This is a genomic window from Pseudomonas sp. T1.Ur, from assembly GCF_023516725.1.
In the GTDB taxonomy this organism is placed as follows: Bacteria; Pseudomonadota; Gammaproteobacteria; order Pseudomonadales; family Pseudomonadaceae; genus Aquipseudomonas; species Aquipseudomonas alvandae.
The window spans coordinates 4,853,234-4,909,852 of record NZ_JAMGSN010000001.1 but is presented as its reverse complement, the minus strand read 5'-3'; the positions used below and the strand labels follow the sequence as shown (position 1 = coordinate 4,909,852).

At 62.2% G+C, this 56,619-nt stretch carries 50 protein-coding genes and 1 pseudogene (1 of these 51 running past the window's edge); 16 read left to right on the top strand and 35 right to left on the bottom strand.

All coding sequences use genetic code 11. The features are described from left to right. The first annotated feature begins 504 nt into the window (after positions 1-504). Positions 505-1,269: an SDR family oxidoreductase gene (locus M8Q45_RS21725; RefSeq protein ID WP_030140131.1), complete on the top strand. Its 765-nt coding sequence runs from the start codon at positions 505-507 to the stop codon at positions 1,267-1,269. A 310-nt stretch (positions 1,270-1,579) separates the two neighbouring features. Here the strand turns inward: M8Q45_RS21725 and M8Q45_RS21720 are convergent, their stop codons facing one another. The 7 genes from M8Q45_RS21720 to M8Q45_RS21690 form a co-directional block, all read right to left on the bottom strand. After that, complete coding sequence (locus tag M8Q45_RS21720; protein WP_249876343.1) at positions 1,580-2,713, bottom strand: AGE family epimerase/isomerase; 1,134 nt, start codon at positions 2,711-2,713, stop codon at positions 1,580-1,582. A 181-nt stretch (positions 2,714-2,894) separates the two neighbouring features. After that, a complete protein-coding gene (locus M8Q45_RS21715) occupies positions 2,895-3,467 on the bottom strand; it encodes a HupE/UreJ family protein (protein ID WP_249876342.1) in 573 nt (190 codons plus the stop codon). 31 nt (positions 3,468-3,498) lie between these two features. Next, the gene (gene ureG / locus M8Q45_RS21710) at positions 3,499-4,113 is read right to left on the bottom strand and encodes an urease accessory protein UreG (RefSeq protein WP_003197309.1); all 615 of its coding nucleotides are present in this window, start codon (positions 4,111-4,113) and stop codon (positions 3,499-3,501) included. Between the two features lie 9 nt (positions 4,114-4,122). Further along, positions 4,123-4,797, bottom strand: coding sequence for an urease accessory protein UreF (locus M8Q45_RS21705; RefSeq protein ID WP_249876341.1), 675 nt, complete (start codon positions 4,795-4,797; stop codon positions 4,123-4,125). Then, on the bottom strand, positions 4,794-5,294 hold the full coding sequence (gene ureE / locus M8Q45_RS21700; RefSeq protein ID WP_030140127.1) for an urease accessory protein UreE: 501 nt from the start codon (positions 5,292-5,294) through the stop codon (positions 4,794-4,796). Before ureE ends, M8Q45_RS21705 begins: the two co-directional genes overlap by 4 nt. 268 nt (positions 5,295-5,562) lie before the next feature. After that, positions 5,563-6,195 (bottom strand): TetR family transcriptional regulator, encoded by a 633-nt coding sequence (locus tag M8Q45_RS21695; RefSeq protein ID WP_249876340.1) that lies wholly within the window; start codon positions 6,193-6,195, stop codon positions 5,563-5,565. A 155-nt stretch (positions 6,196-6,350) separates the two neighbouring features. Further along, positions 6,351-6,860 carry a hypothetical protein gene (locus M8Q45_RS21690; RefSeq protein ID WP_249876339.1) on the bottom strand — a complete coding sequence of 170 codons (510 nt, stop codon included), beginning with the start codon at positions 6,858-6,860 and terminating at the stop codon, positions 6,351-6,353. 390 nt (positions 6,861-7,250) lie between these two features. Between M8Q45_RS21690 and M8Q45_RS21685 the strand changes: the two genes are divergently transcribed. Beyond that, positions 7,251-9,326 carry an AsmA family protein gene (locus tag M8Q45_RS21685; protein ID WP_249876338.1) on the top strand — a complete coding sequence of 692 codons (2,076 nt, stop codon included), beginning with the start codon at positions 7,251-7,253 and terminating at the stop codon, positions 9,324-9,326. Between the two features lie 103 nt (positions 9,327-9,429). Here M8Q45_RS21685 and M8Q45_RS21680 read toward each other — a convergent pair whose 3' ends face one another. Further along, complete coding sequence (locus M8Q45_RS21680) at positions 9,430-9,960, bottom strand: ferritin-like domain-containing protein (RefSeq protein ID WP_030140123.1); 531 nt, start codon at positions 9,958-9,960, stop codon at positions 9,430-9,432. A 54-nt stretch (positions 9,961-10,014) separates the two neighbouring features. Next, entirely contained in the window at positions 10,015-10,956 is a 942-nt protein-coding gene (locus M8Q45_RS21675) for a LysR substrate-binding domain-containing protein (RefSeq protein WP_249876337.1), read from the bottom strand. Positions 10,957-11,084: 128 nt separating this feature from the next. Here M8Q45_RS21675 and M8Q45_RS21670 point away from each other — a divergent pair, with 128 nt between their 5' ends. The 4 genes from M8Q45_RS21670 (at position 11,085) to M8Q45_RS21655 (ending at position 14,497) form a co-directional block, all read left to right on the top strand. Further along, positions 11,085-11,723: an FMN-dependent NADH-azoreductase gene (locus M8Q45_RS21670; RefSeq protein WP_249876336.1), complete on the top strand. Its 639-nt coding sequence runs from the start codon at positions 11,085-11,087 to the stop codon at positions 11,721-11,723. 102 nt (positions 11,724-11,825) lie between these two features. Next, positions 11,826-12,716 (top strand): esterase/lipase family protein, encoded by an 891-nt coding sequence (locus M8Q45_RS21665; RefSeq protein ID WP_249876335.1) that lies wholly within the window; start codon positions 11,826-11,828, stop codon positions 12,714-12,716. A gap of 238 nt (positions 12,717-12,954) precedes the next feature. Beyond that, complete coding sequence (locus M8Q45_RS21660; RefSeq protein WP_249876334.1) at positions 12,955-13,254, top strand: PsiF family protein; 300 nt, start codon at positions 12,955-12,957, stop codon at positions 13,252-13,254. A 229-nt stretch (positions 13,255-13,483) separates the two neighbouring features. After that, positions 13,484-14,497: an AI-2E family transporter gene (locus tag M8Q45_RS21655; protein WP_030140118.1), complete on the top strand. Its 1,014-nt coding sequence runs from the start codon at positions 13,484-13,486 to the stop codon at positions 14,495-14,497. A gap of 167 nt (positions 14,498-14,664) precedes the next feature. Here M8Q45_RS21655 and M8Q45_RS21650 read toward each other — a convergent pair whose 3' ends face one another. After that, complete coding sequence (locus tag M8Q45_RS21650; RefSeq protein ID WP_249876333.1) at positions 14,665-15,930, bottom strand: Hsp70 family protein; 1,266 nt, start codon at positions 15,928-15,930, stop codon at positions 14,665-14,667. A 294-nt stretch (positions 15,931-16,224) separates the two neighbouring features. Here M8Q45_RS21650 and M8Q45_RS21645 point away from each other — a divergent pair, with 294 nt between their 5' ends. Then, a complete protein-coding gene (locus M8Q45_RS21645; RefSeq protein WP_249876332.1) occupies positions 16,225-17,163 on the top strand; it encodes a DnaJ C-terminal domain-containing protein in 939 nt (312 codons plus the stop codon). A 239-nt stretch (positions 17,164-17,402) separates the two neighbouring features. Next, complete coding sequence (locus tag M8Q45_RS21640) at positions 17,403-17,702, top strand: chaperone modulator CbpM (protein ID WP_249876331.1); 300 nt, start codon at positions 17,403-17,405, stop codon at positions 17,700-17,702. A 148-nt stretch (positions 17,703-17,850) separates the two neighbouring features. On the opposite strand, the gene ureC is transcribed toward M8Q45_RS21640, so the two are convergent. From ureC to urtA, 11 genes are all read right to left on the bottom strand, one after another. Continuing rightward, positions 17,851-19,551 (bottom strand): urease subunit alpha, encoded by a 1,701-nt coding sequence (ureC, locus tag M8Q45_RS21635; RefSeq protein WP_249876330.1) that lies wholly within the window; start codon positions 19,549-19,551, stop codon positions 17,851-17,853. 124 nt (positions 19,552-19,675) lie between these two features. After that, complete coding sequence (locus tag M8Q45_RS21630; RefSeq protein ID WP_249876329.1) at positions 19,676-19,984, bottom strand: urease subunit beta; 309 nt, start codon at positions 19,982-19,984, stop codon at positions 19,676-19,678. Then, complete coding sequence (locus M8Q45_RS21625; protein ID WP_249876328.1) at positions 19,981-20,514, bottom strand: GNAT family N-acetyltransferase; 534 nt, start codon at positions 20,512-20,514, stop codon at positions 19,981-19,983. The genes M8Q45_RS21630 and M8Q45_RS21625 overlap by 4 nt, the downstream gene beginning before the upstream one ends. 5 nt (positions 20,515-20,519) lie before the next feature. After that, positions 20,520-21,053, bottom strand: a complete 534-nt coding sequence (locus tag M8Q45_RS21620; RefSeq protein WP_249876327.1) for a GNAT family N-acetyltransferase — start codon at positions 21,051-21,053, stop codon at positions 20,520-20,522. Positions 21,054-21,062: 9 nt separating this feature from the next. Then, a complete protein-coding gene (ureA, locus tag M8Q45_RS21615) occupies positions 21,063-21,365 on the bottom strand; it encodes an urease subunit gamma (protein ID WP_249876326.1) in 303 nt (100 codons plus the stop codon). Between the two features lie 168 nt (positions 21,366-21,533). Continuing rightward, positions 21,534-22,376, bottom strand: coding sequence for an urease accessory protein UreD (locus M8Q45_RS21610; protein WP_249876325.1), 843 nt, complete (start codon positions 22,374-22,376; stop codon positions 21,534-21,536). A gap of 30 nt (positions 22,377-22,406) precedes the next feature. After that, positions 22,407-23,105, bottom strand: coding sequence for an urea ABC transporter ATP-binding subunit UrtE (gene urtE, locus M8Q45_RS21605; protein ID WP_249876324.1), 699 nt, complete (start codon positions 23,103-23,105; stop codon positions 22,407-22,409). Positions 23,106-23,223: 118 nt separating this feature from the next. After that, positions 23,224-24,096 (bottom strand): urea ABC transporter ATP-binding protein UrtD, encoded by an 873-nt coding sequence (urtD, locus tag M8Q45_RS21600; RefSeq protein ID WP_249876323.1) that lies wholly within the window; start codon positions 24,094-24,096, stop codon positions 23,224-23,226. Continuing rightward, entirely contained in the window at positions 24,093-25,172 is a 1,080-nt protein-coding gene (urtC, locus tag M8Q45_RS21595) for an urea ABC transporter permease subunit UrtC (protein WP_249876322.1), read from the bottom strand. Before urtC ends, urtD begins: the two co-directional genes overlap by 4 nt. Continuing rightward, positions 25,172-26,674 carry an urea ABC transporter permease subunit UrtB gene (gene urtB / locus M8Q45_RS21590; protein ID WP_249876321.1) on the bottom strand — a complete coding sequence of 501 codons (1,503 nt, stop codon included), beginning with the start codon at positions 26,672-26,674 and terminating at the stop codon, positions 25,172-25,174. The genes urtC and urtB overlap by 1 nt, the downstream gene beginning before the upstream one ends. 163 nt (positions 26,675-26,837) lie before the next feature. Beyond that, on the bottom strand, positions 26,838-28,103 hold the full coding sequence (gene urtA, locus M8Q45_RS21585) for an urea ABC transporter substrate-binding protein (RefSeq protein ID WP_249876320.1): 1,266 nt from the start codon (positions 28,101-28,103) through the stop codon (positions 26,838-26,840). A gap of 40 nt (positions 28,104-28,143) precedes the next feature. On the opposite strand from urtA, the gene M8Q45_RS21580 reads away from it, so the two are divergent. After that, positions 28,144-28,380, top strand: a complete 237-nt coding sequence (locus M8Q45_RS21580; RefSeq protein ID WP_249876319.1) for a hypothetical protein — start codon at positions 28,144-28,146, stop codon at positions 28,378-28,380. Then, the gene (locus M8Q45_RS21575) at positions 28,377-29,912 is read left to right on the top strand and encodes a class I SAM-dependent methyltransferase (RefSeq protein ID WP_249876318.1); all 1,536 of its coding nucleotides are present in this window, start codon (positions 28,377-28,379) and stop codon (positions 29,910-29,912) included. The genes M8Q45_RS21580 and M8Q45_RS21575 overlap by 4 nt, the downstream gene beginning before the upstream one ends. On the opposite strand, the gene M8Q45_RS21570 is transcribed toward M8Q45_RS21575, so the two are convergent. From M8Q45_RS21570 to cbiE, 13 genes and pseudogenes are all read right to left on the bottom strand, one after another. Further along, a complete protein-coding gene (locus tag M8Q45_RS21570) occupies positions 29,887-30,897 on the bottom strand; it encodes a FecCD family ABC transporter permease (RefSeq protein ID WP_249876317.1) in 1,011 nt (336 codons plus the stop codon). The genes M8Q45_RS21575 and M8Q45_RS21570 overlap by 26 nt on opposite strands. Beyond that, entirely contained in the window at positions 30,894-31,841 is a 948-nt protein-coding gene (locus tag M8Q45_RS21565) for an ABC transporter substrate-binding protein (RefSeq protein ID WP_249876316.1), read from the bottom strand. Before M8Q45_RS21565 ends, M8Q45_RS21570 begins: the two co-directional genes overlap by 4 nt. Then, complete coding sequence (locus M8Q45_RS21560; RefSeq protein WP_249876315.1) at positions 31,838-32,626, bottom strand: ABC transporter ATP-binding protein; 789 nt, start codon at positions 32,624-32,626, stop codon at positions 31,838-31,840. The genes M8Q45_RS21565 and M8Q45_RS21560 overlap by 4 nt, the downstream gene beginning before the upstream one ends. A gap of 200 nt (positions 32,627-32,826) precedes the next feature. Then, the gene (locus tag M8Q45_RS21555) at positions 32,827-34,206 is read right to left on the bottom strand and encodes a PepSY-associated TM helix domain-containing protein (protein WP_249876314.1); all 1,380 of its coding nucleotides are present in this window, start codon (positions 34,204-34,206) and stop codon (positions 32,827-32,829) included. A gap of 125 nt (positions 34,207-34,331) precedes the next feature. Then, complete coding sequence (locus tag M8Q45_RS21550; protein ID WP_249876313.1) at positions 34,332-36,458, bottom strand: TonB-dependent copper receptor; 2,127 nt, start codon at positions 36,456-36,458, stop codon at positions 34,332-34,334. A gap of 83 nt (positions 36,459-36,541) precedes the next feature. Beyond that, positions 36,542-36,937 (bottom strand): DUF2946 domain-containing protein, encoded by a 396-nt coding sequence (locus M8Q45_RS21545; protein ID WP_249877374.1) that lies wholly within the window; start codon positions 36,935-36,937, stop codon positions 36,542-36,544. Between the two features lie 58 nt (positions 36,938-36,995). After that, a complete protein-coding gene (locus M8Q45_RS21540; protein WP_249876312.1) occupies positions 36,996-37,475 on the bottom strand; it encodes a copper chaperone PCu(A)C in 480 nt (159 codons plus the stop codon). Positions 37,476-37,521: 46 nt separating this feature from the next. Further along, positions 37,522-37,920 carry a DUF2946 domain-containing protein gene (locus M8Q45_RS21535; protein WP_249876311.1) on the bottom strand — a complete coding sequence of 133 codons (399 nt, stop codon included), beginning with the start codon at positions 37,918-37,920 and terminating at the stop codon, positions 37,522-37,524. Between the two features lie 321 nt (positions 37,921-38,241). Beyond that, positions 38,242-38,394 (bottom strand): annotated as a pseudogene (locus tag M8Q45_RS21530) (addiction module antidote protein); the annotation flags it as partial. A 221-nt stretch (positions 38,395-38,615) separates the two neighbouring features. Continuing rightward, positions 38,616-38,975 (bottom strand): DUF6124 family protein, encoded by a 360-nt coding sequence (locus tag M8Q45_RS21525; protein WP_249876310.1) that lies wholly within the window; start codon positions 38,973-38,975, stop codon positions 38,616-38,618. A gap of 359 nt (positions 38,976-39,334) precedes the next feature. After that, positions 39,335-40,057 (bottom strand): cobalt-precorrin-6A reductase, encoded by a 723-nt coding sequence (locus M8Q45_RS21520; protein ID WP_249876309.1) that lies wholly within the window; start codon positions 40,055-40,057, stop codon positions 39,335-39,337. Positions 40,058-40,068: 11 nt separating this feature from the next. Further along, on the bottom strand, positions 40,069-41,166 hold the full coding sequence (locus tag M8Q45_RS21515; RefSeq protein ID WP_249876308.1) for a cobalt-precorrin-5B (C(1))-methyltransferase: 1,098 nt from the start codon (positions 41,164-41,166) through the stop codon (positions 40,069-40,071). After that, complete coding sequence (cbiE, locus tag M8Q45_RS21510; protein ID WP_249876307.1) at positions 41,159-42,370, bottom strand: precorrin-6y C5,15-methyltransferase (decarboxylating) subunit CbiE; 1,212 nt, start codon at positions 42,368-42,370, stop codon at positions 41,159-41,161. Before cbiE ends, M8Q45_RS21515 begins: the two co-directional genes overlap by 8 nt. A gap of 1,178 nt (positions 42,371-43,548) precedes the next feature. On the opposite strand from cbiE, the gene cobG reads away from it, so the two are divergent. From cobG to M8Q45_RS21485, 5 genes are all read left to right on the top strand, one after another. Further along, the gene (gene cobG / locus M8Q45_RS21505; RefSeq protein WP_249876306.1) at positions 43,549-44,868 is read left to right on the top strand and encodes a precorrin-3B synthase; all 1,320 of its coding nucleotides are present in this window, start codon (positions 43,549-43,551) and stop codon (positions 44,866-44,868) included. Continuing rightward, complete coding sequence (locus M8Q45_RS21500; RefSeq protein ID WP_249876305.1) at positions 44,861-45,487, top strand: precorrin-8X methylmutase; 627 nt, start codon at positions 44,861-44,863, stop codon at positions 45,485-45,487. The genes cobG and M8Q45_RS21500 overlap by 8 nt, the downstream gene beginning before the upstream one ends. Then, a complete protein-coding gene (locus M8Q45_RS21495; RefSeq protein WP_249876304.1) occupies positions 45,484-46,218 on the top strand; it encodes a precorrin-2 C(20)-methyltransferase in 735 nt (244 codons plus the stop codon). The genes M8Q45_RS21500 and M8Q45_RS21495 overlap by 4 nt, the downstream gene beginning before the upstream one ends. Continuing rightward, a complete protein-coding gene (cobJ, locus tag M8Q45_RS21490; RefSeq protein WP_249876303.1) occupies positions 46,215-47,915 on the top strand; it encodes a precorrin-3B C(17)-methyltransferase in 1,701 nt (566 codons plus the stop codon). The genes M8Q45_RS21495 and cobJ overlap by 4 nt, the downstream gene beginning before the upstream one ends. Positions 47,916-48,428: 513 nt before the next feature. Beyond that, positions 48,429-55,523: a TcdA/TcdB pore-forming domain-containing protein gene (locus tag M8Q45_RS21485; RefSeq protein ID WP_349654632.1), complete on the top strand. Its 7,095-nt coding sequence runs from the start codon at positions 48,429-48,431 to the stop codon at positions 55,521-55,523. Between the two features lie 72 nt (positions 55,524-55,595). Here the strand turns inward: M8Q45_RS21485 and M8Q45_RS21480 are convergent, their stop codons facing one another. Beyond that, positions 55,596-56,246 carry a hypothetical protein gene (locus M8Q45_RS21480; protein ID WP_249876301.1) on the bottom strand — a complete coding sequence of 217 codons (651 nt, stop codon included), beginning with the start codon at positions 56,244-56,246 and terminating at the stop codon, positions 55,596-55,598. A 216-nt stretch (positions 56,247-56,462) separates the two neighbouring features. Here M8Q45_RS21480 and M8Q45_RS21475 point away from each other — a divergent pair, with 216 nt between their 5' ends. Next, on the top strand, positions 56,463-56,619 hold the 5' end (the start) of the coding sequence (locus tag M8Q45_RS21475; RefSeq protein WP_249876300.1) for a hypothetical protein. The gene runs 668 nt beyond the window's last position; only the first 157 of its 825 coding nucleotides appear in the window; its start codon is at positions 56,463-56,465; its stop codon lies off the right edge, out of view.

The following is a 56,619-nucleotide window of genomic DNA, read 5'->3' as shown; positions in this document are numbered from 1 at the left end:
CTGTGATCGTTTTTTGATCAGGCGTTTTTGGTCAAGCGAGAGTGGCTGTTGTCAACAGTTTTATGGGCAGGGAAATGGGGTTGAAACCTTGTGGGCAGACCTGTGGATAAGTCTGTGATTAAACTCTGGAAAGACCGCGCTGAAGGCCGTCGTTACTGGCTTGGAGCCATCTAGCATTGAGCGGAGGCTTATAGCAGATAACTCGTGCTGCACAACCTTACTTGCAAGGTCAAGCGAAAAAACTTCCAAAATCGCCGCAAAGCCTTATGCACAGCGGCTTCCAGCGTTTTCAGTTGCCCCCGATTACTGTGGACGTGCCTGTGGATAACGTGCGGGCAATCCGCTGCGGCCCTTGTCGGGCAAGGCCCGGGGCGGATTGATCGTTTTTTGAACAGGAAGGCGCTAAAGCGGTGGATCAAGCCTTGCCCCTGGCGGGCCAGGCCGGGCATGCTGTGGGCCGATTTCAATCCAATGGCTGTTTGAAGCCCAAGCAAGGAGAACACGATGTCTGACACCCTGTTTATCACTGGCGCGACGTCCGGTTTTGGTGAAGCCTGTGCCCGTCGTTTTGCCGAGGCAGGCTGGAAGCTGGTGCTGACCGGCCGTCGTGAAGAGCGCCTCGATGCCCTCTGTGCCGAGCTGTCGAAGCAGACCGAAGTCCATGGCCTGGTACTGGATGTGCGTGATCGCAAGGCCATGGAAGAGGCCATCGCCAACCTGCCGCCCTCCTTCGCCAAACTGCGCGGGCTGATCAACAATGCTGGCCTGGCCCTGGGCGTCGACCCGGCGCCCAAATGCGACCTCGACGATTGGGACACCATGGTCGATACCAACGTAAAAGGCCTGATCTACAGCACACGCCTGCTGCTGCCGCGCCTGATCGCCCATGGCCGTGGGGCCGGGATCGTCAACCTGGGCTCCATTGCCGGCAACTACCCGTATCCGGGCAGCCACGTCTACGGCGCGAGCAAGGCGTTCGTCAAACAGTTTTCCCTCAACCTGCGTTGCGATTTGCAGGGCACGGGCGTGCGGGTGAGCAACATCGAGCCGGGTCTGTGCGAGAGCGAGTTTTCGCTGGTGCGCTTTGGCGGCGACCAGGAGCGCTACAACGCGACGTACGCTGGCGCCGAGCCGATTCAGCCACAGGACATCGCCGATACGATTTTCTGGGTGCTCAACACGCCGGCACACATCAACATCAACAGCCTGGAGCTGATGCCGGTGAGCCAGACCTGGGCTGGTTTTGCCATTGAGCGCAACAAGGCCTGACCGCTGACGTACTTGAGCTGGAAATGATGAGCTGTTGTGGCGAGGGAGCTTGCTCCCGCTTGGCTGTGTAGGAGCTGGCGAAGGCTCGGGCCGCGTTCGGACGATCTTTTTGAGACTCAAGTCTCTGGGAAAGATCGCAGCCTCGCTTCGCTCGACAGCTCCTACAGGAGCTGTGTAGGAGCTGGCGAAGGCTCGGGCCGCGTTCGGACGATCTTTTTGAGACTCAAGTCTCTGGGAAAGATCGCAGCCTCGCTTCGCTCGACAGCTCCTACAGGCCCAGCGGGAGCAAGCTCCCTCGCCACGGAACGTGTTACGCCAGGTAGTCGGCCAGGCCGCGATAGCAGGTCAGCAGGTGATACGGCGTGGTGGACGGCATGTCCCGGCGACTGACATTGCCATCGGCGTCAAGGCATTCATTCCAGCCACGGGGATGCAGGAAATGCTGCTGCAACGCTTGCAGCTGTCGCAGCAAGGCACTGTCGCTGCCCGAACGCAGCGTCAACGCCCGCAGGTATTCCGCCTGGGCCCAGATGCGTTGAGTGGCGTCGCGTGGGGGTGTCTGCGGCGCCAGGCCCAGCATCGCGCAGACGGCGCCGCCATCCGGATCGACACCTTGTTCTTCAGTAAGGCTGAAGCTGAACTCCAGCGCCGCGTGCAGTTTGCCGCCGCGCAACAAGGGCGATGACGCCAGCAGGAAATACCATTCGAACTGATGGCCCGGCTCGAACCAGTTATCCACAGCCTTGAGCGGTTTTTCCATCATGACTTTCTGCCCAGGGTCCACGAATTGCCTGGACATGGCGTCACACAGGCTCAGCAAGGCTTGGCGGACATGGGTGTCGTCGCGCACCGAAAGGACCGCAAGGAAGGCCTCCGCCAAGTGCATCAGCGGATTTTGCAGCGGGCCGGATTGGCAGGTCGACCAGTCTCGTCCGAGGCTGGCTTCGTACAGGCCGTCGCCGGTCGCGAAGCGTCGGGTGATCACTTCCAGCGCGGCGTTCAACGTCGATTCCACCAACGGCTCGCGGACCTTGCCCCAGTAGTGGGCGCAGGCGAACAGGATGAACGCGTGGGTGTAGAGGTCTTTGCCGGTGTCCAGCGGCGCGCCCTGCGGATCGATGCTGTAGAACCAGCCGCCATGCTCGGCATCGTGGAAATGCCGCTGCAGCGAGCGGAACAGCGCGCTGGCCCGTTCCTCGGCCCGGGGCACTTCGCCAATCAGGCTGGCGAACACATACAACTGCCGCGCACAGGCCATCGCCCGGTAGCGCTGGGGCGGCAGCGGCGTGTGTTCGGCATCCAGGGATTCATAGGGCAACGCCAGTTCGGCATTCCAGCCCGGGCCTTGCCACATCGGCACGATCACGTCGTGAAAATGCTGGCGCACCGTGGTGAACAAGGTGGTCAGTTCAGGCAAAGAGGCGGAGCGGGAAGCATCGGGCATTGGCGGACGTCGTCACAGCGGGGGCGAATGCGCGACATGGTAGCAGAGTGACCGACTCCAGAGAGATGACGCCTGTAAGTCCGTCATCGCGAGCAAGCTCGCTCCCACAGGGTGGGGCGCACACCGATCAATGTGTGGGAGCGAGCTTGCTCGCGATGAGGGCCGGCTGGGCGCTAGAGAATCAACCCGCCAACAACCAGACCCCAGTCGCCGCCGAAGCCGCCCCGGCCAATCGCACCAAGGGCGCCGCCGCGCGTGGCAGCAGCCGCACCAGCGCAAAGCCTGCGCCATGCAGCGCCGCCGTCGCTGCGACGAACCCAGCCGCATAGGCCCAAGGACTCGACATGTCCGGCAATTCCAAGCCATGGGCAACGCCGTGGAGCAGCGCAAACAGCGCCGTCGCGCCGACTGCCAGACCCAGCGGCGGACGCACCGCCAGCGCCACCGCCAGGCCCAAGGCGAGAACGGAGCCGGCGATGCCGCTTTCCAGCGCCGGCAGGTCCAGGCCCTCGAAGCCCAGCAGGCCGCCAAGCAGCATTGTGCCGACGAAGGTGCACGGCAGCGCCCAGCGCGCGGCGCCTTGTTGTTGTGCAGCCCACAAGCCGACTGCCAGCATCGCCAGCAAATGGTCGAGTCCGCCGATGGGGTGGCCGAGGCCGGCGATCAGGCCATTGTCGCCATGACCGGGGTGGGCGAAGGCCAGGGCCGGGGTGAGCAGTAGCGCGAGGGCGCCGAAGAGGCGTTTGAGGGTCATGAATGAGCTTCCTTGTTATCCGTTGGAAAAATCAGGCTGCGGTCAGCAGGCCCTGGCGTTCGATGAAGGCAATGATGTCGTCCAGGCCCTGGCCGGTCTTCTGGTTGCTGAACACGAACGGCTTGCCGTTGCGCATCCGCCGGGTGTCGCTGTCCATCATCTCCAGGGACGCGCCCACCAGCGGTGCCAGGTCGATCTTGTTGATCACCAGCAGGTCGGACTTGCAGATGCCTGGCCCGCCCTTGCGTGGCAGCTTGTCGCCGGCCGAGACGTCGATCACGTAGATCGTCAGGTCGGACAGTTCGGGGCTGAAGGTTGCCGACAGGTTGTCGCCACCGGATTCCACCAGGATCAGGTCCAGGCCGGGGAAGCGCCGGTTCAACTGATCCACCGCTTCGAGGTTGATCGAGGCGTCTTCGCGAATCGCCGTGTGCGGGCAGCCGCCGGTTTCCACGCCGATGATCCGCTCCGGCGCCAAGGCTTCGTTGCGCACCAGGAAGTCGGCGTCTTCGCGGGTGTAGATGTCGTTGGTCACCACCGCCAGGTTGTAGCGTTCGCGCAGGGCCAGGCACAGGGCCAGGGTCAATGCGGTCTTGCCAGAACCCACCGGGCCACCGATACCTACGCGCAAGGGTTGTGTATTCATGTGTGTCTCCTAGGAACGGAACAGGCGGCTGTACTGGCGCTCGTGGGCCATGCACGCCAGGGACAGGCCAAACGCGGCGCTGCCGTAATGGTCGGGATCAATGTTCGAGGCGGTGTGCTGGGCTTGTTGCAGCAGCGGCAGCAATTCGCTGGTCAGGCGCTGGGCGGCTTGTTGGCCCAGGGGCAGGGTTTTCATCAGCACCGCCAGTTGGTTTTCCAGCCAGCTCCACAACCAGGCGGCGAGGGCATCTCCTGGCGTGATATTCCAGGCGCGGGCCGCCAGGGCCCAGCACAGGGCCAGGTGTGGTTCGCTGCGCTGCTCGAGAAAATGGCGTGCCGCACTGTCGAGTTCCGGCAGGCCCGCAAGCAATTGCTGCAACGAGTAGCCCATCTGCCGGCTTTCCTGGTACAGCTCGCGGGTTTCCCGGCTGGCACGGTGCTGTTCGCAAAGTCGTAGCAGCGCGTCCCAATCGTTGGCCGCGGCAGCGCTGCAATGGGCCAGGAGCAAGGGCGCTTCAAACCGTGCGAGGTTCAGCAGCATCTGGTCACTTATCCAGCGGCGTGCGTCGTCGGGCGTCTTGATCAGGCCGTTATCCACCGCCATTTCCAGCCCTTGGGAATAGCTGTAGCCGCCAATCGGCAGTTGTGGGCTGGCCAGGCGCAACAGCGCCCAGGCCGGGTTCATGTGCGCACGCCAAATTGATGCAGGCGCGGCGCGTAGTTGAAGTCCTCGTCGCCGTGCCGGGAATGATGATGGCCGCCGCCATAGGCGCCGTGTTCCGGCTGGAACGGAGCCTCGATGGATTCGACGGTGGCGCCCAGTTGTTCGAGCATCGCCTTGAGCACGTAATCATCCAACAGGCGTAGCCAACCATCGCCCACTTGCAGGGCGACATGGCGATTGCCCAAGTGGTAGGCCGCTCGGGTCAGTTCGAATGCGTTGGCGCAGGTCACATGCAGCAATTGCTCGGGGCGGGCGCAGACTCGCACGATGCGCCCATCCTCGGCCTGCAGGTATTCGCCGTCATGCAACGGCGGTTGGCCTCGCTCGAGAAACAGCCCGACGTCTTCTCCCTCGGCACTGAAACAGCGCAGGCGGCTTTTGCTGCGGGCATCGAAGGTCAGGTGCAATTCGGCGTCCCAGCCCGGTTGAATGTCGATTCTGCGGTGAATCACCAGCATTGGAGTGCTTCCAGCCTTGAACAATGCTGTGTTTAGAGCAAGGGCCTTGCCAATCGAAGGGGATGTAGGAAATGGCTAGCGTGGCGTTGCCGGATGGGGGCTTGGGCGTGCCATGTTGGTGCGTGTCGTGGTGGGGCGCACTGTTTTGCGGCGGATGCGGCATTGTGGGAGCGAGCCTGCTCGCGAAAGCGGTGGCTCAGTCGACACTCATGTATCTGACCCGCCGCCTTCGCGAGCAGGCTCGCTCCCACAGGAGGGCATTTCGCGGTTACTCGGTGCTGCCCAATCCGCGCCAATGCTTGAGGCCGATGAAGATGAACCGCAGTTGCTGGGTAATCTTTGCCTGGGGGGTGAGGTGTTCGGGAAGTGCTTCGGCGGGCGGGTCGATGATGTCCGGCAGGGTGGCGAAAACGCTTTTCACGATGAGATCTGCCATCACGTTCAGGCCTGCGAGGTCCAGGTGCTGCAGTTTCGGCATCAGCGCCAGGTCGGCGGCCAGGTCCGAGCTGATGTCCTCGCGCAGCCTCGCGATGGCTTGGCGCACTGGCAGCGAACCGCCATATTGCTCGCGGGCCAGGAACAGGAACTGCGAGCGGTTGGCGTGGACCACGTCGAGGAAAATCCGCACCGAGGCATCAATGATGCCGCCCATGACAAATTCGTTGTGGCGTACCAGTCGGATGGTTTCGCGGAAGGTCTGGCCGACTTCGCTGACGAGCGCCAGGCCCAGTTGGTCCATGTCGTCGAAATGCCGGTAGAAGCCGGTAGGTACGATGCCGGCGGTCTTGGCGACTTCGCGCAGGCTCAGGCTGCCGAATCCCCTGCCGCACTCCATCAAATGACGGGCTGCATCCATCAGGGCGTTTCGGGTTTGTTGTTTCTGTTCGGCGCGCGGCAGCATTGCAGGACTGACTTCCGAGTCATGGGAGCGATGCACTCTAGCAAATAGGCTTTGGCGTCGTCGAACGGTAGGGCAGGTAGAGGCGGGAAACGAGGTGCTTTGAAAATCAAAAGCCCGATTCGAGGAATCGGGCTTTTTTCTGGGCCACCATGGGCTCAGCTCACTGCGCTGTTACGTTCGATTACACGGTCACCACCGCCTTCGGCAAGGGTCTGGCCTTGTGGCGTGCGATCAGAGCCGTCAGCTGCCAGGGTTTCGCCCAGTGGAGTGCGGTCGGAGCCGTCAGCTGCCAGGGTCTCGCCCAGTGGAGTGCGGTCGGAGCCGTCAGCTGCCAGGGTCTCGCCCAGTGGGGTGCGGTCGGAGCCGTCAGCTGCCAGGGTCTCGCCCAGTGGGGTGCGGTCGGAGCCGTCAGCTGCCAGGGTCTGGCCTTGTGGAGTGCGGTCGGAACCGTCAGCTGCCAAGGTCTGGCCTTGTGGGGTGCGGTCGGAACCACCTTCGACCAAGCCTTTTTCTTCCAGGCGGTCACGGCCACCTTCAGCTACGGTCTGGCTATAGACAGACTGGCTGTCCTTGACCTGTGGCGTGGCTTGTTCGGAAGCTGGCAGGGCAAAAGCGGTCGAGGCCAGCAGTGAAAGGGACAGGCTCATCAGTAATTGGCGTTTCATGATCGTTGCTCCTTGGGAGGGCTAAAAAGTGGGTACGAGGGCAATGCTACTCTCGATAAGTCGATATAAAAGTTCATAAACACAATGGTAATAATCAACGGAATTGATTGTTCTGGGGAAAGGCTCTAGGACGGGCCTTTCAGAGGAGCGTTTTCGCCCTGGAGTGGGTAGTTTGTACTCACTCGTGCCCCGCAAATGTGCGGGGGCGGTAACAGGTAGCTGTCGAATCGGTCAGGTTCTTGCGCATTTTTTAGTGCCGTTCGTCGCCCTTGATGGTAAACCTGTCGGCCGTTTTGCCTGTCCAACAATCATCCGCAACGAACCGGCCACAGGTTCGTGCTATCCCCGGCGTCGCGGTTCGGACGCCCATTTGCCTCAGGAGCCTTGTGCATGACGCGCACCTCAAAAATCTTCGCCTGGGGCTTTGCCTGCCTCGTTGTCCTGTTGGTCGTGCTGGTGCTGGTCATCGCGTTCTTCGATTGGAATCGCCTCAAGCCCACGCTCAATGCCAAGGTTTCCGAGGAGCTGCATCGTCCGTTCGCGATCAATGGCAACCTGGCGGTGGTTTGGCAGCGCGAACCGCAGGAGGGTGGCTGGCGGGCCTTTGTGCCATGGCCCCATGTGGTGGCGGAGGATTTGAGCCTGGGCAATCCGGACTGGTCGAAGACCCCGCAGATGGTCACGCTCAAGCGCGTGGAGTTGCGTATTTCGCCCCTGGCGTTGCTGGCCCGGCGCGTGGCTATCCCGCGTATCGACCTGACTGGGCCCGATGCCAGCCTGCAGCGCCTGGCTGATGGGCGCGCCAATTGGACATTCCAGTTCGATCCAAAAGACCCGGACGCCGAACCGTCCAGCTGGGTAGTGGACATCGGCGCCATCGGCTTCGACAAGGGCCACGTCACCCTCGATGATCAAACACTCAAGACCCGCCTCGACCTGGTGATCGATCCGTTGGGCAAGCCTATCCCGTTCAGCGAAATCGTCGGCGAGAAAACCGCCAGCAAAGCTCGGGAACAAGGGGCGACGCCACAGGACTATGCCTTCGCCTTCAAGGTCAACGGGCAATACCATGGGCAGAGTCTCGGCGGGTCCGGCAAGGTCGGCGGTTTGCTGGCGCTGCAAGATGCGTCGCAGCCATTCCCATTGCAGGCCCAGGCGAAGGTCGGCGACACCCGCGTCGAACTGGCCGGTACCTTGACCGACCCGAAGAATCTCGGCGCCTTGGACCTGCGCCTGAAGCTGGCCGGCAACAGCCTGGCCAATCTTTATCCGCTGACGGGCGTGACCCTGCCGGATTCGCCGCCTTATTCCACGGACGGTCGATTGATCGCCAAGCTTCATGAGCCAGACGGCGCCCAGTTTCGCTATGAGGGGTTCAACGGCAAGATCGGCGACAGCGACATCCATGGCAACCTGGCCTACGTCGCCAGCCAGCCCCGGCCAAAGCTCAGCGGTGCGCTGGTGTCCGACCAATTGTTGTTCAGCGATTTGGCGCCGCTGATCGGCGCGGATTCCAACGCCGAACAAAAAGCCCGTGGCGGCGCCAGCAAACAGCCGTCCGACAAGGTGTTGCCGGTGGAGGCGTTTCGCACCGAGCGCTGGAGCGTGATGGACGCCGACGTTGAATTTACCGGTAAACGTATCGTCCACAGCGAGCAACTGCCCTTTACCGATCTCTACACGCACCTGGTGCTCAACGATGGCCAACTGAGCCTGGAACCCTTGCGCTTTGGTGTGGCCGGCGGCCGGCTCGATGCGCAGATCCGCCTCAATGGTCACACCCAGCCTCTCGAAGGCCAGGCGAAACTGACCGCCCGTGGCTTCAAGCTCAAGCAGTTGTTCCCGGGCTTCGAGCCGATGAAGACCAGCTTCGGTGAGCTCAACGGTGACGCGGATATTTCCGGGCGCGGCAATTCGGTGGCGGCGTTGTTGGGCACCTCCAACGGCAGCTTGAAAATGTTGATCAACGACGGCGCCATCAGCCGCGAGCTGATGGAGCTGGCGGGCCTCAACGTCGGCAACTACGTGGTGGGAAAAATCTTTGGCGACAAGGAAGTGAAGATCAACTGCGCGGCGGCAGACTTCGATATCAAGACCGGCCTGGCAACCACGCGCCTGTTCGTGTTCGACACCGAGAACGCAATCATCTATATCGACGGTACGGCGAACATGGCGACCGAGCAGTTGGACCTGACCGTTACCCCCGAGTCCAAGGGCTGGCGGCTGATTTCCCTGCGCTCGCCGCTGTACGTGCGGGGCACGTTTGCCAAGCCTGCCGCGGGGGTAAAGGCCGTACCGCTGATGCTGCGCGGTGCCGGGATGGTTGCGCTGGGTGTCATCGCCGCGCCGGCGGCCGGCCTGCTGGCCCTGGTGGCGCCCAGCGGTGGGGAGCCGAACCAGTGTGCGCCGTTGCTTGAGCAGATGAAGGCGGGCAAGGCGCCGGTGACCGTCAAGCCGACTCGGTAGTTATATTTTGTGAAGAGGCTGCTGGCCTCTTCGCGGGCAGGCTCGCTCCCACAGAATCCAGAAAGCGATCATTGTGGGAGCGAGCCTGCTCGCGAAAGGCGAATCAGAGATCGGCCAGGATATCGGCCATGTCATCGGCGTGCTCTTCTTCCTGGGCCAGGATGTCTTCGAAGATGCGCCGCGTGGTCGGGTCTTTTTCGCCGATGTACTGCACGATTTCCCGGTAGCTGTCGATGGCGATCCGTTCGGCCACCAAGTCTTCGAACACCATTTCCTTGAGCGTATTGCCGGCGACGTACTGGGCATGGGAATGCCGGGTCAGCAGGTCGGGATTGAATTCCGGTTCGCCGCCTAATTGCACGATGCGTTCGGCGAGCCGGTCGGCGTGCTCGGATTCCTGGTTGGCGTGTTCGAGGAATTCGCTTGCCGCGACGCTGGCCTTCAGGCCGGTGGCCATGAAGTAGTGACGCTTGTAGCGCAGCGTGCAAACCAATTCGGTGGCCAGTGCTTCGTTCAGCAGGCGGATGATTTCCTGTCGATCGGCGTTGTAGCCTTCGGTGACTGCGCCGTTCTGGACGTTCTGGCGCGCACGTTCGCGCAGGGTCGTGACGTCGGATAAGTGCATGTCGCTCATCTCGTTCTCCTGGAGGCTGATCCGGTAGGGCCACGCTCTGCTGGCGTGATCGCTCTAGTTCTGAGTGATGCGATCCTGGAAAAGTTTTACCGGATTTTTCAGGGCGTGCCCGGACAAGCGCGCTTCCTCCTCCACCCATTGGAAAAACGCCCGCACCGGCGGATGCCGTTCACGGCCAGGGACGCACAGCGCGCTGTAGCCTGCGCCGTCGATCTGGATCTGCGGGCGATAGCCCACCAACAGGCCACTGGCGACGCTCTCTGAAACCAGGATATCGCTCGCCAGCACCAGCCCTTGCCCGGCAATCGCTGCTTGCAGTGCGTAGTGCTCTTCATCGTACTCACGCATGCACGGCTCGCGGGTCAGCCAGGTTTCCCCGGCCCGGGCGCACCACGCTTCCCAGCCATGGGCGTACAACTTGGAATTGTGCCAACGCACGCTGATCAACGTCGGCGGCTGCCGGGTAGCCAGCGCCACTTGTTCCGGCGAGCCATACACGCCGAAGCTTTCATCGAACAGGCACAGCCCGTACAGGTTCGAGTAGGTGTCCAGGCTGTAACGCACCACCAGATCGACGCTGGCGTCCTGGTGCAGGTCGATGACGTCGCAATGGGTGTCCAGCCGCACGTTGATGTTTGGGTGGCGCCCATAGAACCGGCCCAGGCGCGGCACCAGCCACAGGGCGGCAAACGCAGCGGTGGTGGAGAGGGTCAGGTGAGTCGTGCTGCGTTGCGGGCGCAGGCTGTCGACGCTTTGTGCAACGTCCAGCAATGCCCCGTGCAAGCTCTGGAATAGACGCTGCCCGGCGTCGGTAAGACGCACCCGGCGCGGCAGGCGTTCGAACAATGGCATCCCCAGCCAGGTTTCCAGCGAGCGAATCTGGTGGGAAATCGCCGTTGGCGTGACCGACAGCTCTTCGGCCGCTGCCTTGAAGCTGAGCAGCCGTGCTGCGGACTCGAAAGCTCGCAAGGCGTTGAGGGGCAGGGTGGCAAACATCGGACATCTCCAATGGATGAATACAGCTCATCCTGATCAATTAACGCTCATTTGAACTCAAGCGCTACGAGGCCCAAGACTGCGAGCTACAAGCAGTTCCGATTGTAGTCGCAATGAAGGAGTTACAGATGAGCAGTATTCTTGTCGTACACGGCAGCCCGCGCGGCGAGCGTTCCCATTCCCGGCGGTTGACGGAAGCGTTCATAACGGCCTGGCAGGCTGCCAACCCTCAGTCCTTGCCGACCCGTCGCGAAGTGGGGCGCACCGTCATTCCGGCCGTCAACGAAGCCTTTATCGCCGCGGCGTTTTATCCAGAGCCCCAGGCGCGGCCGTTGAGCATGCAGGCGGACCTGGCGTTGAGCGACAGCCTGGTGGCGGAGCTGAAGGCCCACGACCGGTTGGTGATCTCCGCGCCCATGCACAACTTTGGCGTGCCCAGCGGTGTGAAGGCCTGGATCGACCAGATCGTGCGCATCGGCCTGACGTTCAATCACAGCCTGGACAACGGTGTTTCGCAGTACGAGCCGCTGGTGCTGGGCAAGAAGGCGCTGATCGTGACCAGCCGTGGCGATTTTGGCTTCGGTCCCGGCGGTCCACTGGAAGCCATGAACCATGCTGACACGTGGCTGCGAGCCGTCCTGGGCTTTATCGGCATCAATGACGTGACGGTGGTGGCGGCCGAAGGCGAAGAGTCGACCGAGCACAGCTTCGCGCGGTCCTGCGCCGAGGCCGAGCAGCGCTTGCTGGCGCTGGCCCGGACGTTCTGATGGCCTGGGTCCTGCCGTGATCGGGCTGAAGTGACATAGCTGTCATAGACTGGTCATCATCGGTGCTGATGCTGACCCCCTCTTGATCGCAAGGATGTCGCCATGTCGCAACGCTGTGCCACTCGCTACCCGCTGGTACTGGTACCGGGCATGCTCGGTTTCATTCGCCTGGTCTTGTATCCGTACTGGTATGGCATCGTGGAGGCGTTGCGCCGGGGCGGGGCGGTGGTGATCCCGGTGAAGGTCTCGCCCCTGCATTCATCCGAGGTGCGCGGTGAGCAGCTGCTGGCACGGATTGAAGAAGTGCTGAAGCAAACCGGCGCGCAGAAGGTCAACCTGATCGGCCACAGCCAAGGCAGTCTTACCGCTCGCTATGCCGCCGCCAAGCGTCCGGACCTGGTGGCGTCGGTCACGTCGGTGGCCGGCACCAACCACGGTTCCGAATTGGCCGATTACCTGCAGGCCCACTATCCGGCCGACAGCGCCAAGGGGCGGTTGCTCAGTGCCCTGCTGCGACTGATCAACGTGCTGATGTGCTGGCTGGACACCGGCTATCGAGGCCCACGGCTGCCGGCTGACCTCGATGCCTCCCACGCGTCGCTGACAACCGCCGGGGTGGCGCTGTTCAATGAACGTTATCCACAGGGCTTGCCTTCCACTTGGGGTGGGCACGGCCCGGAAGAGGTCAATGGCGTGCGTTACTACTCCTGGTCCGGAACGTTGCAACCGGGCAAGACCGACAGGGGCCGCAACCTGTTCGACGGCACGAATCGAAGCTGCCGGTTGTTTGCCCGGACTTTCGTGCGTGAGGCGGGGCAGTGTGACGGCATGGTCGGGCGCTACAGTTCGCACCTGGGCACGGTGATTCGTGATGACTATCCGCTGGACCATTTCGACATCGTCAATCAGTCGCTGGGGTTGGTAGGCCGGGGGGCGGAGCCGATCCGGTTGTTTGTCGAGCATGCCGAGCGGTTGAAGGCTGCTGGGGTGTAGATCGTCAGGACGGCCGCGTTATCGTTCTTCGTCGGATCGCCGCCCGGAGCAAGCTCGCTCCCACAGGGATCCCTGGTGTGCACACTATCTGCTGTACACGGAAGATCTACTGTGGGAGCGAGCTTGCTCGCGATGGCGATAGACCAGGCACAGGAGATCCAACAGATGAAGGTGTAACAGGCTTTGTCTACACTGCACCCCATCGCCGTACCCTTGTGCGGCAACCAGGAGAAACACCATGAAAATGCTCCGTGTGCCTTTGTTGATGATCGGTTTGCTGCTCTGTTCCCAAGGCTTCGCCGCCACGGCCCAGCAAACCAAGATGACCACCTGCAACGCGGACGCCACCGCCAAGGCGCTCAAGGGCGACGAACGCAAAGCATTCATGAGCAATTGCCTGAAGGCCGCTCCGGCCGCCGCCGCTACCCCCAGCACGCCCCAGGAACGCATGAAGTCCTGCAACGCCACCGCCACTGCCCAGGCGCTCAAGGGTGACGCTCGCAAGACGTTCATGAGCGAGTGCCTGAAGAAAAAATAATCGATTCGTGGGGCCCCTATCGCGAGCTCGCTCCCACCATGGACCGGGGAACGTCGATCCCTGTGGGAGCGAGCTTGCTCCGGGCGGCGATCCGACGATGGGGCCGGCACAGCCACTGCAAAAAAACACCTGAACTGCGACCAAGGTCGGCCGATACAATCTCTAGTGCTGCTGGTGGATCGCTGGCAGACTGCGAATCCTTTCACGCCGTTTTTTGTCCTGGGGCTGTATGCCAACGTTTTCTCAGCGTCATGTGTTGTTGGTGATCAGTTGGGTGATCATTTTTGGTGGGTTGTTGCTGGTGTTGCCGCTGCGCCTGTTGCCGAGCCTGTTGGCCGGGTTGCTGGTGTTCGAACTGGTCAACATGCTCACCCCGCAGTTGCAACGACTGATCGAAGGCCGGCGTGCCCGCTGGCTGGCGGTGGCCTTGCTGGGCACGCTGGTGGTGAGCGTGCTGTCGCTGATCTTCGCCGGAGCCATCAGCTTCCTGCTGCATGAAGCAGAGAACCCAGGCGCATCCCTCGATAAATTCATGGGCGTGGTCGACCGCGCCCGTGGGCAACTGCCGCCGTTCATCGATGCCTACCTGCCGGCCAGCGCGGCCGAGTTCCGGGTGGCGATCAGTGATTGGGTGAGCAAACACCTGAGCGACTTGCAGTTGGTGGGCAAGGACGCGGCCCACATGTTCGTGACGCTGCTGATCGGCATGGTGTTGGGGGCCATCATTGCCTTGCAGCGCATCCCCGACCTGACCAAGCGCAAACCCCTGGCCGCCGCGCTGTTCGATCGCCTGAACCTGCTGGTCAAGGCGTTTCGCAACATCGTATTTGCCCAGATCAAGATTTCCATGCTCAACACGTTCTTCACCGGGATCTTCCTGGCGGTGGTGCTGCCGCTGTTCGGCATTCACCTGCCGCTGACCAAGACATTGATCGTGATGACGTTCCTGCTGGGGCTGTTGCCGGTGATCGGCAACCTGATGTCCAACACGCTGATCACCATCGTCGCGCTGTCGCTGTCGATCTGGGTGGCGGTGGCGGCGCTGGGTTACCTGATCGTGATCCACAAGCTCGAATACTTCCTCAACGCCCGCATCGTCGGCGGGCAGATCAGCGCCAAGTCGTGGGAATTGCTCATGGCGATGCTGGTGTTCGAAGCCGCGTTCGGCCTGCCGGGGGTGGTGGCGGGGCCTATCTACTATGCGTATCTCAAGAGTGAGTTGAAGCAGGTGGGGATGGTGTAGGGGGGCAGCTGCAAGCTTTGAGCTGCAAGCTGCAAGCTGCAAGCTTTGAGCTTCAAGCTTCAAACAAAGGCAAAGGCAAAAGCCAAAGCCAAAGCCAAAGCCAAAGCCCGCCGCGCCGCCTGACTGCTCTTCCTTGAAGCTTGCAGCTCGAAGCTCACAGCTGCCTTTTACCCATACCGCTTCATCGCCTCGATCGCCAACCCGCTGCCGATACTGCCGAAGATATTGCCTTCCACATGTCGCGCCTGGGGCAGCATCGCCGAGACGCTGTTGCGCAGCGCCGGGATGCCGCTGGAGCCGCCGGTGAAGAACACCGTATCGACCTGATCAACCCGCACGTTGGCATCGTTGAGCAACTGCGTGACGCTGCCGCGTACCCGCTCAAGCAGGCCGTCGATGGCCGACTCGAACAAGGCCCGGCTCAGGTCCACGCTCAGGCCCGGCTCGATCCGGTCCAGGGCCACGTGGCGCTGGTCGGCGTGGGTCAGTTGGATCTTGGTTTCTTCCACTTCCATCGCCAGCCAGTGCCCGGCGCGCTGTTCGATCAACTTGAACAGCCGGTCGATGCCGCCGGTGTCTTCGATGTCGTAGCGCATGCTGCCCAGGGCCAGGGTGGATTTCTGCGAATACACCGCGTTGATGGTGTGCCAGGTCGCCAGGTTCATGTGGTGGCTGGTGGGCATGTAGGCGCCGCTTTTCATGCGGCTGCCGTAGCCGAACAGCGGCATCAGGCCTTGCAGGCTGAGTTGCTTGTCGAAGTCGGTCCCGCCGATGTGCACGCCGCCGGTGGCGAGGATGTCAGCGTGGCGGTTGTCGTGCATGCGCCGTTCGGGCGACAGGCGCACCAGGGAAAAGTCCGAAGTACCGCCGCCAATGTCGACGATCAGCACCAACTCTTCTTTCTCGATGGTCGATTCATAATCGAAGGCCGCCGCGATGGGCTCGTACTGGAAGGAGACTTCCTTGAAGCCGATGGCGCGTGCCACATCGACCAAGGTGTTTTCCGCTTCCTGGTCAGCCAGCTCATCGTCATCGACGAAAAACACCGGGCGGCCCAGCACCACTTCCTCGAATTCCCGACCGGCGGCGGTTTCGGCACGCTGCTTCAACTGGCCGATGAACAATCCCAGCAAGTCCTTGAAGGGCATGGCCGTGCCCAGGACGCTGGTGTCGTGCTTGATCAGCTTGGAGCCCAGCAGACTCTTGAGCGAGCGCATCAGCCGGCCTTCGTAGCCTTCCAGGTATTCGTGCAGGGCCAGGCGGCCGTACACCGGACGGCGCTCTTCCTGATTGAAAAAGACCACCGAGGGCAGGGTGATCTTGTCATCCTCCAGCGCGATCAACGTTTCCATGCCGGGGCGCAGCCAGCCGACGGTGGAGTTGGACGTGCCAAAGTCGATGCCGCAGGCACGGGCCGGGGATGCGTTTTTCATGTCTTTCAGGTTCCGGTTGAAAAAACGGCCGCGCAGTGTATGCCAGTGCGACGCGGATTCGAAGGCCGGTTATCCGCTAATTCGCAAACAGGGGCCTTGAAAGACGACCCGACACCCCCAAACTTGCTGGCATGAGCCGGTGGCACAGGGCGGGCACAAGAACCGCCACCCGCTGCCGATAAACTTCTGATGCACCGTCCGGTCACACTTTTGAGGCCGGTCAACCCGCTGTCCGGTCGTCCGGGCATGCCGTGCGTGGCGGTGCGACATCGATAACGGATGGTGATGCTTAAGATGGACTTCAAAGACTACTACAAGATCCTGGGTGTCGAGCCGACGGCAGATGACAGCACGATCAAGGCTGCCTACCGCAAGCTGGCGCGCAAGTACCACCCGGATGTGAGCAAGGAAAAGGACGCCGAGACCAAGTTCAAGGATGTCTCCGAAGCCTATGAGGCGTTGAAAAGCGCCGACAAGCGCGCCGAATACGACGACCTGCGCCGCTACGGCCAGCATGGCCAGCCGTTCCAAGGCCCGCCGGGCTGGCAGAGCCGTGGCGGTTTTGGTGGCCAGGACACTGGGGATTTTTCGGACTTCTTCAGTTCGATTTTCGGTAATCGCGGGCCGGGTTTCGGTGGTGGACAGTCAGGTCGCAGCGCCGGCCGTCGGGGGCAAGACGTGGAAATGGAATTACCGATCTTCCTGGAAGAAACCCTGTCGAACGAATCGAAGAAGGTCAGCTTCCAAGTGCCGCAATACAACGCGGCGGGCCAGCACGTGAGCAATACCAGCAAGAGCCTGAACGTGAAGATTCCGCTGGGGGTCACCGATGGCGAGCGCATTCGCCTCAAGGGCCAGGGCGCGCCGGGCATCGGCGGGGGTGCCAATGGCGACTTGTACCTGACCATTCGTTTCGCCCCGCACCCCAAGTTCGATGTCGAAGGCCAGGACCTGATCATCACCTTGCCCCTGGCCCCGTGGGAATTGGCCCTGGGCACCGAAGTGGCGGTGCCGACCCTCACCGGCAAGATCAACCTCAAGGTCCCGGCCGGCAGCCAGAACGGCCAGCGCATGCGCGCCAAGGGCCACGGCTTGCGCAACAAGGCCGGCGAGCGTGGTTATTTGTTCGTGCAGCTCAAGGCCGTGATGCCCAAGGCCAGCGACGAGGCGGTCAAGGCGTTGTGGGCGGAGCTGGCGAAGAAAGCCGCGTTCGACCCGCGGGAGAATTTCTGACCGCGGCCGGCCTCTGTTGGCAGGAATTGGTAGGGACTGGTGGGAGCTGGTAGGAGCTGACGAGTGAAACGAGGCTGCGATCTTTTGATCTTGATCTTTTGATCTTGATCTTGATCTTTCGCTCTAGACTCAATGGTCAATGGAAAGATCGCAGCCTCGTTTCACTCGTCAGCTCCTACGCCCCTACGTTCCTACGTTCCTACGCCCCTACACAGTTGAAGCATTGGGAGAAGCAGACCATGAACAACCCGATCATTGAACTGAACCTGATGGAATTCTGTGAAGCCACCGCATTGGCCGATGTCCATGTAATCGAAATCGTCGAACATGGCATCCTCGAACCTCACGGCACGGCCCCCACGAATTGGCGCTTCACTGATTACGAACTGGTCCTGGCCCGGCGTGCAGCGAAGCTGCGCCGCGAGTTGGAGCTGGAATGGGAAGGCGTCGCCCTGGCGCTGGACCTGCTCGAAGAGGTCCAGCAACTGCGCAACGAAAACCGCATGCTCAAGCAGCGGCTGGGGCGGTTGGTGGAATGAGACAAGCCCGGACATAAAGCTCTGTGGCGAGGGAGCTTGCTCCCGCTGGGCCGGGCTGGCGCTCCAGTGCGAAGCAGCGCTCGCTTTTTGGCGGTTGCTGCGCAACCGAGCGGGAGCAAGCTCCCTCGCCACGGGGCCAGTTACCCACTCAAAACAGAAAATACCGCTGCGCCATCGGCAGCACTTCCGCCGGTTCACACCACAACAACATTCCATCGGCCTTGACCTGGTAGGTCTGGGGGTCGACGTCGATGCTCGGCAGGTAGTCGTTGTGGATCAGGTCGGTTTTCTGCACATCGCGGCAGCCTTTGACCACGGCGATTCTTTTCTTCAACCCAAGCTGTTCCGGCAGTCCCGCCTCGGCAGCAGCCTGGCTGATGAAGGTCAGGCTGGTGGCATGCCGCGAGCCGCCGAAGCTGGCGAACATCGGCCGGTAATGCACCGGTTGTGGCGTCGGGATCGAGGCGTTGGCGTCGCCCATCAGGCTCGCGGCAATCGCCCCGCCCTTGAGGATCAGCGTGGGCTTGACGCCGAAAAACGCCGGGCGCCACAGCACCAGGTCGGCCCACTTGCCCACTTCGATGGAACCCACTTCATGGCTGATGCCGTGGGTGATCGCCGGGTTGATGGTGTACTTGGCGATGTAGCGCTTGATGCGGAAGTTGTCGTTGCCTTCGCCGTCGCCGGGGAGGGCGCCGCGTTGTTTCTTCATCTTGTCGGCGGTCTGCCAGGTGCGCGTGATGACTTCGCCGACACGGCCCATGGCCTGGCTGTCGGAGCTGATCATCGAGAAGGCGCCGAGGTCATGAAGGATGTCTTCGGCGGCGATGGTCTCGCGGCGGATGCGGCTTTCGGCGAATGCCACGTCCTCGGCGATGCTCGGGTCGAGGTGATGGCAGACCATCAACATGTCCAGGTGTTCATCGATGGTGTTGCGGGTGAACGGCCGGGTCGGGTTAGTGGAGCTGGGCAGCACATTGGGGAAACCGCAGGCCTTGATGATGTCCGGCGCATGGCCGCCACCGGCGCCTTCGGTGTGGTAGGTGTGAATGGTGCGGCCCTTGAACGCGGCCAGGGTGGTCTCGACGAAACCGGATTCGTTGAGGGTGTCGGTGTGGATCGCCACCTGCACGTCGTACTGGTCGGCCACGCTCAGGCAGTTGTCGATGGCCGCCGGGGTGGTGCCCCAGTCTTCGTGCAGCTTCAGTCCGATGGCGCCGGCCTTGACCTGTTCGACCAGCGGCTCCGGCAGGCTGGCGTTGCCCTTGCCGGTGAAGCCGATGTTCATCGCGAAGGCATCGGCGGCCTGGAGCATGCGCGCCAGGTGCCACGGCCCGGACGTGCAGGTGGTGGCGTTGGTCCCGGTGGCCGGGCCCGTGCCGCCGCCGATCATGGTGGTGACGCCGCTCATCAGCGCTTCTTCGATCTGCTGCGGGCAGATGAAGTGGATGTGGGTGTCGATGCCGCCGGCGGTGAGAATCATGCCTTCGCCGGCGATCACTTCAGTGCTGGCGCCGATGGCGATGGTCACGTCGGGCTGGATGTCCGGGTTGCCGGCCTTGCCGATCGCCGCGATGCGTCCGTCCTTGAGGCCGACATCGGCCTTGACGATGCCCCAGTGGTCGATGATCAGCGCGTTGGTGATCAACGTGTCGACGACCTCGGCGGCCAGCAACTGGCTCTGGCCCATGCCGTCGCGAATCACCTTGCCGCCGCCGAACTTCACTTCTTCGCCGTAGGTGGTGAAGTCCTTTTCCACTTCGATCCACAATTCGGTGTCGGCCAGGCGGACCTTGTCGCCGACGGTGGGGCCGAACATGTCGGCGTAGGCTTGGCGGGAGATTTTCATGTGCTTGCCTTGGGATTCAATTAGATGTTGGACCGCTCGCATTACTCGCTATCGCAGCCTTCGGCAGCTCCTACAGGGGCGCGTACATCTGTAGGAGCTGCCGAAGGCTGCGATCTTTTGATCTTTAATCCAGGTCGCCCATGACCCGCCCGGCAAACCCGAACACCCGGCGGTGCCCGGCCAGTTCGACAAGCTCGACTTCACGACTCTGGCCCGGCTCGAAGCGCACCGCCGTGCCGGCCGGGATGTTCAAGCGCATGCCACGGCTGGCGGCGCGGTCGAAGGCCAGGGCGTCGTTGGTCTCGAAAAAGTGATAGTGCGAGCCGACCTGGATCGGTCGGTCGCCGCTGTTGGCGACGTTCAGCGTGAGCGTGCGGCGGCCGACGTTGAGTTCGATGTCGCCGGGCTGGACCTGGTATTGGCCGGGAATCATTGCGGTTGCCCCAAAAGCTTGTAGTAGATGGCGGTCGGGGTGTAGGTCCCGTCCGGGCTCTGGCAGTAGTCGGGCAGTTCGCCGACACGGGTGTAGCCCATGGCGCGGTAGAACGCCTCGGCCTCGGAGCCGGCCTCGGTGTCGAGGTACAGCAGGCCACGCTTGTGCTGGCGGGCGCCAAGCTCCAGGGCGCTCATCAATTGCTGGCCCAGGCCCCGACGACGAGCCTCGCCGCGCACCAGCAGCTTCTGCACTTCGGCGCGGTTGCGGCCGTTGGGCTTCTGGCACAGGGCAAGCTGGACGCTGGCCTGCACCTGTTCATCCTTGACCACCACCCATAGCAGCAGGTGGCCCTGGTTGAGACTGGTCTGGACCTCGTCGAAATAGGCCCGGGCCTGGACGGCATCGAGGTCGGCCATGAACCCGACGCTGGCGCCATAACCCACGGCGTCGAGCAACAGATCGATCAGGCCCTGGCGATAGTGCGCAAAGCTTTCAGCGTGGACTCGACGCAACTGGGCGGCGTTCATCGGTATCACTCCTTGTCGATGGCGGGCGGTAGCGCCCCGGGATTGAGGACCAACTGCATGAAAGTCAGGTCCAGCCAGCGGCCGAACTTGGTGCCCACCTGCGGCATCTGCCCGGTGGTGACGAAACCGACCCGCTCATGCAGGCGAATCGAGGCCGAGTTGCCGCTTTCGATGGCGGCGACCATGACGTGTTTATCGCAGGCCCTGGCGCGCTCGATCAGGACAGCCATCAGCAACGGGCCAAGGCCGTTGCCGCGTTGATCGCTGCGTACGTAGACCGAGTGTTCCACGGTGTGACGGAAGCCGTCGAACGGCCGCCAGTCGCCGAAGGAAGCGTAGCCGAGCACGTTATCTTCGGCGTCCACGGCGACGAGCACCGGGTAGCCCTGGGTTTGCCGGGCGCTATACCAGGCCTGGCGGTTGCCCAGGTCCACGGCCTGCTCGTTCCAGATCGCCGTGGTGTTGAGCACGGCGTCGTTGTAGATATCGCGGATCGCCGCCAGGTCGGCGGGCTGGGCGTCACGAACATGGACAGTCATGGGGTGGCCTCAGGCGATGGGCTGGTGGACGGTGACCAGTTTGGTGCCGTCGGGAAACGTCGCTTCGACCTGGATCTCCGGGATCATCTCCGGAATGCCGTCCATCACCTGTTCGCGGCTCAGCAACGTGGTGCCGTAGTGCATCAGCTCGGCGAGGGTCTGGCCGTCACGGGCGCCTTCGAGCAGTGCGGCGCAAATGTAGGCCATGGCCTCCGGGTAGTTGAGCTTCACGCCGCGGGCCAACCGTCGTTCGGCGACGAGGCCGGCGGTGAAGATCAGCAGCTTGTCTTTTTCGCGTGGGGTCAGGTCCATGTGCAATCCATAAGGGCAGATAAAAATTTCTTGCGGTAAACACAGGTCCCCTTGTGGGGGATCCTCTGTGGGAGCGAGCTTGCTCGCGATAGCAATCGAACATTCAACATAACCGTTGGCTGATACACCGCTATCGCGAGCAAGCTCGCTCCCACAGGGAAAGCAAATTCAGGTGCTCCAGATTCTTGGTGGCATGGCTTCTCTTCCAAGCAACGCCGGGCGAAGGAGCCGCCACAATTCAATCAACCACCCCCGCGCCAGCCACGCCTCGCTCGCCAGGCAGCGGGCCACGAGCAAACCGGGCAATTGGGTCAGGTCGCCGCGCACGGCATGGCCCAGGGATCGGCAGCGTTCAAGCAGTTCGCTGTCGATCTCGCCGGTCACCAGCAACGTGGCAAACACCGGGTCGCCGCCCAGGCCGATGGGCGAGTCCAGCAGTCCATCGCCACCGACGATGCGCTGGCGCTCATGCCACAACAACTGTCCATCGCGGCGGATGTCCAGCCGTGACTGGAAATGCCCTCGGTCGAATCGTTCGCCGCTGGCCGGTCGGCCGAGGGCAACCATGTCCCAATAGAACAACCGGGCATCGCCCTGCAGGTCGATGTTTGTGGTGAGTTCGGCCTGGGCTGCGCTGAATACGATGGTTTCCTGGGGCAGCCACTCCAGGATCGCGCCGCAGGCCACGCTAAGGGTCAGTTGCTGGTACGCCGGGCCGGCGGCGCGGTACCACTTGGCCGCGCCGGGGCTGGTCAATTGCGCCCAGGCATCGGGGCCGACGTGGGCCGAGATGTCCAGCCGATCCCCACCGGCAATCCCGCCGGGCGGGTGGACGATGATGTGCTGGCACACTTCGGGGCCTTCGGCGTACAAGTGCTTCTGCACCCGCAGCGGGCCCTTGTGGCGGCGCTGTACCGGGCGTGTGCAATCGCCGAAGCGGGCATAGCCCAAGTCCAGCTCGGCGTGCCAGCTGGGGGTGAACAGGGCTGATGGCGATACAGGTAGATTCATGATTTTCTGATTGTCGTCGGGACGCTAAGCCTAGATCGTTACCAGCCCGCGTACACCCTCGGCTTCCATATTTTCTCCGCGGCCCTGCTGCACGATCTCACCCCGGGACATCACCAGGTACTGATCGGCCAGCTCGGCGGCGAAGTCGTAGAACTGCTCCACCAGCAAAATCGCCATGTCGCCTCGTGCCGCGAGTTTCTTGATGACCGCGCCGATTTCCTTGATCACCGACGGCTGGATGCCTTCGGTGGGCTCGTCGAGAATCAGCAGCCGCGGCCGGCTGGCCAAGGCGCGGCCAATGGCGAGCTGCTGTTGCTGGCCGCCGGACAAGTCGCCGCCACGGCGTTGTTTCATCTGCAGCAGCACCGGGAACAATTCGTAGATGAAGGCCGGTACTTCCTTGGCTTCGGAGCCGGGGAAACGCGACAGGCCCATCAGCAGGTTTTCTTCCACGGTCAATCGCCCGAAAATCTCCCGGCCCTGGGGCACGTAGGCCATGCCGGCGTGCACCCGCTGGTGCGGCTTGAAGGCAGTGATGGGTTTGCCCTCCCAATTCACCGCACCTTCCTTGGCCGGCAGCAGGCCCATCAGGCACTTGAGCAGGGTGGTCTTGCCCACGCCGTTGCGCCCCAGCAGGCACGTCACCTCGCCGACCTTCACGTCGAACGACAGGCCGCGCAGGATGTGGCTACCGCCGTAGTATTGGTGGAGGTGTTGGACTTGTAGCATTTGAACTCCGTTTTTTAGAGCTTCAAGCGGCAAGCTTCAAGCTGCAAGTAAGAGCAGGATGGTGTACGGCTTTGCTTTCAACTTGCCGCTTGAAGCTTGCGGCTTGGCGCTGGCCGATTTATCGACCCAAATACACCTCGATCACCCGCTCATCGGCCTGCACCTGTTCCAGCGACCCTTCGGCCAGCACGCTGCCCTGGTGCAGCACGGTGACGTGGTCGGCGATCGCGCCGACGAAGCCCATGTCGTGCTCCACCACCATCAGTGAATGCTTGCCCGCCAGGGACTTGAACAGCTCGGCGGTGAAGTCGGTCTCGGCGTCGGTCATGCCCGCCACCGGCTCGTCGAGCAGCAACAGTTGCGGGTCCTGCACCAGCAGCATGCCGATCTCCAGGAACTGTTTCTGGCCGTGGGACAACAGCCCGGCAGCGCGGTTGATGGAGGTGGTGAGGCGGATGGTCTCGAGCACTTCGTTGATACGGTCGCGTTGCTCGCCGGTCAGTTTTGCCCGCAGGCTGGCCCACACCGATTTGTCGGTCTTGAGCGCCAGCTCCAGGTTCTCGAACACGCTCAGGGCTTCGAACACCGTCGGCTTCTGGAACTTGCGACCGATGCCGGCCTGGGCGATCTGCACCTCGCTCATGGTCGTCAGGTCCAGGGTCTCGCCGAACCAGGCCTTGCCGTGGCTGGGGCGGGTCTTGCCGGTGATCACGTCCATCAGCGTGGTCTTGCCGGCACCGTTGGGGCCGATGATGCAGCGCAATTCGCCGACGCCGATGTACAGGTTCAAATCGTTCAAGGCCTTGAAGCCATCGAAGCTGACGCTGATGTCCTCAAGGGTCAGGAGGGTGCCGTGGCGGGTGTTCAGGCCAACACCGGCGGCCTGGCCGAGGCCAATGGCGTCGCGGCTGCTGCCTTGGTCCCGATTGGCATCGATAGGGGGCTCAAGGATCGGTTCGAGCATGAAATCCGCCGTAGGTGTGATTCTCATTGTTCGCCCCTTTTCTTCAGCAGCCCGATCACGCCCTTGGGCAGGTACAGGGTCACGACGATGAACAGGGCGCCGAGAAAGAACAGCCAATACTCAGGAAACGCCACGGTGAACCAGCTCTTCATGCCATTGACCACGCCGGCGCCCAGCAACGGCCCGATCAGCGTGCCGCGCCCGCCGAGGGCGACCCACACGGCGGCCTCGATGGAGTTGGTCGGCGACATTTCGCTGGGGTTGATGATGCCCACTTGCGGCACGTACAACGCCCCGGCGAGGCCGCACAGCACCGCGCTCAACACCCAGACGAACAACTTGAAGCCACGGGGATCGTAGCCGCAGAACATCAGCCGGTTTTCCGCGTCGCGCAGGGCAGTCAGCACCCGGCCGAATTTGCTGCGGGCCAGGCGCCAGCCAATGAACAGGCTCGCTACCAACAACAATACCGTGGCGAAAAACAGCACCGCGCGAGTGCCTGGCTCGGTGATGCCACAGCCCAGGATCGAACGGAAATTGGTGAAGCCGTTGTTGCCGCCAAACCCGGTCTCGTTGCGGAAAAACAGCAGCATCCCGGCGAACGTCAGGGCTTGGGTCATGATCGAGAAATACACGCCCTTGATCCGCGAGCGGAAGGCGAAGAAGCCAAACACCAGCGCGAGCAAACCCGGCGCCAGCACCACCAGGCACATCGCCCAGAGGAAACTGTCGGTGCCGGCCCAGTACCAGGGCAGTTCGGTCCACGACAGGAAAGTCATGAACGCAGGCAGGCCATCGCCGGCGGCCTGGCGCATCAGGTACATGCCCATGGCGTAGCCGCCCAGGGCGAAGAACAAACCATGGCCCAGGGAGAGCAAGCCGGCGTAGCCCCAGACCAGGTCCAGCGCCAGGGCGACGATGGCGTAGCAGAGGATTTTGCCCACCAGGGTGAGGGTGTACGCCGAGACGTGCAGCGGGTTGTCCGCCGCCAGCAGCGACAGCAGCGGCAGGCTCAACAGCACGGCGAGGACCAGCGCGCCGACGGCGAGGGTGACTTTGGGACCGGCCTTTTGCGTGGCCGTGAGCATCAGGGGCTGGTTCATCAGTCGATTACCCGTCCTTTGAGCGCGAAGAGGCCTTGCGGACGCTTCTGGATGAACAGAATGATCAGCGCGAGGATCAGGATCTTGCCGAGCACGGCGCCGATCTGCGGTTCGAGGATCTTGTTGGCAATGCCCAGGCCGAACGCGGCGAACACGCTGCCGGCCAACTGGCCCACGCCGCCGAGCACCACCACCAGGAACGAGTCGATGATGTAGCTCTGGCCCAGGTCCGGGCCGACGTTGCCGATCTGGCTCAGGGCCACGCCGCCAAGTCCGGCGATGCCCGAGCCGAGGCCGAAGGCGAGCATGTCCACCCGGCCCGTGGGCACACCGCAGCAGGCGGCCATGTTGCGGTTCTGCGTGACGGCACGGACGTTCAGGCCCAGGCGCGTCTTGTTCAGCAGCAGCCAGGTCAGCACCACCACGAACAAGGCGAAGGCGATGATCACGATGCGGTTGTACGGCAGCACCAGGTTCGGCAACACCTGGATCCCGCCCGACAGCCAGGCCGGGTTGGCGACTTCGACGTTCTGTGCGCCGAACACCAGGCGCACCAGTTGGATCAGCATCAGGCTGATGCCCCAGGTGGCGAGCAGGGTTTCCAGCGGCCGTCCGTAGAGGTGGCGGATCACCGTGCGCTCCAGGGCCATGCCGATGGCGGCGGTGATGAAAAACGCCACGGGCAGGGCGATCAGCGGATAGAACTCGATGGCATTCGGGGCGAAGCGCTGGAACAGCATCTGCACCACGTAGGTGGAATAAGCACCGAGCATGAGCATTTCGCCGTGGGCCATGTTGATCACCCCCAGCAGGCCGAAGGTGATCGCCAGGCCGAGGGCCGCGAGCAGCAGGATCGAGCCCAGGGACATGCCGCTGAAGGCCTGGCCCAGCAACTCGCCCACCAGGAGCTTGCGCTTGACCTGGCTGAGGCTGGTCTCAGCGGCGGTGCGCACGGCGCCATCGGTTTCGACGCCGGGTTCGAGTAGACCTTCGAGGCGGGTGCGGGCCAGCGGGTCGCCGGTTTCTCCCAACAGCCGGACAGCGGCCAGGCGCACGTTCGGGTTGCTGTCCACCAGTTGCAGGTTCGCCAGGGCCAGGCTCAGGGCGGCGTGTACGTCTTCGTCCTGCTCGCCGGCCAGTTGCCGATCGAGAAACGCCAGTTGCGCCGGGCGGGCGCTTTTTTGCAGTTGCTGCGCGGCGACCAGGCGTACGCGGGCATCGACAGCGAGCAGTTGATGGCTGGCCAGGGCGGTTTCGATCAGCCCTCGCAAGCGGTTGTTCAGGCGCAGGGCCTTGGGTTGGCCGTCGACGGTCAACTGGCCTTGCTGCAAGGCGTTGATCAGTTCGACGCGCCCAGGCTCCGGCTGCGCAGCCCAGGCTTCCAGGAGCTTGGCCTGCTGGGTCGGGTTGGCGGCGACGAAGTCTTCGGCGTCGCCGGCGTATGAGGCCATCGGCAGTAACAATGCGATGGCGAGGATGAGGCGGTAAAGGGCGGTGGGCATAGCGAGTCGCCTTACGCGGACAATGTGGAAGCGAGCTTGCTCGCGATAGCGGTGGGTCAGTCGACATCTCTGTTGGATGTTCCATGGCCATCGCGAGCAAGCTCGCTCCCACAGGGATTTGTGTCGGACCCAAGCGTCATGCTCTAGCCCGACACCCATGGGCTCAGTTGCTCTTCACCGCGTAGTCAGGCTTCTTGTCGTTGCCGGCGATGAACGGGCTCCACGGTTGTGCGCGGATTGGTCCTTCGGTCTGCCAGACCACGTTGAACTGACCGTCGGCCTGGATCTCGCCAATCATCACCGGCTTGTGCAGGTGGTGGTTGGTCTTGTCCATGGTCAGGGTGTAGCCCGACGGTGCGGCGAAGGTCTGGCCGGCCAGGGCTTCGCGGACTTTGTCGACGTCGGTGGACTTGGCTTTTTCCACCGCTTGGGCCCACATGTGGATGCCGACGTACGTGGCCTCCATCGGGTCGTTGGTCACCGCTTTGTCGGCGCCCGGCAGGTTCTTGGCCTTGGCGTAGGCTTTCCAGGAATCGACGAATGTCTTGTTCGCCGGGTTATCCACGGATTCGAAGTAGTTCCACGCCGCCAGGTTGCCGATCAGTGGCTTGGTGTCGATGCCGCGCAGTTCTTCCTCGCCCACCGAGAACGCCACGACCGGTACGTCGGTGGCTTTCAGGCCCTGGTTCGCCAGTTCTTTGTAGAACGGCACGTTGGAGTCGCCGTTGACGGTGGAGATGACCGCGGTCTTGCCGCCGGCCGAGAACTTCTTGATGTTGGCGACGATGGTCTGGTAATCGCTGTGGCCGAACGGGGTGTAGACCTCTTCGATGTCCTTGTCCGCCACGCCTTTGGAGTGCAGGAACGAACGCAGGATCTTGTTGGTGGTGCGCGGGTAGACGTAGTCGGTGCCCAGCAGGAAGTAGCGCTTGGCGCTGCCGCCTTCTTCGCTCATCAGGTATTCCACTGCTGGAATCGCCTGCTGGTTTGGCGCGGCGCCGGTGTAGAACACGTTGGGCGACATTTCTTCGCCTTCGTATTGCACCGGGTAGAACAGCAGCCCATTGAGTTCTTCGAACACCGGCAACACGGATTTACGCGACACCGAGGTCCAGCAGCCGAACACTACGGCGACCTTGTCCTGGGTCAGCAACTGCCGGCCCTTTTCGGCGAACAGCGGCCAGTTCGACGCCGGGTCCACGACCACCGCCTCAAGCTTCTTGCCGTTGACCCCACCCTTGGCGTTGATCTCATCGATGGTCATCAGCGCCATGTCCTTGAGGGACGTCTCGGAGATCGCCATGGTCCCGGACAGCGAATGCAGGATGCCAACCTTGATGGTCTCGGCGGCCTGGACGGTCCAAGCCATGCCCATCGCGGCAATGCTTGCCGAGAGTGTAAAAGCCTTGATCAAGCTACGACGCTTCATGGTGCGATCTCCGTGGTCTTTATGTTTTTCTGGATGGCAGATGCAGACGCTGGAAGGGGCTTTTGCAAGGGGTGTGCCCGGTTGGAGAAAGGCTTTGAAACGCGGGGTTGGCGGCGTGAGTGGAAAATGGCGATGCACCATCAGTGACCGTATCGCGGGTGCTGGTGCAATGTGGCGCTCCGCATTGGGGCGTGGAGTCGGATTAATCCAAGGTGAGATTTTCAACCGCACGTCTATGCTGGTTCTTCTGGATTCTGAAGTGGAGAAGTCGGTTTGAATGACTCTGGCGTTGCAAGCTATTTTCTTCTCGATGAGACGGCGGTTTTCGACGTGTTGCCTGAAGTTGGATGGGCCGCGCATCCGCAATGGATGCATGTGACGCACCTGAGGGAAGGAAGGTATTCGCTGATTCTCACCGCTGGAGAGCGCCTTCGAAGCAGCCAGCTGAATGTGTTTGCCGATTCAATGTTATTCGTTCGTTTTTCGGCCGCTCTACCCAGCATCAGCAGGGATGGGCTGACTTGTTCAGTTGTTTTTCTTGAAGACGGAACTCAGGCCGACTTTCAGATTGGAGCGTTTCATGTCTGCGGAAGAAATCCGCCGCCGCAATGGAGGACGGTGGATTTGGATTTGGCCTGGTTGGCGGGCAAGCGTGGCCGCCTCTTGATCGAGTGTGGGCCGGGGGCGCAGAACGATCCCACGGCGGACTGGCTGGCGATAGCTGACTTGTGTGTTGCGAGGGAGGGCGAGAGGAAGGCGCTCCTGGCCAGGACACATCATTCAATGCGCATGAAAAACGAGATAGCGCACTTCAGCAGCGTCTACCGGAGCGAGTTCTACTCAACCGTCCAGCAGCGACAGAGTGAAACTGCAAGGGGCGTCGCTCGCAAGGTTCGCCCATTGAATGGACTGGCCCATGCGCAAGGGCATGATGCGCAGGGCGAGATTGTCATTCTGGAACCGTTTGAGGGGGAGGCCGCCTATTCTTATGCGACTCGTCTGCTGAGGGCGAACGTCCCGCAAACCCCGCCTGATTTTCAAGCGAGGCTACGCCAGAAAGTCAGGGACCACGGTGCAATAAACGTCTTGTCCATCTGCAGCGGTGCCGCGCGGATAGAGGCGGGTTTGTCAGCGGCTATTCCCGAAGGCGTGCAATGGTCACTGCTGGATATCAATGAAGACCTGCTCCAAATCGCGGCCAAACAGTTTTCGCCGCAAACCTGCCTCGACTTGATCGTGGCGGATGCGAATAACCTGGCACCTACCGGTGAGCAGTGGGATGTCATTATGTGTGTTTCGGCATTGCATCATTTGGTAGAGCTGGAAAAAGTCATGCGCTTTATCTCCCGTAGTTTGAAAGATAATGGGGAGTTCTGGAGCGTGGGTGAGGCCGTGGGGCGTAACGGCAATCGCTTGTGGCCCGACGCCATGATTGCCGCCGATGCCGCGTTCTCGACCTTGCCGGCGCGTTACCGATTGAACGCCGATACTCAGGTGGTCGATGCTGTCATTCCCGACAAGGACCATTCCATTGGGTGCTTCGAGGGGATTCGAAGCGAGGAAATTACCGCACTCCTCGAACGTTGGCTGACGCCCGTCGATGTTTACTGCACCAATTGCTTCCTCTGGCGAATGGTCAACCTTGCCTACAGTGGGAATTTCAATCTTGAAAAAGCTGAAGACCGGGCATTGATCATTGATCTGGTTCGAGCAGAGCTTGAGCATTTTCGCAATGGAGGCCTCGGGACCGAACTATTCGGCGTCTACAAAAAGAGGCACCTTTTCAGCGGCGGCGCATCAGGCCAATGAAGAACAGCCCGCCGATGGCTGCGGTAGCGACCCCAATCGGCAAGTCCTCCGGCGCGATCAACGTGCGTGCCGCCACGTCCACCCAGACCAGGAACAGGCTGCCGAGCAACACGCAGGCCGGTAGCAGTCGACGATGCTCGGCGCCCACCAGGCGCCGGGCGATGTGCGGGACCATCAGTCCGACAAAACCAATCGAGCCGCTGATGGACACCAGCACGCCGGTCATCAGCGACGCGATCAAGAAGATCCACAACCGCACCTTCGCCGCGTTCAGGCCCAGGGTCACGGCGGTCTGTTCACCGGCCATCAGCGCATTCAGCGGTCGTGCCATGCCCAGCAGCAGAACCAAGCCCAGCAGCACACTGGCGGCTGGCACCGCGAGCAGTTCCCAGCGGGCCAGGCCCAGGCCACCGAGCATCCAGAACATCACCGCCGAACTGGCACGATGATCGCCGAGGAACAACAGCAGGTTGGCTGCCGCCATCATCACGAAGGACACCGCAACGCCACACAGCAACAGGCGATCACTCTCCAGGCGACCCTGGCGGGCCGCGATGGTCAGCACCAGCAGCATGCTCAGTAGTGCGCCGATGAACGCCGCCAGGGGCAGGGTCAGCAGGCCGATGATTTCCCCGACATGCAACACCACGATGACCGCCCCCAGGGTCGCGCCGGAGGTGACGCCCAACAGGTGTGGATCGGCCAGCGGATTGCGCGTCACCGCTTGCAGCACGGCACCGATCAACGCCAGCCCCGCGCCCACTAGAGCGCCGAGCAGCAGGCGCGGGACGCGGATCAGCCAGACGATGTGTTCCTGGCCGGACGTCCAATGGACCTCGCCGATCCCCAAGGTCTTGCTCAACAGGATGTCCCAGACCACAGCCACTGGCACCCGCGCCGGCCCGAAGCCGAGGGACACCACGCACGACACCAGCAGCAGTGCGCCGAGGACCATCAGTAGCGTGGCGTAGCGACGATTGTTCATCGGTCGTGGAAACCCCGTGCCAGGGTTTGCACCGCCAGCACGTTGTCGATGCCCGGGGTGGCCTGCACGTAGGGGATCACGATGAAGCGCTGGTGCTTGATCGCATCGACTGATTGCAGGGCCGGGTTGTCCAGCAAGAACTGCTGCTTCTGCTCGGCACTGACTTCGCCGTAATCGACGATGACGATGACCTGCGGGTTGCGCTCCACCACGTTCTCCCAATTGACCCGCGTCCAGCTGGTTTCCACGTCGTCGAGGATGTTGCGTCCGCCGGCTGCGTCGATCAACGCCTGGGGCATGCCGAGGCGGCCGGAGGTCATGGCGCGGTCTTCGCCGCTGTCATACAGGAACACCCGCGGCCGGTCGCCTGGCAGGTCCTTGCGCACGTCGGCCACCTGGGCTTGCATCCTGGCGATCAGCGCATTGGCGCGATCCTGCACGTCGAAGATCTTGCCGAGGTTGCGCAGGTCGTTGTAGGTGTCCTCCAGGGAGGCCGCTGGACGCTTCATTACGAACGCGCAGGATTCGGTCAACTCATACACATCGATGCCCAGCGGTTGCAGGGTCTGCGGCGTCAGGTCGCCGCCCACGCGCATGCCGTAGTCCCAGCCGGCGAAGAAGAAATCGACGTTGGCATCGAGCAGGGTTTCCACCGAGGGGTATTTGGCGGCCAGTTCCGGCAGGCCAGCGAGGATCTTCGCCATCTCGGGCGTCACCGATTTCCAACCCGTGATGCCGCTGTAGCCGACCATGCGCGGCTTGAGGCCCAGGGCGAGCATCATCTGCGTCATGTTGATGTCATGGCTGACGGCATGGCGAGGGGCCTCGTTGAACACCACCTGGCGGTTGCAGCTCTGGATCGTCAACGGGTAGCGGGTGGCTTCGGCCAGGGCATGGGCGCTGCCCAGCAGCAGGGGCAGCAACAGCAGGAAACGCAAGGTCATGGTTGGGTTATCCAGGTGATTCGCGGGTAGCCGGACAGCGGGTGCTCATCCACCAGGGCTTCGACGCCGAACACCTCGCGCAACAGTTCGGCGGTGAGGACATCCTTGGGCGTGCCGCTGGCGACGATGCGCCCATGTTCGATCACGTACAGGCGATCGCAGAAGGCAGCGGCCAGGTTCAGGTCGTGGAGGCTGGCGAGGGTACCGATGCCCAGGCCCTTGATCAGTTGCAGCAGTTGCAATTGATAGCGCGGGTCGAGGTGGTTGGTCGGTTCGTCGAGGATCAGCAACTGTGGCTGCTGGGCCAGGGCGCGGGCGAGGATTACCCGTTGTTTTTCGCCTCCCGATAGCGTGGCAAAGCCGTGATCGCCAAAGCCTTGGAGCCCGGCTGACTCCAACGCCTGTAGCACCCATCTGCGGTCTTCTTCGTTGTCGCCGTCGAACAGGCCCTTGTGGGGCGTGCGGCCCATGGCGACCACTTCTTCCACGGTCAGGCCGAAGGCGTCGGGAAATTCTTGCAGCACCACCGCAATGCGCTGGGCGCACCAACGCGCGGACTGTTTCCAGAGGTTGTGATGTTCGAGTTTCACCTCGCCCTGTTCCGGCCGGCTGAAGCGATAGGCGCAACGCAACAGGCTGGTCTTGCCGCTGCCGTTGGGCCCGATCAACCCCACGAACTCTCCGGCCGCCACCTGCAACGACGCATCACGCAGTTGGAACGGGTGATGGCAGTGGCCATGGCCCAGGGGCGTCCAGGCGAGGTGGGAGAGGGTTAGCGAGGTCATGCGTTTACTCAATTCATTGGCTCGGGACCCCAGTCCATTGTGGGAGCGAGCTTGCTCGCGAAAGCGGTGGGTCAGCCAGCAAAGATGTAGCTGACCCACCGCTTTCGCGAGCAAGCTCGCTCCCACAGGGGCTGTATTCACAATTGGATGGCGGGCGCGATTGTAGAGGTTTCGCGCCGCCTTTCGTTAACGCACTGTCTTCAGCTTGAAGATGAGGCGACTTCAGGCTGGCGATTCAAGCGGGTAACAAGCCGGTCCAGCAACCACACCACCACCAGCGAAGCCCCCACCAGCGGGAACACCACCGCCAGGGCCAGCATGATGAACACGCCGCCCTTCCAAGTCGGCAGGTCATGACGCAGTGGCGGTACGCCGAACTTGCCCTGGGGCCGGCGTTTCCACCAGATCACCAGGCCACTCACGGCGCTGAGCAGGATCATCAGGCAAACCAGCAGCACGAGGATCTGGTTCAGCGGGCCGAACATCTTGCCTTCGTGCAGCATCACGCCGGTTTCGGTGGCGCGGGCCACGACGCTGTAGTGTTCCCAGCGCACATCGGCCAGGACTTTGCCGGTGTACTGGTCCACATGCAGGCTCGCGTCGTTGCGCGGGTCATCGGCGAACACGGCGATGGTGAACACGCCAGAAGCGGTCGTTGGAAGCGTGATGCTGTAGCCGGGTTCGACCTTGCGCTCGGTGGCGATATCCTGCACCGCTTGCAGGCTGACGGTCGGCGCCGCGGGGCCTTCGTGCATGCCGCCGTGGGCCATGTGCTCGGCGTGGTCGCCGGACATCGGCATCGGCGTGTTTTCCACGGCCCACGGCACGGTCTGGCGGTGTGCGTTATTGAGGCTGCCGGCCTCCACGTCGGACTTGGGCACGTCATTCCACATCGCCGCCGGGAAGCGGTTCCAGAGGTCCGCGTATTGCTTGCCCCAGAAGCCGGTCCAGGTCATGCCGCTGAGCAGCATCACCAGCAGGAACGCGGCGCCCCAGAAACCGACGACGACGTGCAAGTCGCGCCAGAACAGCCGACCGCGCGCGCTCCAGCGCGGCCACAGCACGCCGGCCGATGATTGCCCGCGCGGCCACCACAGGTAGAGGCCGGAAACCACCAGTACCACGCCCCAACCGGCGGCCATTTCCACCAGGCGATCCCCCACCGTGCCGATCAGCAACTCACCGTGGATCGCCCGGGCCATGGCTTGCAGGTTGTTCTTCGCATCCTGCTCGCCAAGAATGTCGCCGTGGTACGGGTCGATGAACACATTCAGTTCCCGGCCCTTGTCGGTCACCACGAACTGCGCGCTGCGTTCGGCGTTGACCGGTGGCAGGTACTGTTTGACCTGGCCTTCGGGGTAGGCTTGGCGGACCTGCTTGAGCAAGTCGTCTGCCGCGAGGGCGTGATGACTGGCCGGCACATTCAGTAAGTCGCCGTACATCAGTGGATCGAGTTGCGGCTTGAACAGGTAAATGACCCCGGTCAGGGCCAGCATCACCATGAACGGCGCCACGAACAGCCCGGCATAAAAATGCCAGCGCCAGGCCAGGTTGTAGAAATTCGGTTTCGGTTGGCTCATCAGAAAGCGCTCCGCAGGGCAAATTGGTTGTTATGTTGTGCGGTCAGTCAAGGTGGAAACGAACCACTGTGGGAGCAAGCTCGCTCCCACAGTTTGTGTTCTTGCTGACAGATCTCCGGTGTTGGTTAGAAAATCATATCCACCTTGGTCCAGAGCGTGCGCCCCGGTTCGTTGATGGCCTGGGGATCGCTCGCCGGGTAGCCGAACCCGGCGTTGCCGGCCAGGTTCAAGTGCTCGGCGTAGGCTTTGCCGAACAGGTTGTCGACGCCGCTGCTGACCTTCCAGTTCGAATTGATGCGATAGGCGCCGTTGAGCGAGAAGACCCCGAATCCCGAGCTTTTGCCGTAGTCCTTGCCCACCACGTTGCCCTTGTTCTCATCGACCCGGTGCTGTGCCGCGACCACCCGCCACAAGGCGCCGGCGCTCCAGCGGTCTTCGCTGTAGGTCAGGCCCAGGCGGGCGTCCAGCGGCGGCATTTGCGCCAGGGCGCCGCCGTCGCTGCTGTTCTTGCCCCAGGCGTAGGCCAGGGTGGCGTCGGCTTTCCAGTGTTCGGTGAGCTTGTAAGCCGCGCCCAGTTCGCCGCCCATGATCCGCGCATCGATGTTCTCCGCCCGGGAGGTGGTGCCCATCATTCCGGGCGTGTAATCGAACAGGATGTAGTCACGCACTTGCCCGACGTACCCCGATGCCCAGGCTTCGAGGGTGTCGGTCTTGTATTGCAGGCCAAAGTCGAGCTGGGTGGTTTTCTCCGGCTTGATTGCGTCGAAGGCATTCAGCGAACCGCTGGGGCCGGCGTTTGGCGAGAACAGCTCCCAATAATCCGGAAAGCGCTCCGCGTGGCCGATACCTGCGTAGAGGGTGGTGGGGCTGTCGTCCAGGTCGTGCTCGTAGCGGACGAAACCGCTGGGCAAGGTGCCGGCGCGGGTGTCGTCGGCGGTGGGGTTGGGACGCGCGGCCATGCCGGAACCGAGGCTTTGGCGGTAATCCTTGGCCGAGGCACGGTCGAGGCGGGCGCCGGTGATCACGCGGTCGCGGTCGGCGGCGTACCAGGTCAACTCGCCGAACACCCCGTAATTGTGGAAGTCGGCGTCCTTGGTGTAAGGCAGGGCCTTGTAGGTGTCCACACCCATGCTGCTGCGCTGGCGATGCTCGTTGACCTGGGCATCGAGGCCACTGATCAATTGCACATCGGCCCAGCGCCAGGTGGCCTTGATGCGGGCGCCGAGGGTGCGGCGGTCGACGTTGGAGGCCATGGGGCCGGCCATCATCCCGGTGCCGGACGGTGTGCGCAGCGTGTAGTTGTCCATCACATGATCGGCATAGTTGTAGTAGACCTGTGCCTCGAGCTTGTCCAACACCTCGCTGATGTTCGAGCGCTCGAACCGCAGCCCGAGGCTTTCGCGCTTGAACTGCGAACCGTCCATGCCGCGCCCGGCGTAGCGCGCTTCACCGTCACCCTTGCCGGCCGTCAGCTCCAGCAGGGTATCGGCGTCCGGCGTCCAGCCGAGGGTGACGTCGCCATTCCATTTGTCATAGCGCGACGGCACGGTGTCGTTGTTGCCGTCGCGGTAATCGTCCGAATGGGCGGTGTTGCCGATCACCCGTACATAACCCAGCGGCCCGCCGGCGGCGGCATCCACCACCTTGTCGAAGCGGCCGTTGGAGCCGGCCAGCACACTGGCGTTGACCCGCGTGCCGAGTTCGCCGAACTGTTCCGGCTCGCGCTCGAACAGCACGGTCCCGGCCGAGGCGCCGGGGCCCCAGAGCACGGTTTGTGGGCCTTTGATGACGGTGAGCTTGTCGTAGGTTTCCGGGGAAATGTAGGACGTAGGCGCGTCCATCCGGCCCGGACAAGCCCCCAGCAGCATGCTGCCGTTGGTGAGGATGTTCAGTCGCGAGCCGAACATGCCGCGCAACACCGGGTCGCCATTGGTGCCGCCGTTGCGCACCAGGGCGAAGCCGGGAATGGTCTTGAGGTAGTCCCCGCCATCGCTGGCCGGCACCGGTTGGCGCGGGTCCTTGGGACGGGTGACGACAGTCAGCGGCGAGCTGGGGGCGATGGCGGTGATGACCGTCGGGCTCAGTTCGTCGACCGGATGGTCGTGATGCTCGTGCTCATCGGCCAGCGCGAGCGGGGTGAGCAGCAGGCCGCACAGTGCGGCAATGGTTTGGCGCGAACGAACCCGAGGCTCGTTCAGGGGGCAGCTAACCTGGGCAGCGCCCAAAGCGATGCCGGCAGAAAACCTGGACATGATGATTCCATCGAACAGACGTAGACGACACGGTCGGGCAGCCTGGGGCTGTCTTTTGCGACCGGTTGAGGAAGTGTCGGGGGCTACGCTGCGAAGGGCGGTGCGCGGGTTCGGGCACCCGGGAAGAGCGCGGGCTGGGCATGGCCCAGGCGTGGGGAAGGGCTGGTGAAGGTGTTGGTGTGCGGCGTGTCGAAGGCGGCGAAGGTATGGCCGCCGGTTAACGCGGGGCAGTTGAACAGCAGGCTGCAATAGCCGCACTTTTCCCACAACGCATGGTGCTCGCTCTGGGGCGGGCAATGTTCGACGGCAGGCGCTTCGTGCGCCGCCATTTCCATGTTCATGTCCATGTTCATGCTCATGGAAACAGACATGGACATGGACATGCGTTGATCCATCGGCATCGACTGGGAAACCAGCGGACCGATGAAGATCATCAGCATGGCGAACAGGCTGATCCAGCTACCGCGGGCCAGGCTCATGGGCTGACGGCGGCGAGTGGACAAGCTGGCGCGACGAGGTTGCATGGGCGGCTACGTCTTATTGGCCGTGCATATGCGTCTTGGTGCCGTCGGGTGCTTTTTTCTGCACCGCGACGTCCACCGTGACATCCCCGGCCTTCTCGAAATGCAGGGTCATGGGGAAGCGTTTGCCGTCGCTGAGCAGGCTGCGGTCCTTCAGGTCCAGCAGCATGGCGTGATAGGCCATCGGTGCGAAGGTGACGGTCGCGCCGGGGGCGACATCCACGACGGGCACCGGTTGCATTTTCATCAGGTCGTTTTGCATCACATGCTCATGGAGCTCGGCCTTGCCGGCGATGGGCGAGTCGACGCTGAGCAGTTTGTCCGCAGTCGTGCCGCTGTTGTGAATCACGAAATACGCGGCCACGGTCGGCGCGTTGGGCGGCAACTCCTGGGACCACGGATGAGCGATCTCAAGCTCGCCCGCTGTGTATTGGTGAGCTTGGGCGAAGCCGATGGGAAGCAGCAGGGCGGCCAGCAGGATAAGTCTGTTCAACATGGCAAATCTCCGGAGCGATTCAGGGCGCAGTTTGATGCGGGAAGAATCAGGCCAGAGGTGAAGCGCGGGGATTGAGGCTCGGCCATTGCTGGCGCGGGGTAGGGCTGTCGAGCTTCGAATGGATGGCACTGCGATGGGCCAGCTGTGCATCCAGATACAACTGCGGAGCGTGGCCGGTAAGCGCCACCAATGGCGCCGGACCAGAGCAGCACCAGCAATGCTGCATCGTCGAGTGATTGTCTTTCTGTGGCGTGCCCTGTTCGAATTTACCCAGCGAAACAGCCACCATCTTCGTGCCGCTGGAGGAGCAGAAACTGCCCCAGAGTATTTGTTCGCCTGGCGAATTGGCGGTCGCGCTCCCGCTGTTGGAAAGCGGCATGGCAAGCATGTTGAACAGCACTGCGAAGCAGGCGATCCAGGCAAATGCAAGCCGTTGTCGGGACATGGGGCAATCCGCTCGGTTGGGCGATCAGGTGGCCGGTATTTAGCCTGATCGGGGGGCAGAAGTAAAAAGGCCACGTGCGGTGTAGGGTCGCAGGGCTGGTGTTAACAGTAGCAACAGATCTTCAAGTGAGTGCTTTTGTGGCGAGGCACCTTGTTCCCGTTGTGGCGCGTAGGAGCTGTCGAGCGAAGCGAGGCTGCGATCTTTCCACAGGCGCTTGAGTCGCAAGTGGAAAGATCAAAAGATCGTCCGAACGCGGCCCGAGCCTTCGCCAGCTCCTACAGGACCCAGCGGGAGCAAGCTCCCTCGCCACAGGGCTCAGATGGCATTGAAGAGATTGCGAAGGATCATTCTCGCCATCTCCTGCTCTCCGTTCAAAAGCAGAGTGACGGCTTCATCCAGCAGGATTTTGGCGAATTCAGGTTCACACCTGACGCGTTCGATGATCGTGTGCTTATAGCTTCGTGTGAGAGGCATAGCATTACCTTTGAAAATCTAATGGCGTGAGCATTCATTGTGGCGAGGGGATTTATCCCCGCTGGGCTGCGTAGCAGCCCCAAGAGCAGTGAATGCAGTCCGCCAGACAAAACTGTGGGCTTATGTTTTGGGACTGCTTCGCAGCCCAGCGGGGATAAATCCCCTCGCCCACAGGGGTGGGTTTGACCAATCGATTTTGATCAAACCCAACGTCCTGTCGCTTATCTCGGGTCGACCACATCCAATGCCCGATTCGCCAACAACTGGCTCAACTCAATCATCTGCTGGACCCCTTGCGCGATATGTCGTCGCGAGCCCTCCAGATCGAATGCGAGGTCACTGACCATGGCATTGGCCGAGGCCAGGGTTTCGCTGAGGTTGGCGAGCAGGCATTCGGCGTCGATGTTAGGTGCGATGACGAAAAGGGTATCTAGCCTGTCGGATGGTTCTTTGTCGGCTGACGGCTTGAGGTAATAGTCCAAGGCGCGGGTGGCCGCGTCGTCGAGTTTTTTGGCGTTGGCCGACTGGCAACGGGATGTGTGGTCGTCTGGGGTTGGGGGATTCGGTGTGTTCTTGAACATTGCTGGAAACTCCATGTTATGGAGCCGCAACCGTTTCGCGACTAAACGAAGGGCGGCGGCTGTGCGCAGGTTAGTCGACCGGGGAGTCCAGCATTACCGGCGCGCCCGAAGGCGCCCTGCGCACAACCACCATCAAGTGCAGGGATGAAATACCTGACTGACGGAGCTTGTGAACCCGCTGAAAACCTCGGGCGACTAAACCCGATCACTGAAGGGCAGTGACGGGAATCAAGTTACCGACAGCCTCCAAGGCGCACAAGCCGGCGGATTCTGGCGTAGTTGTAGGCAGCGACGCAAGGTGATGTAGCCTGCTGACGTAGTTCTTACAGGACAGGCTTGTAGGACGGTGCAGGTTTCTGTCAGACCAACTGCCGCAGCCCCTGCAAGATCTCATCCACCGTCCCAAACTCCCGATCCACCCCCGCCAGCACCGGCCGCTTCAACACCAACACCGGCACCCCCCGCTCCCGCGCCACCTCCAGCTTCGGTTCAGTCGCCGTGCTGCCGCTGTTCTTGCTCACCAGCACATCGATCCGCCGTCGTTCGAACAGCTCACGCTCGCTCTCGATATGAAAAGGACCACGGGCCCCAATCACTTCGCAGCGCTCATTGCCGGGGTAAACGTCCAGGGCCCGCAGGGTCCAGAATTGTTCTGGCGGGATTTCGTCCAGGTGTTGCAACGGCTCACGCCCGAGGGTGAACAGGGGCCGGTGGAAGGGGTGCAGGGCCTGGATCAGTTCGCTCCAGTCGGCCACTTCGCGCCAGTCATCGCCGGCCTGGGGTTGCCAGGCCGGGCGGCGCAGGGCCCAGCAGGGGATGGCGCAGGCACGGGCCGCGTGGGCGGCGTTGTGGCTGATCTGGGCGGCGTAGGGGTGGGTGGCGTCCAGCAGCAGGTCGATGCCCTCGGCGCGGATGAAGTGCGCCAGCCCTTCGGCGCCGCCGTAGCCGCCGACGCGCACCTGGCAGGTCAGGTCGGTGGGGACGCGACCGATGCCGGCCAGGCTGTAGATGTGCTGGGGGCCGAGCGTGCGGGCGATGGCCAGGGCTTCGGTGACGCCACCGAGCAGCAGGATACGTTTCATCAGAAGGCTCTTCATGGCAGGGCTGCGGCGTGGCCGACAATCCCGCCCTGGCGGTCGATGGCGAAGACTTCGACCTGGACCTGGGCCGGCACCACGCTGCGGGCGAAGGCCAGCGCGTGTTCGCACACCGCGTCGCCGAGGGCGATGCCGGCGGCGCTGGCCATTGCCAAAGCTTGTTGGCTGGTGTTGGCCTGGCGAATGTCTTGCTGCAAACGTTCGTCGGCACCGATGGCGGCGGCCCATTCGGCCAGTTGCGGCAGGTCGATGCTCGAGTGGCGGCTGTGCAGGTCCATGTGGCCGGCGGCGAGTTTGCTGATCTTGCCGAAGCCGCCGCAGAGGCTGAGTTTTTCCACCGGGACCTTGCGCACGTGCTTGAGCACGGCGCCGACGAAATCGCCCATTTCGATCAGGGCGATTTCCGGCAGGTTGTAGACCCGACGCATGGTGTCCTCGCTGGCATTGCCGGTGCACGCGGCGATGTGCAGGTAGCCGTTGGTCTTCGCCACGTCGATGCCTTGGTGGATCGAGGCGATGTACGCCGCGCAGGAAAACGGCCGGACGATGCCGCTGGTGCCGAGGATCGACAGGCCGCCGAGGATGCCCAGGCGCGGGTTCATGGTTTTCAGCGCCAGGGCTTCGCCGCCCTCGACATTGACGGTGACTTCGAAACCTCCGGCGTAGCCGCTTTCCTCGGCCAAGCGGGCGAGGTGATCGTTGATCATCTGGCGTGGCACCGGGTTGATCGCCGGCTCACCGACGCCCAGCACCAATCCCGGCCGTGTCACCGTGCCTACGCCGCGCCCGGCGACGAAACGCACGCCGGGCTCGACGGTCAAGCGCACCTGGGAAAACAACAGGGCGCCGTGGGTCACGTCCGGGTCATCGCCGGCGTCCTTGATCGTCCCGGCCTCGGCGCCTTGCTCGGTCAATCGGCAGAACTCCAGGCGCATCTGCACGTGCTTGCCCTTGGGCAAGACGATTTCAACGGCATCGGCCTCGGTGCCGCGCAGCAGCAAGCGGGCCGCCGCCAGGCTGGTGGCGGTGGCGCAACTGCCGGTGGTTAGGCCGCTGCGCAGGGGCGCGGGTTGTTCGGCGGTTTCGTCACGCATCGAGAGGCTTCACCAGGTCCAGCAAGGTAATCGGCAAGGCCTGGCGCCAGGTGTCGAACTCGCCCAGCGGCTGCGCCTGGGCGATGTGGATGCGGGTCAGCTCGCCGCCGTGACGTTCGCGCCAGTGCATCAGGGTCATTTCGCTTTGCAGGGTCACGGCATTGGCGACGAGCCGGCCGCCGGGCTTGAGTTGGGCCCAGCAGGCGTCGAGCACGCCTTCGCGGGTGACGCCACCACCGATGAACACCGCGTCCGGCCGTTCGAGGTTTTCCAACGCCTGTGGGGCGCTGCCGCGAATCAGTTGCAGGCCCGGAACGCCGAGGGTGTCGCGGTTGCGTTCGATCAAGCCTTGGCGGCCTTCGTCGGCTTCGATGGCCAGGGCCCGACAGCTGGGATGGGCGCGCATCCATTCGATGCCGATGGAGCCGCTGCCGGCGCCGACGTCCCAGAGCAGTTCGCCGGGTGTGGGGGCGAGGCGGGCCAGGGTAATGGCGCGCACGTCGCGTTTGGTCAACTGGCCGTCATGTTCGAACGCGGTGTCCGGCAGACCGGCCAGGCGGGACAGCCGCGACGTCGATGGTACGGCCCTGCATTCGATGGCAATCAGGTTCAGGTCGGCGACGGGCTCATCGGACCACTGTGCCGCGGTACTTTCGATCCGTCGTTCGGCCGCTCCGCCAAGATGCTCCAGCACGGTCATGACACTTGGGCCGAATCCCCGCTCACGCAGCAGCGCCGCCACCGCGGCAGGGGTCTGGCGATCATTGCTCAGCAACAACAGCCTCACGCCTGTGGATAAATGCACATTGAGCGCCGCCAGGGGACGGGCCACCAGCGACAGCGTGACCACGTCCTGCAGCGGCCAGCCCATGCGCGCCGCGGCGAGTGAGCAGGAGGACGGTGCGGGGACGATCAGCATCTGGTCGCTCGGCACCTGTCTGGCCAGGCTGGCGCCGACGCCATAGAACATCGGATCGCCGCTTGCCAGTACGCACACGGGTTCGCCCTGCCGAGCCAGCAGCGGTTCCAGGGAGAACGGGCTGGGCCACAATTCCCTTTCGCCACGGATACACAGCGGCAGCAATTCCAACTGGCGAGCGCTGCCCAGGATCCGCGACGCCTGCAGCAAGGCATGGCGAGCCGTTCGGCCCAGGCCCTTGAAGCCGTCTTCACCGATGCCCACTACGGTCAGCCAGGGGGTCATCTCTGTTCCTCGAATGGATGGGTTTGTTCTGCGGGCTTTTTGCAGCCGCGAACCGGGCCGCCATCATACCGCGCCCCGGTGGATCAGGCGCCTGGCGCAACGTCATAGTCACAGTCAGACCGCTATCGCGAGCAAGCTCGCTCCCACAGGGGGCTTGGGGTGGATACAGAGTCTGCGCACCCCCCGATCGAAACTGTGGGAGCGAGCTTGCTCGCGAAGGCGGCGGTCCATCCGACTTCATTTTTTCAGGCAGACCGCTATCGCGAGCAAGCTCGCTCCCACAGGGGGCTTGGGGTGGATACAGAGTCTGCGCACACCCCGATCAAAACTGTGGGAGCGAGCTTGCTCGCGAAGGCGGCGGTCCATCCGACTTCATTTTTTCAGGCAGACCGCTATCGCGAGCAAGCTCGCTCCCACAGTGGGCTTGGGGTGGATACAGAGTCTGCGCACGCCCCGATCAAAACTGTGGGAGCGAGCTTGCTCGCGAAGGCGGCGGTCCATCCGACTTCATTTTTTCAGGCAGACCGCTATCGCGAGCAAGCTCGCTCCCACAGGGGGCTTGGGGTGGATACAGAGTTTGCGCACCCCCCGATCGAAACTGTGGGAGCGAGCTTGCTCGCGAAGGCGGCGGTCCATCCGACTTCATTTTTTCAGGCAGACCGCTATCGCGAGCAAGCTCGCTCCCACAGTGGGCTTGGGGTGGATACAGAGTCTGCGCACCCCCCCGATCGAAACTGTGGGAGCGAGCTTGCTCGCGAAGGCGGCGGTCCATCCGACTTCATTTTTTCAGGCAGACCGCTATCGCGAGCAAGCTCGCTCCCACAGTGGGCTTGGGGTGGATACAGAGTCTGCGCACGCCCCGATCAAAACTGTGGGAGCGAGCTTGCTCGCGAAGGCGGCGGTCCATCCGACTTCATTTTTTCAGGCAGACCGCTATCGCGAGCAAGCTCCCCACAGGGTGCTTGGGGTGGATACAGAGTTTGCGCACCCCCCGATCGAAACTGTGGGAGCGAGCTTGCTCGCGAAGGCGGCGATACAGACAACATCATTGGATCAGGCCGCGTGTGTTCTTGAGCAATCCCACGTCAATCCGACCAGCAAGCTTTTCATGACCCCTGGCAAAGCAGGCATAATGGCGACCTTTCGCCGATGCGGCGCTTCAACTTGCCGGTTTTCCCTTGAACGAACGTCCATCCTCCAGCGTAGTACGCCCCTCCGGTTGCCCGGGGTTGCTACGTGTCGTCCAGGCGCTGGACGGGGGAATCTGCCGGATCAAGCTCGATGGCGGTTCCATCCTGGCGGATCAGGCCGATGCCGTGGCCTCGGCGGCCGAGCGGTTCGCCGGTGGCGTGATCGAGGCGACCAACCGGGCCAACCTGCAAATCCGCGGGATCGGCCCTGAGCATGGCGCGCTGGTCGAACCCTTGCTGGCCGCCGGGCTTGGTCCTCGCAAACCGTCCGGCGATGACGTGCGCAACCTGATGCTCAGCCCGTCGGCAGGAATTGACCGGCGAATGCTGTTCGACACCCGCCCATTGGCCGGGCAGATCCTCGTCACCTTGCAAACCCACGAACGTTTCCATGAGTTGTCGGCCAAGTTCGCCGTGCAACTGGACGGTGGGGAAGCGCTGGCGATGCTCGAACATCACCACGACCTGTGGCTGTCGGCCCTGGTCCGCGACGGCGAGCCCTGGCTGGCCTTCGGCTTGGCCGGCACCCCGCAGGATAGACCCGCGGGCCGGGTGCCCCTGGCCCAAGGGCACGCCTTGGTGGTGGCGGTGCTCGGGCTGTTTCTAGACTTGGCGCGTCCGGACCAGATCCGCATGCGTGACCTGCTGGCTGAGCTCCCCGTGGATGAATTCATGGCCCGGCTGGCCGGCCGTGTGCTCCTGCAAGCTTGCCCGGATTGGCAGCGGGATGCGTCCATCGATGGGCTGCACCTCGGTGTTCATTCCCAGCACGACGGCCGCGTCTACGTCGGCGCGGCGGCTGCCCTTGGCCGGCTCGATGCCGGAATGCTGCGAGGAGCGGCGCAATTGGCGCGGGAGAAGGGTGACGGCAGTCTTCGTTTCACGCCCTGGCAAAGCCTGTTGCTGCCAAACGTGCGCGTTGAGAATGCCGATGAGGTGCTGGCGCGGCTCCAAGCACTGGGTCTGTTGGTTTCGGCCGATCAGCCCCTCGCACAACTCATCGCCTGCACCGGTTCCAGTGGCTGCGGCAAAGCCCTCGCCGACACCAAGGCCGACGCCCGCCGACTGGCCGAGGGACTGCAACGCCGAGGCCAGGCATTGAAGATCCATCTTTCCGGCTGCCCGCGCTCTTGCGCGGCGGCCCATGTCGCGCCCGTCACCTTGCTGGCGGTCGCCCCCGGTCGTTACGACCTGTATTTTCGCGATGCCACGCTGCCGGGTTTCGGCGCGTTGCAGGCACACAATCTGACTATCGAAGCGCTCGACCACTGGCTCGGCGCTCATCCCCGGAGCCCCCTTGATGCTTGATTACATCCGCGACGGTCAGGAGATCTATCGCAACTCCTTCGCGATCATCCGCGCCGAAGCCAACCTGGCGCGCATTCCGGCCGATCTGGAAAAACTCGCGGTGCGGGTGATTCATGCGTGCGGCATGGTCGAGGCCGTCGATGGCTTGCAGTTTTCCGAAGGCGCGGGCACGGCTGGACGCCAGGCGCTGGCCGCCGGTGCGCCGATCCTGTGCGACGCGCGGATGGTGTCCGAGGGTGTAACCCGGGCCCGTTTGCCAGCCAATAATGAGGTGATCTGCACCTTGCGCGACGACAGTGTGCCGGCGTTGGCCCGTGAGCTGGGCAACACCCGCTCGGCGGCGGCGTTGGAACTGTGGCGTCCGCATCTGGAAGGCAGCGTCGTGGTCATCGGCAACGCGCCGACGGCGCTGTTCTACCTGTTGGAAATGCTCGACGCAGGTGCGCCAAAACCAGCGCTGATCCTCGGCTTCCCGGTGGGTTTTGTCGGCGCCGCCGAATCCAAGGCGGCACTGGCGGCTGACAGCCGTGGCGTACCGTTCGTGATCATGCAAGGCCGCCTGGGCGGTAGCGCCATGGCCGCCGCCGCGGTCAACGCCCTCGCTACGGAGATTGAATGATGCAGCAGCCTGGACGTCTGATCGGCCTCGGCGTTGGCCCCGGTGATCCGGAACTGATTACGGTCAAGGCCTTGCGCCTGCTGCGCGAGTCGCCCGTGGTGGCGTACTTCGTCGCAAAGGGCAAGAAGGGCAACGCCTTCGGCATCATCGAAGCCCATTTGCAGGACGCGCAGACGTTGCTGCCGCTGGTCTACCCGGTCACCACTGAAGCGCTGCCGGCGCCGCTGTCCTATGAAGAGGTGATCGCCGATTTCTACGACACTGCTGCCGAGCAATTGGCCGTGCACCTGGATGCCGGGCGCGACGTGGCGGTGATCTGCGAGGGCGATCCGTTCTTCTACGGTTCCTACATGTACCTGCATGATCGTCTGGCCGAACGCTACGATGCCGAAGTCATCCCGGGGGTGTGCTCGATGCTCGGTGGTGCCTCGGTGCTGGGTGCGCCGCTGGTCTATCGCAACCAGAGCCTGTCGGTGCTCTCGGGCGTGTTGCCCCACGAAGAACTCAAGCGCCGCCTGGCCGACGCCGACGCCGCCGTCATCATGAAGCTGGGGCGCAATTTCCCCAAGGTTCGCCAGGTGCTCCAGGAGCTGGGCATGGATGGGCGGGCGCTGTACGTCGAACGCGCGACCATGGCCAACCAGAAAATCGTGCCGTTGGATGAAGTCGAGCCGATGTCTTCGCCGTATTTCTCCCTGATCATTGTCCCTGGCGAACGGTGGCAGGGATGACGTCAACGGTTGCGGCAATTGTCATCCTTGGCCAGGGCAGCCTGGCAACGGCCCGGCGAATCCAGCAGCGTTATCCCGAAGCCTTGATCCACGGCCTGGCCGGTCGGGTCGAGGGCAGTGACCGGCAATACACGGAATTCGGCGCGACATTGCGCGCGCTCTATCAGCAAGACATGCCGATCATCGCCCTGTGCGCGGCAGGCATCGTCATTCGCAGCTTGGCGCCGCTGCTGCTGGAGAAGGGCGCCGAGCCACCGGTGCTCGCGGTGGCCGAGGATGGCAGCGCCGTGGTGCCGTTGCTGGGCGGGCTGGGCGGCGTGAACGTCATGGCCCGGGATGTTGCAGCGGCTTTGCAAGTCGTCCCGGCGATCACCACCAGCGGTGAATTGCGTTTCGGCACGTGCCTGCTCAATCCGCCAAGCGGCTACCGCCTCGGCGACCTGGAGCAGGGCAAGCGCTTCGTCTCCGACTTGCTGGCCGGTGAGCCGGTGCGCATCGAAGGCGCGGCGCCGTGGCTGGAGCAGGCGCAGTTGCCGCAGGATGCGCAGGCACGGTTGGCGATCCGAATCGACAGTGCTGCAGGAGCGCCTGCGGCGAACGAGTTGCGCATTTATCCGCGCAGTGTCGTGGTCGCAGTGAGCGCCGGCGCGACGGATGTGTTGGCCTCCATCGAGCAAGCGCTGGCCCAGGCCGGACTCGCGATGCAATCGGTGGCGTGCCTGTTGGCGGCGGACAGCGACATGGCACGCGCCGAGTTGCAGCAAGCTGCGTCGGTCCTGGGCGTGCCGCTGCGCTTCGTTACGGCCAACGGCAGTGTGGCGCAGTGGCTGGGCGATGCCATCTGCCATCGGGCATCCCCTCAGGTCTCGGGCGACGTTGCCATCGCCGTGGCCGCACAACCTCTCGATCCGCAACGGATCGGTCGCCCGCGTGGGCGCTTGGCGGTGATCGGCCTTGGGCCCGGCGCGGCCGAGCTGATGGTGCCGGCCGTACGCGCCGAACTTGACCGTGCCACCGACGTGCTGGGTTATGAAACCTATGTGCGGATGGCCGGGCCTTTGCGTGCCGACCAGGTGCAACACTGCACCGACAATCGTGAAGAGATGCAGCGCGCTCGACATGCGTTCGAGCTGGCCGCGCAGGGGCGATCCGTCGTGGTGGTTTCCTCAGGCGACCCAGGCGTATTTGCCATGGCGGCGGCGGTACTCGAAGCGCTGCATGAGTCCAGCGATCCGCGCTGGCACAGCGTCGACCTGCAGATCCTGCCGGGCGTCTCGGCCTCCCTGGCCACGGCTGCCCAAGCCGGCGCGCCGCTGGGGCATGATTTCTGCGTGATGTCGCTGTCGGACAATCTCAAGCCGTGGTCGATCATCGAGAAGCGCCTGGACCTGGCAGCCGAAGCCGACCTGGCCCTGGCGTTCTACAACCCGATCTCGCGTTCCCGCCCGTGGCAATTGGGGCGGGCGCTGGAGATTGTCGCGCAACATCGGGCTCCCGAGACACCCGTGGTCTTGGGGCGCGATATCGGCCGGCCCGGCCAGACCCTGCGCGTCACCACCTTGGGGCAACTGACCCCAGGGCAGGTCGACATGCGCACCATGGTGCTGATCGGCTCTTCTACGACCTGCGTATTTCCTCGCGCCGAAGGGGGGGAATGGGTCTACACACCGCGCTGGTATGGCGACAAACCGCTTTGATGAACCCGGCGGTCTGTTCGGACCGCCGTCACTTGATATTTCCGATGGCCATGGCCATTGCGCGCCGCCTGTTAGGCTTTGTACGAAAAGTGCCTGCGCGACGATCATGCTGCGTTGAAAACAGGCTCGGAATGCTCATTGACAACCAGTCAAGTCGAACGCGACCGCGGCCGTTCCTCACCTGTTTTCGCCTTGCCTGATCGCCGCTCGGCGAATTTTCGTACAAACCCTAAGTTGACGTGATGAAGTTATTTTAATAGCCGGAGTATTCGGCATGAATGCTTGGCTCGTAACAGGGGCGGTGGTTTTATTTGGCAATTGTCGGGCTGGTTTGTTGGTTGTGTGTTGATAATGAAGTGGGTTATTTTCTTTTTCGCTTTTAACTTAAGTGTGTTTTCTGAGGGGTGTAACTTTGCTTGGGAATAACTTTATTCCTGAGGGGGTTAACAAAGTTTGATGTTTGTTGTTTGCCAGAGGGTCTGGCCAGTCGCCCCGGTTGGTTATCTACAATAAATGGATGTGTTGTTAATGAGTGAATCTAAGTTTTCATCGACGGACAGCTACGTCGATTTTATGGGTTTGTTGAAGCTGAAGGATCTTGAACGGGTATTGATTTCGTATAAAGGCACTGACATCTATGATGCGGTGCTTCGGTATTACTTCGGTTGCATTGCCTTGTTGGACTCCCCACAAATGCTTGAGCCGCTGGGCTTGCTCAAGCAAGCCTTGGGAACCTTGCAGGGCGCCAGCCGACGGCGTCGTGCGACGGAACCATCGTCGAGCCCCGGAGGGGCCGGGGTCGGGGGCGTTGCGCAGATCCACAACATCATAGAGCACTTCGAAACGCGCCTGTCCAACGGCATTGAGCAGTTGAAACAGCCCGCCACCGAAGTGCCGAAGAATTTGCATTTCGTCTGGCTTGGCGGTGGCGTCGGGGCAATTCAGCGTGACTACATCAATATCTGGAAACAGGTGATGGGCGCGGAGGGGTATCGTCTCAACCTTTGGCATGACAGCGATGCGTTGCTGGCTTATGAAACCAATCGGATTATCGTCGAGGCCGCCAAGGCGGATGCCATGCGCCATGGCGGGGAGAGCAGTGTCGATGGGTTGGCGCTGGGCGATCGTTATGAAGAACGCGCCACCGTTCTGAAACAGCAGATGTATGCGCATATCAAGAAGGCCGTGGAAAACGGTGGCAGCGCCGATGAGGCGAGAATCGATTTGCTGGTGCGGGCCTATGGTCAGGATAAGGCTCGGCTGTTGGCCCTGAGGAACACCCATCGGCTCAGCTTCCAGGCGCTGGCTGGAGATCACCTGGCCCTGCGCGACCTGGCCAACGGTGAAGCGCCCCTGCAGTTGAAGGACATCTACGAGCGTGAAATAAGCCTGCGCGGAAACTTTGCCGCGGCCTCCGATGTGGTGCGCATCGAAGCCTTGTTCGCCGAAGGCGGCAGTTACACCGATGTCGATAACCTGCCGCCCTTGTTGGAAAAGTTGGGCGGGCTGGACATCCGTGAATTCCAGGCGGATGCGCGCCTGGGGGCGCTGCAGTTGATGCTTGATCGAAACCCCGAGTGGATGCCTGGCCGGCAGGCGTTGCGTGGCCGATACACGAATTATTTTGAGAGGATCCCGTCGGAGCATCGCGGGGCGCTTGAGCGTTTCGCCAATAGCCAGCCTGGGTTGGACCGTGTTTTTCGTACGCCGGTGGAGCGTCTGGCGCGCCCGGACGAACTGCGAGCGGTTGCCGTACGGAATTCCTTGAGTAACGCATTCCTGATGGCCCACCCTGGGGCCGCGATGCTACAGGCCGTGCTCGATCGATTCCGGCTCAATTATGAAATCGTCGACGCCACCGCGCGCCTGGCCGATGAGCAAAACGTTGCCCTGACCGATGTCAAGGCCATGAGTCATCTTGCACAGCAGGCGGCCACGAAGGCGCTCGGTGATTTTCATGAGCTGGCGCCGCAAGTGGAAATGGCCGCGGCTTTCCTGGTGGAGGCTGCCGCCACCTACTACAGCGATGGCATTCGCCCCCAGAGTGAAGTGACGATCTATCTGACCGGCCCCAGCGCCATGCGCGAGGGGATGAGGGCTTATCAAAGAGCGCATTTCACGCCTGGCATCGCTGAAAAGTGGGAAGCGGCAGCTGCCATCCCGGACTTTGCCACTGTCAACCGGGCTACCGAGGAGGAGCTGGATCACTCCTGGAAGGAGAACGAGAGCGACCTCGGGCAGTGGCTCGAAAACGAGAAAAAACGCTGGCAAGAAGGCCGGTTCAAGGCCCGTTATGCCGGTGAGATGGCAGAGCTGCTCAAATACCGCACCCTGCAGTTCGACGAAGGCTGGCCAGTGATCGAGGGACGCCACGTGTTGTCCACCGACCTTTTGCAGCACCTGGCCGACGAGTTGGGTGAGCCCTTCAAGCAGGCGATGAATCGCGGCCACAACGGCGTGGTGACCTTCAAGAAGGCAATCCCCCTGGGCTTTGATGAGCGTCAGTCGATCCTCGCCCAAAGCGCTGCCATGTTGCCCCCTGCGTCATTGAGCGATCCACAGACCCAACAGTTGTCTACCGCTGAGCTGTTGAACCGGCTCGCCGAAGATCATTTTGACATCGCTCAGTTGAGTCCCTTGCAACGTCTGCTGCTGGCTGCGTTGATCGGCGCCGAGGCGGTGGACAACCGCACTTTCGATGCGGCTCGTCCGAGGCTGGAGAACCTGGTCAATATTTTCAGGAAATCGGGCACCGCCGGGGAGTACGCGACAATCGAGCGCGCGTTATATCAGCAGCGGGCGCCCGCCTTCCTGACCGGACTCGCCAGTGCGGCCGATTATCCATCGAAGCATGGCGAAACAGCGCTGGCATTGAAGAGGGCCGCGCTGCAAAAGCCGCTGACGTTGCGCCAGTTGGGCGAATATGTGGCGCGGATCCAGCAGGCGGCGAGATTGGAGCACCGTGTCGGGATCATCGAGCGCATGGGTGCCGTCCTGGATGTTTTTGAAGCCGGCACGGCCAAGCTCGTGCCGCAGGACCTGCTGCTTCAGGGTGAGGGCGACCGGGTGGGCGGCCGTTGTTATCCCCTCGCCCTGGCGATGGCGGCTGCCCTGTCGGTGGACAAGGCTGCGGCCAATACCTTGCGAGAACGATTTTTCCTCGGGGTTATCGAGCCTGAGGCAAGCGACTCGGTGTCTTTCCTGAGCCTGATGGAGTCGTTGCGTGACGTGCAGGTCGCTGATGTGGGCAGCGCGCTGGCACGCTCGGACTTGAACGAAGTTATCCAGACGCTGGAGGCCAGGACCACCACCGCTACGCTGATGCTCAACTCGGACAATCACGCCATGCTGGTGGCCAAGACGTTTGAAGGCGAGCGGGGTACCTATCACTTCTACGATCCGAATTTTGGCGTATTTGAATTCGCAGACTCGACCGCGTTCAAGCAGGCGCTGGATCAGTTCTTCCTTGAGCAGGACATGGCTCGTTATTACGCTGCGTTTGGCGATGCGACGCGTCCAACTTTTGACCTGGTCGAATTGGATGGCGCGCGGGTCTCGGACCTGTCATTGCCGGGCGAAATAAAGGTCTCGCGACTGCTGAAGCCGGGCGCAGTGCCTGGGCAGTCGTCCGTCCCCTTGAAACAGCGAATTGCCAGTGCCCGAGGGCAATCACTTCAGAAAAATCCTCGGCTCGGCAGTTGCCTGTCGGCACTGGATGGCCATTGGTTGGCGCAGCAGATCGCTGAGGTGACGACCCACTTGGAGCAGGCGAACGCGTTGCCCCCGGACCTTGTGCCGCTGTTCGATACCTTGGAGGTCATGCCGGATGGGTCGTACCGGATGTCCATGATTGATCCCGTCCTTCCCGAGCGAGCGATCAAGATAAACACGCCTGACCACCGGCTCCTGCGGATAAAAAGCTACTTGTCGGAGATGTTTTCGGTCTTGGCCAATCGTTCTGCCGTTTCAAGCGATCCCGCTGAAGTGGGCAGCGTCCATACCTTGAATGCCGGTTTTGCCGTACAAGCGCTGATGAACGCCCTACGGGGACGGGAAGACGCTGGCCGTCGCCTCAGCTGGGCGGTCCGGCTGCATGCCTATGTCAATTACGCGCAGCTGGTGCATGGCAACGTCGTGGATGTCGCGGGGCTGGTGACATTGGTCCGGCAGGCGCTGGCGGAAGAAAAGTTGATCGCCCGTACGGTCGCACCTGTGGTCAAGGCCTCGGTGGGGGTCAGTTTGAACGAGGCGGTAGGGGGGCTGCTGCAGTTGGCGAATGTCGGGTTCGACATTTATCAATTATCCACGGCACAAAACGAAGTTGAACGGACTCAGTTCGGTACTCAACTGGCTTTCGATTCGGCCAGCCTGGCATTGTCGGTCGGCGCTTATGTTGCCGGCGCCACGACGGCGGGAGCGGTGCTTGGCGGTGCCTCGGTGATACTTGGAGGATTGGCGGTGGGCGTGGCGGCGGTGGCCCAGGGGTTCGCCGTCATTGCCGAAGAGGCCAAGCAGGTCGGGCTGTTTTTCGACGAGGTGGCGAACGCTCATCTTCACGCCTATGAGTTCAATACCGCTCATGGCACCTGGATGCCACGTCCCTCGCTGGTCGTCCAGACCGTGGATCTGACCAACGCCTTGGTGGTACTGGACAGCCCCAAGCTCTATCCGCTGTACGATCATTTCGGTGTGCCGTCATTCACTGACGATTACAAACGGGCGATCGACATCCGTCGGGAGCTGAACCTGCCACGTCGGGTCCGCTTCACACCGGACGCCGGCCAGGCCATCATGCTGCCCTGCACACCGCAAACCTGCTATCGCTATGAATACAAGGCGCTGCCGTTTGCCAACCGACGGCACGATACCGGTTTCGACATTGCACGGCGCCTGGAGAAAAAGAAAGCGGATGGCGGATGGCTGTTTCTGTTCTCTTTCTATTCGTTTCCGAGCGAGTACATTCTCCATCGTCTTTTCAACCCGGACTATCGCCCAACCGCAATTGAAGTATTGCTCGACGAGACCGCTCGCTCGCTGGTGGTGCCTGTTCTGCCAGCCAGTTGGCACGGAAAAATCTCTTATCGGATCCAGGGGGCCGGCAAGCGATGCGCACTGCTGCTCAATCCGGGGGTGAGCCTGACCCTCGATGCGTCGCGACCGCGGGACTCAACTTGGGTGCTGGATGCCTCATGGGCTCAGCAAAGCGATATCCGGATCGAGCGTTACGGCAAGTTGTTCATAGGCGATGTCCAAGTGGCGTTCACCGGGACGGGACGCCATAACGTCCTGCTCCGGGCCGCCGACCAACGAACCTTCCAGGTGGATCTGGGCACAAGGCAGCTCAACGTCGTCGGAGATACGGTGCCAGCGGGCATGGATCGCCAAGCATTGAGGGAGCACCTCAAGTCCCTCGCTCGACAGCACTGTCTGGTAATGCCCTATACACTTGTTCACGACTACCAGGTTCCTTTCGAGAAACCCGGCGAGCCCCGATACATTACGGCTTGGTACGACGCCCGGGAAGATCGCTTCCTTTACATTCGCGATGAAATACCGGGAGCCGATGACGCGGTACTGGGGGCGGTGGCGGGTGGTTATGCCTGGTTCTACAACCCCCAGGATGTGAGGATCTGGCAGGTCGACGCGACCACCGGGTTGTTGATCCGACACTACTGGCTCTGGGGTTCACTGAGTGCGACTACCGTTATTAAAGGCATCGAGGCGGACGCGCAGGGCGTGGTTCACGTCGTGCAGCAAATGACTCACGAGGGCAACGTCTGCGAGGCGGCCTATGTTATTCATGAGGGGCAATTGCTGCTCAGTTCAATCATCAAGGATTTGGATGCCGAGTTGGAACCGCTCCTGAGCGCCAGCGAATTGTTGGATGATTGGGCACACGTGCTTGGCGACGGTTATGTCTATTCACCTTCCTTCGGCAGTGAACACACGTTTGATACCGTTACTTGGCAACCGGCTCCCTTCGTGTCGATCTGCTGGAGGATCGACGACACAGACCGGGACATGGCTTGGATTCGCCGCAGCGATCGCCTGATCATCCGTCCCGTGCCAAGACCGAAGCATCACCGCGGCTGGCCCGACTCGATCAAGAACATGACCGACCTGACATTGCTGCCGCTGGCGGAGGAGGACGACATCTTCATGATCTATGAGCGAGGCAGCCAGCGATTGTGCCTCAGGCAGCGGACCGTGGTGGCGGGCAAGGCAAGTTGGACGACCCGATGGACACAGGACGAAAAGCTCCAGGATGTCATTGCTACCGAGGACGGGTACGTCATGCTGATGTCTGATGGCCTGTTTTTCAGCCTGACCCGCCGAGGTGTTCCGACGCTCGGTGGGGTAAACGAACAGTGGTTGAAGGACCAGGCGCATTGGTGGTCCGCATTGCAGCCATTGGCTCGGCGGTACACGGCTGAACGGTTTGCCGTTGTCGGTCTGAGCAATGCCGAGGGGCACGGCAAATTGTGCGCCTGGTATATCGGTGACAGGCTGTTGCTGGCTGATTTGGGGCCGACAAGTGAAGTCCGCCTGCTGAACGTAACGCCCGATGGCGAAGCCGCCTGGCTGTTCGATGTTTCCAAGGGTGGAGTCTACCGCCAGGCGTTTATCGATCCGCAGGGATTGGAGGCCGCGTTTGGTCAAGGTTCCCGGTTGCTGCAGGCTGGTGCGATACCTGTCGCGGAGCGTCAGTGGGGGCCTTGGCAGTTTGCCGAACTGTCCGTCGAAGGGCCGGGGCTGCGAGGCGTCACGTTCGAAGGCATTGTGGTCGCGCTGCTTGCCCATGAGCCGGCACGGATCATCGGCGTCACCCAGAAGTGGGTCGCCCTGCAAGGCGGTCGGGAACACGAGGGGCTTGAGCAGTTGGCGACTCAGCCGCTGCGCAGCGCGCTACTGACGGTGGAGGAGCCCGGTAGCCTGAAATGGTTTGTCGCTGAAACGGGGCGCATCGTGCGGGTTCCCAGGACCGCCGTCCCGCAGTCCTACGAGGTCTTGGGAACCCAGCGGCAGACCAACGTATTGCTTCACGAAAGCGAGAACGGGAAACTGCTGGCCTTTCCAGGCGCGGGACAGGTGGGAACGCTCAGTTACGTCCAGCGTGAAGGCGAGGTGCTGGTTGTCGAGGCCCAGGGGATGGAGATTCGCGATCTCCTGCCGCTAGTACCGGACGATGTCACGACCCTGGTCCTGCGCATGGGCCAAGAAGCGGTGAGTTACCGTCTGTCCAAGGCGGCCTGGTTTCGTCTCAAATCGGTGATTCTCGACTGCCGCCAGTCATTGGCCGGAGGGGAGGCGATCCCCGGCAAGTTGTTCTGGGAGCTCGATGAGCCGGACGAGTTGCTGGTGGGCCATGTCGATGAACACTTGGTGATCATTGATCCGAACAGCGAGCACAGTGTGATTCTCCGTGACATATACGCGACGGATTCCAATTCTCGCAGAGAGGTCCAGCTCAGTTTTGGTGGGAATCGACAATACGCGGTCTCGACGCTGATCGCGCGCTTGGGCGATTTGCCAAGTGCCCAGGGCGGAACCACGCTCCAGGCGCTGCTGAAGGAGGTGTCACCTGTGGGGACCAACCTGGTGAGTTGATCACTTGTTGATTGATAGGTGGGGGAAAAAAGGGTTGCAGGTTATCCACCTGCAACCCTGGAAGCCAGTCGTTCAAGAACGGCCCTTTCGCAACGAAAATCGCCTCATCAGACTTTCATCCAGTTTCTTTTTGATCAAGACTCTTTTGCTGTCCAGCTCGCTTCTGTCCAGTTTCAGGTATGCCTTGCGCTGGACGATTCTGGCGGAGCGCTTTTCCCAATTCCAAAACAGGAAGTTGCGCCTTCTTACGTTGACGCTCAACTCAAGTTTAAACAGTGCAATATGGAGATTGCCCCGTGAATCGTAGCGCGCCGGGATAACTTGAAAAGACTCGCCCTCTCGGGTTTCTGCATCCAGCGAGAACATGGCCGGGTTATTGATTTTCAATGTCTCCAGCGTGTCGATCATCGCATTGGCCTGCCGAGCGTCAGGCATCGCGTGGGCGCTTTCCACCAGGAAATCCGCCACGGAATCCGAGACGATATGTCTCGTGGTCGTATGGATCGAGTCCCCATACAGCGACCAACCGAGGAAATTCAGCGTGCGCGCATATTCTTCAAACCAGCCCTCGGCATCGCTGTAGCGGTGATAACCAAGGTCGGCCGAGCGGGTCGCGATGTTATTGCAATCGGCAATGTCGTTGTGATCTCGCTGGGAAGGTGTCTCGATGTAAGAGAGCAGATTCGGGCCAGTGACGAGGCCGGTTAATAATTGAAATTCCATTTAGGTTTATCGTCCGTCTGGGTGGTTGTTTTTTATAGGAATACAATAATTGCGGGCGTTCTCAAGGGTGTTGGAAGATTGATCGGTGTCTGAATGTTTATGTGGTGGGTGGCGCTACATATGTCGTAGCTAGTTTGGATTGTTATTTTCTTTGAGCATGTTCTAGATTGTTTCTTGTCCGCGGGAAGCGGCCAGTCATATAACTAAGGAAGTATTATGGAAACGTTTGAAAGTAAAATCAGCACTGAGCAAAGTATCGAGCTCATCGGCGCGCGTATCGACAGGCGCAAGGCCCAGGACTTCGCAGGTCGGCGTATGCGCAGGTCCGCCATGCAGGTGCTACGGGACAACCCCACCAAGGAAATGGATGCGG

Bases quoted from the DNA above. Each gene is read 5' to 3' on its own strand.
- M8Q45_RS21720 (WP_249876343.1), bottom strand. From the start codon at position 2,713: ATGCCCGATGCTTCCCGCTCCGCCTCTTTGCCTGAACTGACCACCTTG.
- M8Q45_RS21670 (WP_249876336.1), top strand. From the start codon at position 11,085: ATGAGCAGTATTCTTGTCGTACACGGCAGCCCGCGCGGCGAGCGTTCC.
- M8Q45_RS21620 (WP_249876327.1), bottom strand. From the start codon at position 21,053: ATGACTGTCCATGTTCGTGACGCCCAGCCCGCCGACCTGGCGGCGATC.
- M8Q45_RS21650 (WP_249876333.1), bottom strand. From the start codon at position 15,930: ATGAAAAACGCATCCCCGGCCCGTGCCTGCGGCATCGACTTTGGCACG.
- M8Q45_RS21525 (WP_249876310.1), bottom strand. From the start codon at position 38,975: ATGTTCAAGAACACACCGAATCCCCCAACCCCAGACGACCACACATCC.
- M8Q45_RS21555 (WP_249876314.1), bottom strand. From the start codon at position 34,206: ATGAGCCAACCGAAACCGAATTTCTACAACCTGGCCTGGCGCTGGCAT.
- M8Q45_RS21540 (WP_249876312.1), bottom strand. From the start codon at position 37,475: ATGTTGAACAGACTTATCCTGCTGGCCGCCCTGCTGCTTCCCATCGGC.
- urtA (WP_249876320.1), bottom strand. From the start codon at position 28,103: ATGAAGCGTCGTAGCTTGATCAAGGCTTTTACACTCTCGGCAAGCATT.
- M8Q45_RS21660 (WP_249876334.1), top strand. From the start codon at position 12,955: ATGAAAATGCTCCGTGTGCCTTTGTTGATGATCGGTTTGCTGCTCTGT.
- M8Q45_RS21725 (WP_030140131.1), top strand. From the start codon at position 505: ATGTCTGACACCCTGTTTATCACTGGCGCGACGTCCGGTTTTGGTGAA.
- M8Q45_RS21515 (WP_249876308.1), bottom strand. From the start codon at position 41,166: ATGCGTGACGAAACCGCCGAACAACCCGCGCCCCTGCGCAGCGGCCTA.
- M8Q45_RS21570 (WP_249876317.1), bottom strand. From the start codon at position 30,897: ATGAACAATCGTCGCTACGCCACGCTACTGATGGTCCTCGGCGCACTG.
- M8Q45_RS21645 (WP_249876332.1), top strand. From the start codon at position 16,225: ATGGACTTCAAAGACTACTACAAGATCCTGGGTGTCGAGCCGACGGCA.
- urtC (WP_249876322.1), bottom strand. From the start codon at position 25,172: ATGAACCAGCCCCTGATGCTCACGGCCACGCAAAAGGCCGGTCCCAAA.
- ureE (WP_030140127.1), bottom strand. From the start codon at position 5,294: ATGCTGGTGATTCACCGCAGAATCGACATTCAACCGGGCTGGGACGCC.
- M8Q45_RS21640 (WP_249876331.1), top strand. From the start codon at position 17,403: ATGAACAACCCGATCATTGAACTGAACCTGATGGAATTCTGTGAAGCC.
- ureG (WP_003197309.1), bottom strand. From the start codon at position 4,113: ATGAATACACAACCCTTGCGCGTAGGTATCGGTGGCCCGGTGGGTTCT.
- M8Q45_RS21535 (WP_249876311.1), bottom strand. From the start codon at position 37,920: ATGTCCCGACAACGGCTTGCATTTGCCTGGATCGCCTGCTTCGCAGTG.
- M8Q45_RS21565 (WP_249876316.1), bottom strand. From the start codon at position 31,841: ATGACCTTGCGTTTCCTGCTGTTGCTGCCCCTGCTGCTGGGCAGCGCC.
- urtB (WP_249876321.1), bottom strand. From the start codon at position 26,674: ATGCCCACCGCCCTTTACCGCCTCATCCTCGCCATCGCATTGTTACTG.
- M8Q45_RS21685 (WP_249876338.1), top strand. From the start codon at position 7,251: ATGACGCGCACCTCAAAAATCTTCGCCTGGGGCTTTGCCTGCCTCGTT.
- M8Q45_RS21580 (WP_249876319.1), top strand. From the start codon at position 28,144: ATGCAGACGCTGGAAGGGGCTTTTGCAAGGGGTGTGCCCGGTTGGAGA.
- ureA (WP_249876326.1), bottom strand. From the start codon at position 21,365: ATGGACCTGACCCCACGCGAAAAAGACAAGCTGCTGATCTTCACCGCC.
- M8Q45_RS21675 (WP_249876337.1), bottom strand. From the start codon at position 10,956: ATGTTTGCCACCCTGCCCCTCAACGCCTTGCGAGCTTTCGAGTCCGCA.
- M8Q45_RS21495 (WP_249876304.1), top strand. From the start codon at position 45,484: ATGATGCAGCAGCCTGGACGTCTGATCGGCCTCGGCGTTGGCCCCGGT.
- M8Q45_RS21665 (WP_249876335.1), top strand. From the start codon at position 11,826: ATGTCGCAACGCTGTGCCACTCGCTACCCGCTGGTACTGGTACCGGGC.
- M8Q45_RS21520 (WP_249876309.1), bottom strand. From the start codon at position 40,057: ATGAAACGTATCCTGCTGCTCGGTGGCGTCACCGAAGCCCTGGCCATC.
- M8Q45_RS21705 (WP_249876341.1), bottom strand. From the start codon at position 4,797: ATGAACCCGGCCTGGGCGCTGTTGCGCCTGGCCAGCCCACAACTGCCG.
- M8Q45_RS21630 (WP_249876329.1), bottom strand. From the start codon at position 19,984: ATGATTCCCGGCCAATACCAGGTCCAGCCCGGCGACATCGAACTCAAC.
- urtD (WP_249876323.1), bottom strand. From the start codon at position 24,096: ATGAGAATCACACCTACGGCGGATTTCATGCTCGAACCGATCCTTGAG.
- M8Q45_RS21545 (WP_249877374.1), bottom strand. From the start codon at position 36,937: ATGAGCCTGGCCCGCGGTAGCTGGATCAGCCTGTTCGCCATGCTGATG.
- M8Q45_RS21655 (WP_030140118.1), top strand. From the start codon at position 13,484: ATGCCAACGTTTTCTCAGCGTCATGTGTTGTTGGTGATCAGTTGGGTG.
- M8Q45_RS21610 (WP_249876325.1), bottom strand. From the start codon at position 22,376: ATGAATCTACCTGTATCGCCATCAGCCCTGTTCACCCCCAGCTGGCAC.
- M8Q45_RS21550 (WP_249876313.1), bottom strand. From the start codon at position 36,458: ATGTCCAGGTTTTCTGCCGGCATCGCTTTGGGCGCTGCCCAGGTTAGC.
- cbiE (WP_249876307.1), bottom strand. From the start codon at position 42,370: ATGACCCCCTGGCTGACCGTAGTGGGCATCGGTGAAGACGGCTTCAAG.
- M8Q45_RS21625 (WP_249876328.1), bottom strand. From the start codon at position 20,514: ATGAACGCCGCCCAGTTGCGTCGAGTCCACGCTGAAAGCTTTGCGCAC.
- M8Q45_RS21480 (WP_249876301.1), bottom strand. From the start codon at position 56,246: ATGGAATTTCAATTATTAACCGGCCTCGTCACTGGCCCGAATCTGCTC.
- M8Q45_RS21485 (WP_349654632.1), top strand. From the start codon at position 48,429: ATGGATGTGTTGTTAATGAGTGAATCTAAGTTTTCATCGACGGACAGC.
- M8Q45_RS21680 (WP_030140123.1), bottom strand. From the start codon at position 9,960: ATGAGCGACATGCACTTATCCGACGTCACGACCCTGCGCGAACGTGCG.
- M8Q45_RS21695 (WP_249876340.1), bottom strand. From the start codon at position 6,195: ATGCTGCCGCGCGCCGAACAGAAACAACAAACCCGAAACGCCCTGATG.
- M8Q45_RS21560 (WP_249876315.1), bottom strand. From the start codon at position 32,626: ATGACCTCGCTAACCCTCTCCCACCTCGCCTGGACGCCCCTGGGCCAT.
- M8Q45_RS21500 (WP_249876305.1), top strand. From the start codon at position 44,861: ATGCTTGATTACATCCGCGACGGTCAGGAGATCTATCGCAACTCCTTC.
- ureC (WP_249876330.1), bottom strand. From the start codon at position 19,551: ATGAAAATCTCCCGCCAAGCCTACGCCGACATGTTCGGCCCCACCGTC.
- urtE (WP_249876324.1), bottom strand. From the start codon at position 23,105: ATGCTACAAGTCCAACACCTCCACCAATACTACGGCGGTAGCCACATC.
- cobJ (WP_249876303.1), top strand. From the start codon at position 46,215: ATGACGTCAACGGTTGCGGCAATTGTCATCCTTGGCCAGGGCAGCCTG.
- M8Q45_RS21690 (WP_249876339.1), bottom strand. From the start codon at position 6,860: ATGAAACGCCAATTACTGATGAGCCTGTCCCTTTCACTGCTGGCCTCG.
- M8Q45_RS21715 (WP_249876342.1), bottom strand. From the start codon at position 3,467: ATGACCCTCAAACGCCTCTTCGGCGCCCTCGCGCTACTGCTCACCCCG.